Here is a 46518-nt window from a genome sequence, read left to right as displayed (position 1 = left end):
AACCATCAATATCGAAATGTTGGCGTTTTTGCCATGTAATCCTTCGATTGGTGGTTCTGCAAAAGGGATTGTGGTCCGTGAGGTAGATGCTCTCGGTGGAGAGATGGCCAAGAATATTGACAAATCCTATATTCAGATGAAAATGTTGAATACAGGAAAGGGCCCAGCAGTTCGTGCGCTTCGTGCTCAAGCAGATAAAGAGCTCTATTCTAAGGAAATGCGCAAGACCGTTGAGAATCAAGAAAACTTGACCCTTCGCCAAACCATGATTGATGAAATTTTGGTAGAAGATGGGAAGGTTATTGGTGTTCGAACAGCGACCCACCAAGAATATGGGGCCAAGGCTGTTATTGTCACGACTGGAACAGCTTTACGTGGAGAAATCATCATTGGGGATCTCAAGTATTCATCAGGCCCTAACCATAGCCTTGCTTCTATCAATTTGGCTGACAATCTCAAAAATCTAGGACTAGAAATTGGACGGTTCAAAACGGGTACGCCACCGCGTGTAAAGGCATCGTCAATCAATTATGAAGAAACGGAAATTCAACCAGGTGATGAGAATCCAAATCACTTTTCTTACAATTCGCGTGACGAGGATTATTTAAAGGATCAAATCCCTTGTTGGTTAACCTATACCAATAGTCAAAGCCACGAAATCATCAACAGCAATTTACACCGAGCTCCAATGTTTACAGGTGTTGTAAAGGGAGTTGGACCTCGCTATTGTCCATCTATTGAAGATAAGATTGTTCGCTTTGCGGATAAGGAACGCCACCAGCTATTCCTGGAACCAGAAGGACGCAATACAGAAGAAGTCTATGTCCAAGGCCTGTCAACCAGTTTACCAGAGGATGTGCAAAGAGAACTGGTTCATTCAATCAAGGGATTGGAAAATGCTGAAATGATGAGAACGGGTTATGCGATTGAGTATGATATGGTTCTTCCACATCAGTTGCGGGCAACTTTAGAAACCAAGAAAATCTCAGGTCTCTTTACAGCAGGCCAAACTAATGGAACATCTGGCTATGAGGAAGCTGCTGGCCAAGGGATTGTGGCAGGGATTAATGCTGCGCTAAAAATTCAAGGAAAACCAGAGCTCATCTTGAAACGAAGTGATGGCTATATCGGAGTCATGATTGATGACTTGGTGACTAAAGGGACAGTTGAGCCCTATCGTCTTCTGACTAGTCGTGCTGAATATCGTTTGATTCTTCGTCATGATAATGCAGATATGCGCTTAACAGAAATCGGTCGCGAGGTTGGTCTAGTGGATGACGAACGTTGGGCACGTTTTGAAACCAAGAAGTATCAGTTTGAAAATGAAATGAAGCGCCTTGACAGTATCAAGCTAAAACCTGTAAAGGAAACGAACGAAAAGGTGGCAGCGCTAGGTTTTAAACCATTGACAGATGCTGTCACAGCCAAAGAATTCTTGAGACGACCAGAAGTATCTTATCAAGATGTTGTTAACTTTATCGGACCAGCAGCTGAAGAACTAGATGATAAGATTATCGAGCTGATCGAAACTGAAATTAAGTACGAGGGTTATATCTCGAAAGCTTTAGATCAGGTTGAAAAAATGAAGCGAATGGAAGAAAAACGAATTCCAGCCAATATTGATTGGGACGACATTGACTCCATCGCAACAGAAGCTCGTCAAAAATTCAAATTGATTAATCCAGAAACGATTGGTCAAGCTAGCCGGATTTCAGGTGTCAACCCAGCTGACATTTCTATCTTGATGGTGTATCTTGAAGGCAAGAGTCGGAGTATTTCTAAGAATCAAGAAAAAGAATCCTAACTTATTAGGATGTAAATATGTGGAAGAAGTAGCCAAATAGCTACTTCTTTTCTCGTTTTACTGTATATTTACAATAGTGTAAATATGCTTTACACCGTTTGACAAATGAGCGACCGGACCTTGATCGCTGTCAGCTTTTTCTTTGGTGGAAAGGCTTGACGGGCCTCGCTTTTTCTTATGTTTTATGGTATAATGACCCAACAGAGGTTTATGATGAAAAAATTTCGTATGACGCCTATCCATTATTGTATGGTAGGTTTGTTAGCATTTATTGTATTAGCCATTAGTTCCAGATTATTGGGTGGTACAATTGCAAATTTATTTGTGATTCTGTTGATTCTTTCCGGTGTCATCTATCTCTTTCTTCATCAATTAAAGCAAGTAGAATTGGATGAGCTAGAACAAATTCAATATGTCAATCATCAGGCTGAAAATGGGTTGGCCTCGCTACTGGATAAAATGCCAGTTGGTGTAATCAAGGTAAACGGTGAAACCAATGAAGTTGAGTGGTTCAATCCTTATGCGGAGTTGATTTTCTCTACTGAGGATGGGCAATTCGATGTGGAATACCTGCAACAAGTGTTGGCGATTCCTTTTGAAGGGAAAGGCCATTATGCAACCATTGGAGATAAGAAATATTCTGTTTATCTAGATTCCCAGGCCAGTGTCGTTTATTTTTTTGATGCGTCTAGTGAGTATGAGGCCAACGTCGGTCTTGTAACGACTAGGCCGGTCATCGGGATTATGTCCGTAGACAACTATGATGATTTAGAAGATGTTGTGTCTGATTCAGATATCAGTAGTATCAATGGTTTTATTGCAAACTTTGTTGAAGAATTTTCGGAAAAATACCATATGTTTTACCGAAGAGTCGGGATGGATCGCTTTTATCTTTTTACCGACTATACCGTTCTTGAACAATTAATCGAATCCAAATTTTCTATTATTGACCAATTCCGTGAGGAAGCGAAAAATCGTGAATTACCCATTACGGTAAGTATGGGATTCTCATACGGAGATGGCAATCATGATGAAATTGGTAGAGTTGCTTTATCGAATCTAAACTTAGCTGAGGTTCGAGGGGGTGACCAAGCGGTTGTAAAAGAAAAAGAAGAAGGTAAGGATCCTATTTTCTTTGGAGGGGGGACAGCTTCTTCTATCAAGCGCACCCGTACACGTACTCGTGCGATGATGACAGCTATTTCTGAAAAATTTAAATCGGTTGATCAGGTATTTGTTGTTGGCCACAAAAAATTAGACATGGATGCTTTGGGGGCATCGATTGGGATGCAATTATTTGCAAACAATATCAACGAACGCTCTTATGCTGTTTATGATGATAGGTCTATGGCTCAGGATATCAAACGAGCGGTTGAAAAAATTCAATCAGATGGAGCGACTAAACTAGTAACGGTTTCAGATGCTCTACGGATGGTAACCGATCAATCCCTTTTGATTATGGTAGACCATTCGAAGACAGCTCTCACGCTTTCAAATGATTTGTATGAGAAGTTTCACCAAGTCATTGTCATTGACCACCATAGACGGGATGAAGATTTCCCTGAAAATGCCATGATCACTTATATTGAAAGTGGCGCAAGTAGTGCCAGTGAGTTGGTTACGGAATTGCTTCAGTTCCAGAATTCTAAGAAGAACCGCTTGAATAAGATTCAAGCCAGTGTTTTGATGGCTGGAATTATGTTGGATACCAAGAGTTTCTCTGTTCGCGTAACGAGCCGTACATTTGATGTAGCTAGTTATTTACGAAGCCGAGGTAGTGATAGTGTCCTCATTCAGGAAATTTCAGCTATTAACTTCGATGAGTACCGCGAAGTTAATGAATTGATCCTAAATGGTCAATTAGTTTTCCCACATATTATTGTGGCAACAGGCGCAGCAGATGTTCCTTATGGAACGGTTACCATTAGTAAAGCAGCCGATAGTATGTTGGCCATGTCTAAAATTGAGGCGACCTTTGTCATTGCTCTGAATGAACAAGGAAGCATTTCCATTTCAGCTCGAAGCAGAAGCAAAGTCAACGTGCAAAAAATTATGGAGCAAATGGGAGGCGGAGGCCACTTTAATTCGGCGGCTTCTCAATTGGAAGATGTAACCATCGATCAAGTTCGTACCCAATTGATTGACTGTATTCAAGAAGAGGTCCAAAAGGATAAGGAGGAAGAAGAATGAAAGTTATCTTTTTAGCAGATGTAAAAGGAAAAGGAAAAAAAGGGGAAATTAAAGAAGTCCCAACAGGTTATGCTCAAAACTTTTTGATCAAAAAGAATTTAGCCAAAGAAGCTAACGCCCAAGCGATTGGGGAGCTTCGTGGTAAGCAAAAATCTGAAGAAAAAGCCCATGCGGAATTAGTCGCAGAAGCGAAAAACATTCAAGCGAAATTAGCAGAAGAAACGACCGTTGTCCAATTTACAGAAAAAATTGGTCCTGATGGACGTACATTCGGTTCGATTACCAATAAAAAAATTGCAGAAGAACTACAAAAACAATTTGGAATCAAAATCGACAAGCGTCACATTCAAGTGGCTTCTCCAATTCGCTCTGTCGGCTTGATTGATGTGCCTGTTAAAATTTATCAGGATATTACAGGTATTATCCAAATTCGGGTAAACGAAGGTTAAGTAAATCGTTAGAAAGGAATGACTATGGCTGAGATAGAAGAATTAAGAACCCAGCCTCAAGATATCCAAGCAGAGCAATCTGTCTTAGGAGCCATCTTTATTGATGAGGGAAAACTGGTTTTTGTTCGTGAGTTTATTGAGCCAGCAGATTTCTTTAAATATGCCCATCGGTTAATTTTTAAGGCGATGATTGACCTTGCAGATAGGGGAGATGCTATTGATGCGACGACCGTTCGCAATATTTTAGATAGCCAAGGGGACTTGCAAAATATCGGTGGCCTCTCTTATCTAGCTGAAGTTATCAACTCTGTTCCGACCTCAGCCAATGCGGAATATTACGCAAAGATTGTTTCCGAAAAAGCGGTTCTAAGACGCTTGATTGCCCGTTTAACGGAGAGCATTAATCAAGCCTATGATGGAGCGAGTCCGTCGGATGAGATTATTGCAGGTGCAGAAAAAGCTCTGATTGATGTCAGTGAAAATGCCAATCGAAGTGGTTTCAAGAATATCAAGGATATCCTAAATATCAACTTTGGAAGTCTTGAAACTCGATCATTGCAGACAACGGATATTACGGGGATTGCAACAGGTTATCGAGATCTTGATCATATGACAACAGGTCTTCATGAAGAAGAGTTGATTATTCTTGCAGCTCGTCCAGCGGTCGGTAAGACTGCCTTTGCTCTAAACATTGCCCAGAATATCGGAACCAAGTTGGATAAAACAGTTGCTATTTTCTCGTTGGAAATGGGGGCTGAAAGTTTGGTGGACCGGATGTTGGCAGCAGAGGGCTTGATTGAGTCTCATTCTATTCGTACCGGTCAGTTGACAGATGATGAGTGGCGGAAATATGCCATTGCCCAAGGAAATCTAGCCAATGCCAGCATTTATATAGATGATACTCCTGGTATTCGGATTACAGAAATTCGGTCTCGTTCTAGAAAGTTAGCACAAGAAACAGGTAATCTTGGCTTGATCCTTATCGACTACTTACAGTTGATTACAGGGACAGGACGTGAAAACCGGCAACAGGAAGTCTCAGAAATCTCTCGTCAATTAAAAATTTTGGCGAAAGAATTAAAGGTTCCCGTAATTGCCCTTAGTCAGCTATCTCGGGGAGTTGAACAACGACAAGATAAGCGTCCGGTTCTATCAGATATCCGTGAATCAGGATCCATCGAGCAGGATGCAGATATTGTTGCCTTTCTATACCGTGATGACTATTATGAACGTGCAGGTGAGGAAGAAGAAGGCTTGCCGAATAACAAGGTTGAAGTCATTATTGAAAAGAACCGTTCGGGAGCACGTGGGACAGTGGAGTTAATCTTCCAGAAAGAATATAATAAGTTCTCCAGCATATCAAAGAGAGTAGAGGAATAATGGATGAGTGATGCATTTACAGATGTAGCAAAAATGAAAAAAATCAAAGAAGAAATCAAGGCTCATGAAGGTCAAATTGTGGAAATGACCTTGGAAAATGGTCGTAAACGTCAAAAAAATAAGTTTGGTCGATTAATTGAAGTCTATCCTTCTTTGTTTATTATTGAGTACACAAATGAAAACAGTTTACCTGGTGAACCAGCAGCAACCTATGTTGAATCGTATACTTACTCAGATATTTTAACTGAGAAAAATTTGATTCATTACTTAGACTAATCTAGCTAGGGTGAGCTATAACTTCCAACCGTCTCTTCTTGGAGATGGTTTTTTGATGTTCTGAACATATTATAAACATTTGTTGTGTAAATTTATTGACAAAGATGTCAATTTCACAATCGAATCTGTAAATATTAGACAGGGGGATCTTTTGAAGAGAAGTCTCATCTATATTCTTCAAATCACTAAAATAGGGGAACTTAGGAAGTTTTTAAAACAATCATGATTGACAAGTTGTAAAAAAAGTGTAAAGATTCCTGTAAACAGATAGGATAGGGAAGTGAATACATGTATATCAAAGTCAAAATATGTGATTTAGAAAGTCCTTAGCTAGAAAACCTCATTTTGCTTTTCATTTATAGAAAGAAATCAAAAAAATGAGAAAGCAACTTTACAAGGGCCGGTATTGGTGGTATAATAGAATTTGTGCGAAATGACAGCAGGACAAAATGAAGCTCGTCAACAGGAAGCCAGCTAGAAAAGTAACCTTTGCTGTTTGGGCGAAGGTTTTCTGAACGAATCAGGTTTGTCTAAAACGTTATTTCCTACAAAAATTATTTTTATAGGAGGACATTTCAAATGTCACGTTATACAGGACCATCTTGGAAACAATCTCGCCGTCTTGGCTTGTCACTTACAGGTACAGGTAAAGAATTGGCACGTCGTAACTACGTACCAGGTCAACACGGACCAAACAACCGTTCAAAATTGTCAGAATACGGTTTGCAATTAGCTGAAAAACAAAAACTTCGTTTCTCTTACGGACTTGGTGAAAAACAATTCCGTAACTTGTTCGTACAAGCTACTAAGATCAAAGAAGGAACTGTCGGTTTCAACTTCATGCTTCTTTTGGAACGTCGTTTGGATAACGTTGTTTACCGTCTTGGACTTGCGACTACTCGTCGTCAAGCTCGTCAATTCGTTAACCACGGTCACATCCTTGTTGACGGAAAACGCGTTGATATCCCTTCATACCGCGTAACTCCAGGTCAAGTGATCTCAGTTCGTGAAAAATCAGCTAAAGTTCCAGCTATCCTTGAAGCTGTTGAAGCAACTCTTGGACGTCCAGCATTCGTATCATTCGATGCTGAAAAATTGGAAGGTTCATTGACTCGCTTGCCAGAACGCGATGAAATCAACCCAGAAATCAACGAAGCACTTGTCGTTGAGTTCTACAACAAAATGTTGTAATATCTTTTTAACTATGATAGGCTGGAAAGCCTTTAAACAAAGCACTTTAGGTATTTTCCCTAGAGTGCTTTGTTTCTTTTTACTACCCTTTTAGTTACCTATGACTAATTTTTGTATAGTAAGAGGGTGTACCTTTTCAGGTTCACCCTGTATTTTACTGTATTTATAAATTGCTGATTGCCGTTTCAAATATTGAGACGGCTTTTTTTGCGCCTTCTTTTGTAGCGTGGACGTATGTATTTAATGTCATTGTTATATTAGAGTGGCCTAGTCTATATTGCAGATCTTTAGCCTCTATTCCAGCGTAAAGCATAATAGTAGCATGGGTATGACGAAAACCATGAAAACTTATATCGGGTACCCCAGCACTCTTAAAATGCCCCTGTAGTCTTTTTCTCAATAAGCAAGCGTAAGCGTATTTAGTAGTAAAAGGTGTGAACACAATATTTTCAGACCTTCCCAGCTTCCAACATTCTACTTGTTGGCGCTTTTTATACTGCTTTAAAAGTGAGATAGTCGCTGGATCTATTTCAATATCTCTTAGGCCTGCTTTTGATTTAGGGGTATTTGTTTCTTGATATCTGTTTAAAGTCTTAGATATACTGATCGTACCTGTTTTGAGGTTTATATCAGACCATTCAAGGGCTAGAGCTTCCCCAATACGGCAACCACTGGCCAGCAAAGTTTTATAAAGAACGTAATCAAAAAGATTTTCATATAAATTTAGATCCAAACTATCAAGATAGGCTAGAAATTTCTTTAATTCTTGATTGCTAAAAAATCTAATCTTTTGTTCTTTTGCTTGTTGCTTACGCGGAATAATAACATCACGGGCTGGATTGTGCTGGATCACTTGCATAATAACTCCATATTGAAGTATACGGCGGTTAATATTGTTTAGAAAACTATAATTTGCGTATGCCCCCTTCTCCCCTCTATTCGCTTTATCTGCCCATTTATTTACTTGTTGCTGAATAATAGGGGTAGTTAAGCTATTTAGTTTATAATCGCCAAAAACGGGCAAAATATGAAGCCTTACAATACCCTCCATAGATTGTTGGGAGTTTGGTTTGATTGTGTTCTTATAACTCTCCCACCATAGAGCAACTAACTCTCTATAAGTAGTGATCGTTGGTTTATTTTTAGCACAATATCCATTGTTGGCAAAAGTATTAATAGCTTCCCTAGCCTTGATTTTGACTGCCGTTTTAGTATTAGCCGTAATAGTGGTACGGGACTTTTTCCCCGTCATCTGATCTACACCTAAATAAACACTAGCACGGTAGACAGTTTGGCCATTCTTTTTTACTACGGTTTTGATATTCATTTTTCTTTCCTTTCCTTTCCATCAACAGGCAAGCGGATAGGTGAGAAAAGAAAACTAAATAAATGTGACAACGTTGTCACTTTTCAAGTTTATTAAATGCGACCATGTGGTCGTATTTGCCATTTCTTGGGCTTTCTAAATTATGGGACGTCCCATAATTTCAAATTACCCAACGTTGAGTAATTTGAAATCGTTCAACGTTGAACGATTTTATCTTATGTTGCAACGTTGCAACATTTCGAAACGTTACGAAATTTGATAAACGACAACGTTGTCGCTTTTAGTTTAACGAAAGTGATCTTGAAACTGTACTTACTAAACTAGTGCTTGATATTTCCCAATGTTGGGAAATTTAAATAGGGTAAATTGCATTTTTAGAATGTCGAAACGTTACGACTTTTTATTTTTAAAAGTATCTACCAGTTCAGATAGCAACCTTAACTCACTATTTGTAGTTTTTTTATCTTTTACAAAATGAGTTATGTTTTCTATATAAAAATATCTATTATTATTTTCTAAAGAAGCCCCCACTAGTCCTTGGGGTGTAATTTCTTGGAAATCGTCTTCATCACTAGGAAAATGCTCTGGATTTTGGTGAACTAAGTCGGACAGGGGTTTATTAGGTTCATCAGTATAACCTAGCAAATAGCCCACATCAACTTTAAAATAATCTGCTAAAAGTTGAGCTTTCTCTGGCTTGATCTGTCTCTCATTCTTTTCCCAGTATATGTATGTTCGTTTTGTTACACCTATTTTGTCAGCTATCTCTTGTTGAGTAACTCCAACTTTTCCATTTTCTTCTTTATTAAGCCTAAGTTCTTTGAGTCTATTCATTTATAAGTTACACCTTTCGAGATTATTATATCACGTTTTAGTTTTATAGTGAAAAAAAATTACAACTTTTTTTTAAAAAACTATTGACATTGAACAAAAAGTGCAATATAATAATCGTGTCAGCAGATGTTGAACAAAAATTACAACTTTTCAAGATGAACACCTTTCATTTTATTGGAGTTGATATGTAAAGGAGGTAAAGCATGAGAAATAACATGCGCTTATTATTAGCAAAGCAACGGAAAAAAACTTCTGACGTTGCAGAAGCTACAGGAATATCAAAAAGTACACTAACGGCATTATACTATGAACGGGCAAAAAGTCCAACGTTAGATACTTTGAAAAAAGTTTCAAGTTTTCTAGGGGTAACTATTGATGAATTTCTAGATGTGAAAGAATAGGAAGGATACATAATGGATACATGATTTTGAAAAAAGACAACAAAAAAAGTCAAATACTCGCCTTCGCCAAAAATTGAGTATATGACTTAAAAGAAACAGGTACCTAGAAAGAATACTTTTCTAAATACTTTTTATGTACCTAGTATATCAAAAATTAGAGAGGTACACAAGATGAAAGGAAAGAAGTTTTCCCATTATCCCCGCTTACTAAGTAGGGCAGTGACACTAGTTTCACAACTATACCATGGAGAAATTACAAGATCTGATTTTGACGTCTTTTATAAAAGACTTGGAGATCAGATAGAACATGAAAAAAAATTAAAATAAATAATCACTTATTAAACAGGCAAGCGGATAGGTGAAAAAAGAAAACAGTGATAAGAAAAGTCATGCTGACAGGACAATTTAAAGGCTTTGTTTAGAAAAAATGTGGGTGATTTCCCACGAAACACCACTACAAGCGTTCGCCAACTTGGGGCAATAGCCTAGCGTTTGGAGTGTTGCTAACTCAGTATAGGAAACGGCAATTGAAAGGAACAAGAAAACAATATGACAGTAAAAACAAATGATGTTTTGGTTGAGTATGAAAGGATTTGTTCACAGTTGAGTGAAATTCAACTAGTCTTAGAAATGGCTAGTATGGAAGACGGTAAAAATTCATCAGCTTTATTAAATACTGTAATTCAAGCTATAAACCAACTTATTTTAGAACATACTGAACAGGCCAATAATTATAGAAAGATGATATAAATGGATATCTATCCATGAAAAACCGCTATAAACCGCCTAAAGATCAGGAAAAAGCTGATTTAGAGACGTGTAGAAGTTAAAAAGAGAATGAGGGAAATAAAATGAATGAATGGAATTTACCAACTGACAAAACCATTATTTTACTTGTAATTCTATTTAAAATTGTATGGAAAATATGGAATAGACCAAGTCCAATCAAACTAGTTGAAGAAAAAGAAAAGGTAGAAGTTTCAAAAGGATTAAATCCAGATTATGGGGCTTATGTTTGGCTAGCTGGCAAGCGTTTTAATTGAAAGGGGTAAGGATATGGAATTACTTTCAAAGGAAATTCAATTGGAATGGCTTCAAACTCAAAAAGAGACTTTAGAAACCCTTGTGAATTTAGAAATGGAACGAAAAGGGAAACTAGATCTTATTACTAGAGAAGAATTAAAAGAGGCCCTAGGAGTTTCAGGAGAAACACTAAGAAACTGGGAAATGATGGGTTTACAACGTTTTCAAACTCCTATGGAGAGAGCTAGAAAAGTTTATTACCGCCCAAGCGATATTTATTTATTCTTATCAGTGAGGTAGAAGAAATGGAAATACAGTATTTTGAACCGTCTATAGAATTTAATAAAGCGATTTATAATGCTCCGTTGGATCTTTTGTTATTGCCATCTGGAATTGACAAGAAAAACGAAAAGAAGATTATAGAGCATTTTGAGGAGGTGAAAAGATGTATAGGCAAGTGATTATATTTCTTAAAAAACAAAAAATACCAGATTTTGACTTTATGAGGAATAACCCTACAAAGGTTTATAAAAAGAATGATTGGTATGCTTTTCCTTACTATGAACCACTTGGAGAAAATCTAACAGAGCAAGTAAGTTCTAAAATGATGATCCAGATTGTTACAAGCTTTAAAGAACTGGAAGATAGGGGCTGGCATTTAGTCCGTGATTTACCAATCAGTTATTTAAGTGGTGAATTATTAGAGTTTTTACAACTCTATGAAACCTATAAACTCGGATCTCTTAGGAATGGGAATAGGTTAGAATTTAGTGGGCAATTGCTTGAATTTGTGGCTTATGGAATTAATGATCGATCAGAAGTTTCATCATTCCTTAAAATGATGGTAGGGGCTGGATATGAATTAGATATTATCATTCAGATCTTTACAAATATTGTCAAAAGAAAAAACCTTGCCCGTGATTTTGTACAGTTAATTAGTCGTTATGAGGTTACTACATGAGTGTTAAAAAAGCATTAGAAAAGACAATACAAGAAGAACGGGCTTCCCCGAACTTTCCAAACCTTACGGAAAGAAGAGAAACAGAAACCGAAAATAATAGTCTTGGTTTAGTTGAAAAGGCCAAAGGGAAAGGCTGGGCTTCTAGTTTAGATAATTTGAGTAAGATTATAAGTGGCGATAGTAGACTAAAAGAAAATCTAAGATACAATGAGTTCACACATGAAATTGATATTGTTGGTTCATTAAAGCTTAATAGTGATAACGGGCTTACTGGGGTAGCAGATGATAGTGTTTTAAAAGAAATTCGTCTATATATTGCAAAAAAATATAAAGTGGATTTTAAAAAAAGCGATATTTCTGACACTTTGGAAGTTGTGGCCCGTACACAAGGTTACAACCCCTTGAAAAAATTCTTGCTAGAATGTGAAAGGGAATATAATTCTTGTGGTGATCCACCAGAAACATTTAATATTTTACGTCAATATCTTAATGTAGAAGATAGTAAATACAATCGGATAATATTTGATCTATTTTTCCGTGGAGCAGTTGCGAAAGTGTTTGATCCTAGTGTAAAGTTTGATTTTGTATTAGATTTGACTGGTAAACAAGGGGTAGGAAAAACACAATTTTTTGAAGGCTTGTTTACAGATCAATACTTCACAACCGTTGAAACTTTCACGGATAAAGACGATAAAGCCCGAATGGTGCGAAATTGGTGCGTTTTTGATGATGAAATGGTGGCAACTAAAAAAACCAGTTTCCAAGAATTAAAAAGGTTCATAACTGATAGAAAAATCGAATATCGACCGCCTTATGGTAGTACTGATAGGCGATTACTGAAAAACTTTGTTATTGTACGGGCAACGAACCAGCCCGACTTCCTAAATGATTTAACTGGAGAACGCCGTTTTCTAGTTGCAGAAGTCTTTAAAGATAGTTCCTACAAAGGTAGAAACTGGACTGAAAATGATCGTAGGAGGTTCTGGGGGGGAATGGTTAAGGCTTGGAGAGATAATAAAGACTTACCCTATCAGATGAACAAGAAGCCCTAGTAAACGCTATACGGGCCAAATATAAAGCTATAGATGAAGAATTAGAAGATCTTGAAAGATATCTTAATACTCCATATCCCGAAAGAATGTATTTTAGCCCTCCTAATGATAAAGTTAGAAAGTATTTTATCCATGAAATTTTCACTAATGGAATTTGGCTTAATGGAAATGGTGAGGAAGAAAAACTAGATGAAAAATACGGGAAATTAGTTGAACGTGATCGCTTAACTGTTAACCTATTTTTTCAAGAAGTCTATCTGAACGATAGCCCCACACCAAAACAAAAAGCCAAGATTAGGCTAGCAATGCAAAATAAAAAAGATTGGGGATATAAAAATAGTGTAAAATTCGGAAGGGTTGTAACATCTGGTTTTTTCAAATAATAAATTACCATGGTAGGAATTTTGGAAAAAAAGTAGGAAAAAGGCCCCAAAAAATCCTACCACTGAACCCGTTGGGAGAGTAGACTTCTATCTAATAAATGAGTATTGCGGTAGGAAACTAAAAATAAAAATCCTACCATTGAAACCCATTGGGAGAGTAAGGGAAAGATAATAATGGTAGGAAAATACAACATTTATTAATAAACTTATTATTATTAAATAAGTTATAGCTATATATGTTATAAGTTGTTAAGTTGTCTAAAAAAAATCCTACTTTCCTACTTTTTGCGAAAAACGTTGATTTGACGGGCTTAATTTGGTAGGAAAATTTTCCAACACTTTCCTACCAGTTTAAAAAAATCCTACTACGAATATTAAAAAAAGGAGGTGCAAAATGAAAATAAAACTAAAATACAATGTAAAGGAATTTAATTTTACATTTGATTTTAAAACAGAAGAAACAGCTCATATAGCCTCGGAGGCACTTATAGGATATTTACTGGGTACTCATTTTAGGGTAAATGCAAAGGTAGACTTCCTATGTGTAGAAAAGGACAGTAGTCTAACTAGATTGTTGTTAAAATATGTATCTGTAAATGATTTAAGCAGTATTCTAAATCAAATCTGTAACTTTTATGATGAATATCGTAAAGGGCTAAATTTAGATTTCGATAAAGAATGGGAGGGGTTATAATGGATAAACTAACAGAAGGGTGGTTGTATTTCTTAAAAAATGGTATAATTAAGACAGTAGAGCTCCCAAAATTTGGGGAATTAAACATTAAAATTTCTGATGGTGTAGTAACACTAGTTGAAGTAAAAAATAAAATTAAAATTTAAATACTGACCGAAACAATCGGAGGTAGGACATAAAAAACACTAACAGTTTTTGTCTTACTTTCGGTTGTTTTTTAGTTGAAAATTGAAAGGAATAAAATAAAATGACAATGAAATTAAACGGACAAACTAAAAACGATTATGAACAAGCTAAAGCAAAATTTATGAATGCAGTTAAGAATAACGCATCACAAGAGGAACAAGGAATTTTATACGGAGAAATGTTAGATAAATTACAGGATCATATGATTTCAGAAGCACGTCAAGGCGTTAATAACGATTATAGCGCAACTCGAAAACCCCACTTATCGGGAGAAGAAATTACATTTTTCAATGAGCTTGATAAAGAACTACCAGTAGGCATTGAAAAACTGTTGCCAGAACAAACAATCGATCGAATTTTTGAAGATATTAAAAAAGAACACCCACTTCTTGAAAAAATCGGCTTACAAAATGCGGGCTTACGTTTGAAATTTATTAGTTCTGAAAATACTGGATCTGCAACATGGGGGAAAATCTTTGGCGAGATTAAGGGACAACTAAAAGCGAGTTTCGGAAGTCGTCAAGAAATTCAAAATAAATTAACCGCTTTCGTTGTAATTCCAAAGGATTTTAAAGATTACGGCGCAGAATGGATCGAAAACTATATTCGTACACAATTAACAGAAGCCTTTGCCTTAGCTCTTGAAGAAGCTTTCTTGAATGGTGATGGAGATAACAAACCAATTGGACTAACTAAGAAGATTACAGGAAAAGCCCAAGACGGGGTAACCACATACCCTAAAAAGGAAAAACAAACTGGTAAGATTACTTTTGAAAGTCCTAGAGCAACCATTAATCAAGTGGCAGACATCTTTAAATTCCATTCTGAAAAAGAAAATGGGGAAAAATATTCTGATGTGACTAACAAAGTAGTCTTAGTGGTTAACTCTTCTGAAATTTGGGAGATTGAAAAAGCTCTAACTAACTTAAGTGATAATGCAGACTATAAAAAAGCAGTTCCTTTAGGCTTACAAATTATCCCATCAGTTGCACAAGAAAAAGGGTTTGCAACCTCCTTTGTACAAGGGCGATATGACGCATTTGTGGGCGGTGGTATCGACATTCAGCGCTATCAAGAAACTTTAGCGGTTGAAGATATGGATCTATTTGTTGCTAAACAATTTGCATATGGAAAAGCACACGATGAAAAAGTTTCTGCAATTTGGGAGCTTGATTTTTCTAAAATTAATGGCCAAGGCATTGGGGGTTAATGAATGAAAAATAATGATATTGAAGAATTGTACTTTCTATATCTAAATTGTAGTAAAATCTATCTAAACCCTTTCAAGAAACTATTAGAAAAATGGTATGAATTGAAAGGAGAGAAAGAAGTAGTCAATACCTTTAATAGTCTTGAAAAGGAAAAACAAGATTTATTAAAAGAAATTGAGAGCTATAAAATAGATTTTCAAAACACCTTAGAAGCTCCAGACAAAACTACATTAGATAAAGAAAAAGTCTTGTCAGAAGAATTTACAAAGCGATTAGAGAAAATACATAGTGAAGGTATCAAATATATTTCTAACTGGAACAATCTGATTGACCAAAAAATTACCCCCTTAATATTGAAACTTAAGCAGGAGTATCTGGAACAAAAGGAAAGTTATAAAACAGATATCTGTATCTTTCTTGAAGACATGGAGAGCTTCTTCAAGGGTGGAGATATTGAGCAAGAAGCAAGATACTTTGTAAACAATAAGATTACAGATAAGTATATATTCACAGTAGTTGATCCAGCTAAAAAGGATAAAGAATATTACACAAAGAAAGGTCAAGGCCACCTATACCAAGAGGCACTTGAAGGACTTCTAAAAGTATATAACCTTTCATTTGATATGATCTTATGGAGTGATCTACTACTCGAAGAACTTATACTAGATCGAAAGCTATCAAGTGACAAGCCGTCAGACTTCAACGCTTACATATCTTCAGTAGTCGATAGATATATCGAAAGCAAAGAAAAAGAAATGATAGAAGCGTACAATGTTTTGAATGGGCTACCAGAGAAGAAACAAAGTCTACTAGGAAAGATATTTAAATAGAATAGAAAGATAGGTTTCGGCCTATCTTTTTATCATTCAATATTATCAATTAGACATAACGAGGGAAACGCCAATTCATTTTTTAAAATCTTGTAGTTCCTTGATACGCTTGGGGTTTTGTGAATGAACGAATTAGACAGAATGTAAGATATGTCTAATTGAGAAAGGGGAACAGGGCTAGTAAATGCAAAAATAATGAGACAAAAAATTAGAATTACTCATTTTTGGGAACGTACACAAAATTGAAAATCTAAAAATAATACCCCCCGGTCGAAAAAAATCGAAAAAAATCGGTCTCTGGGAACCGGTGGGAGGGGTCGATTTTCTAAATATAAGGGTTAATTTTTAAGGGGGTGGGGGTATAGGTCAAAAAAAGTCAAAGATTTTAAAAAAAGCCCCAAAATTTTGGAGCTTAATTCTTGCCTGTTGAACTCATTAGATTTAGTTCCCTTTTTACTACCCTTTAAGTTACCCCAGCATGTCTCACTTTGTTAGTGATTGTTGAAATACAATGTTTTTGGTAGTTAGGTTGCCTTATTATTACTATACATGTTTAAGTGATGATAACAAAATGCTTTAATTTTAAGAAAAACTTGCAGAAAGCCTACAACAGTGGGCTTTTTGTTTTGTCTTAAACCGTTGATTTCTGGGTTTGTTCCCTTATTTGCTCCCTAAGTTACTTCATAGAAAGAAATGACCGTCTGTAAAATAGGCGGTTTTTCTTTTACAAAATAAATAACAACTCTCCTGAATTGCAGATTTTTGTGACCAAATACCTAAAATAATAAACCAAATAGCGATTTTTTCTTCTCGGATTGCCCATTTTGTTATGATGAAACAAACGATTGGAAAGGGTTCTTATGGGATTTAAGAAAAAACATTATCGCCAACAAGTTGATATGAGAGACTGTGGTGTTGCAGCTTTGGCCATGGTTTTTGGCTACTATGGCTCATACTATTCTTTAGCTAGTCTGCGGGAGAAGGCAAAAACGACTGCGGATGGAACGACCGCCTTAGGTCTGGTCAAGGTGGCTGAGGAGTTGGGATTTGAGACACGCGCCTTCCGAGCAGATCGTACACTTTTTGACTTGGAAGGAGTGACCTATCCCTTGATTGTTCACGTGATCAAGGATGGGCGTCTCCCTCATTATTACGTAGTCTATAAGAAAGATAAAAAGCATCTTTACATAGCCGATCCAGATCCAAAGGTACAGATGACCAAATTGACGATCGAGGAGTTTGAAAAGGAATGGACAGGGATTGTCATCGCCTTGGCCCCGACTCCAGCCTATCAACCGAGTAAAGAAAAGAAAAATGGGCTCCTAGATTTTGTCCCTCTTTTGTTTAAACAGCGGCAATTGGTTCTGCATATTGTTCTTGCAACGTTATTGGTAACCCTCATCAATATTGTGGGATCTTACTACTTACAATCGATTATTGATACCTATGTGCCTGATCAGATGAAGCAGACGCTGAGTGTGATTTCACTAGGGTTGATTGTAGTTTACATCTTACAGCAGGTCCTGACCTATGCGCAAGATTACTTGCTTCTTGTTTTAGGCCAACGCTTGTCTATTGATGTCATTCTGTCCTATATTAAGCATGTTTTTCAGTTGCCTATGAGTTTCTTTGCGACTCGACGGACAGGAGAAGTTGTGTCACGTTTTACAGATGCCAACCGCATTATCGATGCTCTGGCTAGTACACTGCTTTCAATCTTTTTGGATCTGTCTATTGTTTTGATTTTATCAGTAGTCCTGTTTAGCCAAAACGCTCACCTCTTTTTCTTGACCATTCTCTTGCTACCGATTTATGCGGTCATTATTTTTGCCTTTATGAAGCCTTTTGAGCGCTTAAATAATGAAACCATGGAAGCCAATAGTGTCTTGTCTTCTTCTATCATCGAAGATATCAACGGGATTGAAACTATCAAGTCTCTTACCAGTGAGCGGAGTCGCTATCAAAAGATTGACTCAGAATTTGTAGACTATCTCAAGAAGTCCTTTGCCATGAGCAAGGCGGAGAGTCTACAAAAGGGGCTCAAACACTTGGCCCAATTGATTTTGAATGTCTTGGTCTTGTGGTTGGGAGCTCATTTGGTCATGAAGCAAGAATTGAGCTTGGGGCAGTTGATCACCTACAATACTCTCCTTGTTTATTTCACAGGCCCTCTAGAGAACTTGATCAACCTCCAAACCAAACTTCAAGCAGCCCGAGTGGCCAATACCCGTCTGAATGAAGTCTATTTGATAGACTCTGAGTTCGTAGAGAAGAAACCTCTTCAAGATCGTGAGGCTCTCGATGGTGATCTGGTTTTTGAAGGAGTAGACTACAAATACGGTTTTGGGGCTAACGTTCTTACCGATATCAGTCTCACGATCAAAAAAGGGAGCAAGGTAAGTTTTGTTGGTATTTCAGGTTCTGGAAAAACCACGCTAGCAAAGATGATGGTGAATTTCTACCAACCCAATAAAGGGACGATTCGTCTGGGAGGAACGGATATCCAGCAAGTGGATAAAACTTTGCTCCGCCAGCAAATCAATTATTTACCCCAGCAGCCCTATGTCTTTAATGGTACGATTTTAGAGAATTTGTTACTGGGAGCGCGAGAAGGAACTAGTCAGGAAGATATCTTGCGCGCTGTTGAAATCGCAGGAATTCGAGAAGACATTGAGCGTATGCCCCTCAATTACCAAACAGAATTGACTACGGATGGCATGGGAATCTCTGGTGGTCAACGGCAGCGAATTGCCTTGGCGCGTGCCTTATTAACGGACGCTCCGATTCTGATCTTGGATGAAGCGACCAGCAGCCTGGATATCTTGACGGAGAAGAAAATTGTGGACCGCTTGATGGCCTTAGACAAAACGATTATCTTTATCGCCCATCGGTTAACGATTGCAGAACGGTCTGAAAAAGTCTTCCTCATGGACCAAGGTCGTCTGAAGGAAGAAGGAAGCCATGAAGAATTACTGAAAAAGAATGGCTATTACAGCCATTTGGTTACTTGTTAAGAGAGGACTAGGAGAAAAAAAGAAAGTATGATGAACGAAAAATATTTTGAAAGTGCAGAATTCTATCAGAAACGTTTCCACAATTTTGCTAGTTTATGGGTGGTCCCTTGTTTTCTTTTACTACTATTTGTTGTCGGTTTCTCTGTATTTGCCAAAAAGGAAGTGACCTTGTCTAGTCGTGGGACGATTGAAGCTACACGCGTGGTGGACCAAATCCAGTCAACGAGTAATTCTCCCATTCAAGTCAACCATTTGAAGGAAAATGAAGAGATTAAGAAGGGAGAAATCTTGGTAGAATACCAAGAGGATCAGGAAAAACAACAAGGAATGAGCTTAACGCAACAGCTCGACCTCTTAAAGAAACAGGAGGAACAATTAAAATTGTTGAAAACGAGCATTGAGACCGGGGAGAGCCAATTTACAGGAACTGAGCATTTTGGATATGACCAGCTGTTTAAGGATTATCAGCAACAAATAGCGATTCTCCAAGCGCAAGCCCATCAACAAAATGCAACCATTGCTTCTCAAAATGCCAGTGCAAGTTCCAGTCAAGCAGAAATTGGCCAAGCTATCCAAGACCAAGAGAAGCGATTAACTGATTACCATAGTCTAAAATCAGCTCTACTAGAGGGAAGAAGTCTGGATGCGACTCATCCACTTTATTCTCTCTACCAGAGTTACGCTCAGAAACCACATGGAGAAGAAAACGCTCAAGCACAAGCTTCTTTTATCAGTCAACTAGATAGTCAAATCCAACAGCTAGAGGCGAGTATTTCTAATTATCGCATCCAATATGCGGGATCCGGAAGCCAACAAGCTTTTTCGACCAGCTTAGATAGTCAAATAGCCTCTCTGAAAGCTCAACAGCTAAGTAAGGTTGGACAAGATTTGCTGCTTCTTTCTCAGCAAATTGCAGATCTAGATAGTAAGTTAAAAACACAAGAAAATCTTCTTCAGAAGACTCGGATTCTAGCCAAGGATGAAGGGGTGATTCATTTGAATGATGAAACAAAAGGAGCGAGTATTGTAGCGGAAGGGACTCCTTTGGCTCAAGTTTATCCACTCATTCAGAAAGAAAAAGAAGTCAAGATTGTCACCTATATTCCTTCAAAAGATATAGCTACGATTCATGTAGGCGATCGGATTCGCTTTAGCACACAGGGAAGTAAACAAAAACCCATTACGCTAGAGGCCCGTATTAGCTCAATTGCTTCGAGTGCCACTCGGACAGAACAGGGAAACTTTTTCAAAATTGAGGGAGTTCTTCGTCTCAAGGATCAGGAGGCCAAACTCCTACGATACGGTTTGGAAGGGAAGTGTGTCCTGATTACAGGAGAGAAATCTTACTTCAGTTTCTTTGTGGATCAATTTTTAGGAGCAGGGAACTAAAGAAACATAACATAAAAGAGGCTGGGACAAAAGTCCTAGCCTCTCAATTGTCTTTGGATTATCGAGCAAGACGCAGTGGTTGAGTGGGCTCTACCACGCTGATTTCATCAGCTTTCACATCCCTACTCAACTGTGCGGAGGTGGGACAACGAAATCGAATTCTAACGAATTACCGATTTCTGTCCCACTCTCTTTTATTCCAGCATTTTTAATAGGAAGTCCGCCATTTGTTGGGGGCTTTCTTTTTGCCCGCGCGCCACCCACATTTGACAGACTCCAAAGAAGGCATTGGTGAGGTAGACAGAACTATAGTCTCTTTCGATTTCGGTCAAAGATCGATGGCCATAACGTTCTTGCAAGCTATCGACTAGTAGAACTTGTAGCTTGTGCCGCAAGAAGGATTGAATTTCTTTTGTCCCATTCTCGGTTAGAAGGACAGCAAAGAGGGGCTCCTTGGTGAGAAATTCGAAAACTTCGGTAACAGCTTGGCGTTTATCATCTTGTTGTTTGTCGAAGATGTATTCAACTTTGTGGAAAAATTCCTGTTGGTAGCGCTCGATCATATCGTACTTATCACGGTAGTGGGTATAGAAGCTACTCCGGCTGATACCAGCCTCTTTTGCCAACTGAACAGTTGAAATCTCATCAAAGGACTCCCTATGAAGCAGGTCAACCATAGCTTCCTGGATGATCCGTTTTGTTTTTATTCGCTTGTTGCTTTCGGTAACCATTCTAGTCTCCCTCTTTTATATACAAAATTATACACAGTGTCCAAAAATGATTTTTTTAACTTGCGGTTTTTAAAAAGAACTGTATAATCAATTATATCAAAAAATTAGACAATGTGTATAAAAAGGAGACAAAAAATGTTTAAGGAATGGAAAGCGATTTTTAGGAAACCGACCTTTATCGTTGTGATGATCGGGGTTGCCTTGATACCAGCTCTCTACAATGTGATCTTTCTATCCTCTATGTGGGATCCTTATAGCAAGGTTTCCGACCTGCCAGTAGCAGTTGTCAATCAAGACCAGCCAGCTCGTTATCAGGAAGAAGAATTGACAATCGGAAAAGACATGGTGTCCAATTTTGAGAAAAGTGATGCCCTGGATTTTCATATTGTCGATGAAAGAGCAGCTAAAGAGGGGCTGGAAAAGGGTGAGTACTATATGGTGGTGACCTTGCCTAAGGATCTATCTGCTAAAGCTGCTTCTATCTTAACCAATCACCCAGAACAGATGACCATTGCCTACCAAACATCTAGTGGACATAGCTTTATTGCTGGTAAGATGAGTGATTCAGCCATGATAAAAATCCAGCAAACTGTTGCTAGTAATGTCACTCAAACCTATACCAGCGCTCTCTTCGAAAAGATGGGAAGTTTGAAGACAGGTATGGGAACAGCAGCAGAAGGAAGCCAGAAATTAGCGACCGGTGCTGGTCAGCTAAAAGAGGGTGGACAGACCTTGACAGACCATTTGACCACCTTGTCCAACTCGAGTCTGTCTTTTTCCAATGGGGCACAGACTCTTAGCACTGGTCTCTTGGCCTACACCAATGGAGTTGGCCAATTAGGAACTGGTCTTCATCAAATGCAGGAGAAAGTTCCCACCCTCGTATCGGGAGTTGGGCAACTTCATGATGGTTTTACTACCTTTAGTAGTGGTTTGACGACCTATACGTCGGGAGTTGGACAACTGGGAAATGGTTTAAATCAAATGGCTAGTCAAACGCCTCAGTTAGCCTCTGGAATTGGCCAATTGCATACAGGGATAACGACTCTCTCAACGGGACTTACTACCTATACAAAGGGAGTCAGTCAGTTGAATGTTGGCGCTAGTAATTTGATGGCTGGCCTCACCAGCTATAGCTCAGGGCTTGCTACTCTCAGTGGTGGAGCTAGTCAATTAAGCGGCCAATCGGAAGCATTAAGAAATGGAGTGTCTCAGTTAGAGACAGGCATTCAAACCTTATCCACACAACTCACTCCGCAACCAAATCAGCAAGAGCAACTTGCCCAATTAACAGCAGGCCTCACCCAATTAAATGAAGCTATTCAGAACACGAGCGGGGATACCAGTCAACTCAGCACAGCTTTGGCAACCATCGCCACCTCTGCTCAAGGGATTTCAGCAGCAGCACAGGCTGACCGCAATTCGGTGCTAGCAAATATTCAAGCTACTGCTGCCTATCAATCGATGACAGCTGAGCAACAGGCAGAAATGACGGCTGCTGTCTCTGCTACTTCAAGTACTACGGAGACTGCTGCTCAAGCGATTTTAACCACTGTTCAAGGCTTGCAAGAAAGCTTAACAACCGAGAGTCCCTTGGCCACAGTAAAAGAAAGTGCCAACCAGATTTTACCAACAGCTTCGTCTACCTTGAATACTCTTTCAACTAGCTTGAGCTCCGTTCAGACAGCAGTAACAGAGCAACTTCTCCCAGCTAGCCAAACCCTTAGCCAGGGAGTTCAACTCTATACGACAGGGGTGGATCAGTTAGCCGGTGGAGCTAGTCAGCTTACGGGCAATAGCAGTAGCTTGATTGCAGGAGCTACTCAATTGAGTACGGGGACAAGCCAACTGGAGCAGAAATCTGGTGACTTGGTAACGGGAAGTAATCAGCTAGTAGCAGGATTGGGAGACCTAAATGGGAAAATGCCAACTCTGACTGCTGGAATGAATCAATTAGCTTCAGGAGCCAACCAATTGACTAGTAAGTCTAGTGAATTAACAACAGGCGCTGGATTGCTAGCTAGTGGGATCGGTCAACTAAATGGTCAAACACCAGTTTTGGCTAGCGGTGTTGATCAACTGGTGTCAGGCGTCGATCAGTTATCGGATAAATCAGGTCAGTTACTATCAGGTTCTCAGCAATTGGCGGATGGTGCAACTAAGATAGCTGATGGCTCTGGTCAATTAGCGGCAGGAGGTCAGGTTCTTGTCGGAGGCTTGGGTGATCTCCAAACAGGTAGTCAAAATCTTAGTCAGGGTTTGAGTTCAGCTAAGGACCAACTAAATAGCGCTAGCACTGAAAAAGAAAATGCAAGCGTATTGTCAGATCCAATCACTCTTTCGAAGACAGACCATGACAATGTTTCAGTGAATGGAGTGGGCATGGCGCCTTATATGATATCCGTTGCCCTTTTCGTCGCGGCTCTTTCTACCAATATGATTTTCGCAAAATTGCCATCTGGGCGTCATCCAGAAAGTCGTTGGGCTTGGTTTAAAGCGAGATTGGAAGTGAACGGGATGATTGCGGTCTTGGCTGGTGTTCTGGTCTATGGAGCAGTTCACTTGCTAGGACTGACAGCAAATCATGAAGGCTTGACCCTCTTCCTCTGTGTGCTAGGAAGTGTGACCTTCATGTCCATGGTGACTGCCTTAACGACATGGAACAACAAGGTCGGAGCTTTTATCTCTTTGATCCTCTTGCTCCTTCAACTGGCTTCTAGTGCAGGGACTTATCCGCTTGCCCTCACCAATCGTTTCTTCCAAGCTATTCATCCGCTGTTGCCGATGAGTTATACCGTATCGGGATTAAGGGAAACCATTTCCTTATCTGGTCAAATAGGCGGGCAAGTCACCTTCCTTACCCTGGTTTTGGGCTTGTGTATTGGCCTAGGAATGATGGCCTATCGACCTCAAAAAATGGAAGAAGACTAAGCTTCCTCTATCTATAGTTTCATGTGAAACAAAGCCCCCTTCTCAACAGAGAAGAGGGCTTTTTCTTAGTTAAAATAAAGCACTTCTGGATTTGGAGTGATGTAGATAAGGTTGTCTTCTTTGAAGACCAGTTGTACTTGGCCCTGTTTGTAGATATAAACCGTATAGGTTTGACCGAACCGAGTAGCTTGAGCGATATCGATCGCACCAGCCCAAAAAGCACGGAGTTGTTCATCTGTTAAGTGTCCCTCTTGATAGAGTTTGACAAGGTTTTCCCGTTCCTTTTCTGAGAAGGTTTCGACCAGATACTTTGGATCGTTAAGGACATTTTCAGGTTCCCCAAGAATTTTTTGCACAAAATTTTTAGTATAGCCTTCGTAATCCGGTGTTGCGGCTTCTAATGTATCACCATCTTTTCTATAGTAAACGACAGAATCGCCTGTTGCATAAATCTTGTCTGTTGGAGCTTCGCTAGCATTGGCAGGGAGATCCTCCATTTTTTTGCTAGAGCTGGTTTCCGTCTTAGACTCTTTCTTTTCTTTGTTCGAAGAGCTAGTTTTAGATGATTTTTTAGACGATGAGGCTTCTTTTTCACTTTTTTCTTGTTTTTTAGAAGAGGTACGAGAGCTCGTTTCTTCCGGTTTGAAATGTGACTGAAAATCAGACATACAGGCTGTCAAGAAGAAAAGACTCAAAAAGAGCGTTGCAAGGAGAGTGATTTTTTTAGACATCATATAAATCCCTTTCTAATCATGAGCGCTATTTCTTCTATTGTACACTATAAAAGCTTGGAAAGCACGAAAAAACAGGAGAGAGCTTGTACGAAGTAGGTATTCATACAAACTTTCTCTCCTGTAAGGGTCAGCTCCTTGTGATCTCATTTGAAGCGAGGAGGCTGGGACAAAAGTTCTAGCCTCTTAATTGTCTTTGGATTGTCGAGCAAGACGCAGTGGTTGAGTGGGCTCTACTACGCTGATTTCATCAGCTTTTACAGCCTTACTCAACTGTGCGGAGGTGGGACGACGAAATCGAATTCTAACGAATTACCGATTTCTGTCCCACTCTCTCGTGTGCTTCAGTTAGTGACCTTGAAAGAAGGGCTTAGCGTCCACCAGGCCCGCCAGGTCCACCGCCTTGAGGTCCGCCATCTCCGGGAGCACCACCGCCTCCAGGCATGGAGTTGACAATTTCCGTTTGTTTTTCACCGTTGATATAGATATCTCCACCGGTGTAGGTGGCAGTACCATCAAAGTCGAATCCAGATTGACCCGTTAATTTAATGGTTCCTCCAGTAACAGTGATATTTCCATTCGAATCAATTGGATCGGTATCGCCTTGGCCAACTTCAACGTTGAGGGTTCCGCCATTCATGGTGAAGAAAATTTCATCTTGGTTAGCATTGGCATTGGCTGCATTGACACCATCATCAGTTGCGTAGATGGTGATATCCCCTCCGTTGATGGTGATCGATTTTCCTTCAAGCCCTTCGACAGACTCGGTTACCTCATAGGTTCCGCTATCGATGACCAGATCACCAGAAGCATGGATGCCATCGTCTCCTGCAGTGATGGTCATTTTGTTATCTGAAAGATACATGGTTCCGACCGAAGTATCTTCATCATTATCCACCTTGACGGCATCTTCATCTGCATCGATGGTCATGGTTGTGCCAGTGATATTGAGTTCATCATTGACGTTGAAGGCATCTCCAACAGCCGTGATTTTATAGGTTCCACCTGTGATGTGGAGGGTATCATTGGCCTTAATCCCGTTGTTCTTCTTGGCATCAATGTTGAGCGTACCTGAACCATTGATGGTAAGGTCGCCTTTAGAGAAAATGACCGCATCGGCGTCTTCATCATTGTTTGAACTTGAATCAGACAAGGTATTGGTCGTGCCATCTGCTAGAGTCAGGTAGACATGCCCTGCTTTCGTAGCAGAAATTGGCGCGTTGGTGTTGGTCATTGTAACGCCTTTCAAGACGATGTGAACATCATCTGAGTCACCTGCTTCGACCTTGATTTGAACCCCATCGGATTCACCAGAGATGACATAGGTTCCGGCCTTCGAGATGGTCACGGTGGATCCAGAAACGGCTACGCCGTCCCCTGAAACAGTTGCAGAAGATCCAGACAGTTTGACAGTAGAAGCTGTACTTTCGTCGTAAGACGTGTCCTTGTCCTTATCTGTAAAATAGTTGGAATTGTTTGTTTTATTTTTTGAAGTAGAAGTAGCGGTTGTTTGGGCGGTATTGTTTGTTGTAGCTGATTGAGATGACGCTTGGGTACAAGCTGTCAGTAAGGTGAGGGTCGTGGCCCCCGTTAATAAGAATTTCCATTTGTTTGATTTCATGAGCTTTTCCTCTCGTTCCATTGATATGCTCCTAGTCTAAAGTTGCTAGCTGAAAGTTTCCTAAAGTTTTTCTGAAAGGAACCTTAACTTTAGTTTTCTTTAAGTTTGGCTTAATGAAAGCTTAAGAAAAGGCCATTAAACTAAGGAACAAGTAAAGCGACTCGTGGCTTTGCAACAAAAACGATAAAGAAAATAACAACTTTTTATAGAACGAAAGGAGAAAAACATGAAAAAAACGGTAGAGACAAGCTTCAAGCGGATTGAAACCAAATATGTGGTGAATAAAGAAGACTTGGATGATTTATTGAAAGATTTAAAGAAATATGTTGTTGAAGACGATTATCCAGTCTCCACGATTTCGAATGTCTATTTTGATACCGAAGACTTTGATGTGATCCAAGATGCCCTTGCTAAACAGAACCGTCGTGAAAAGATCCGGATGCGGGCCTATGTAGAGCATCCAACAGTGGAGAGTCAGGCTTTTCTAGAAGTAAAATCAAAGGATGCAGAAGGTATTGGTCACAAGTTCCGCCTGGTCTCGAACCCCTCCTCCATTACCCGCCTCATGACAGATGGATTAGTGGATCAGACCATTCAGGATTTGGACTTGGTGCAAGAAATCCAAGCTCTGCGCCAGCGCTATGATAACCGACTACAGCCCCAGATGTACATCTATTATGATCGTTTGTCCTTAAAAGAAAAGAAGAGTATCCAAGGTTATCCTTACAATAAGATTCGGGTCACTCTGGATCAAAACTTGGTCTATCGTGATCAGCAGGTCAGTCTCCTTCGTGGGAAAGCTGGTGAGCCTTTATTAGAAGAAAATACCATCATTATGGAAATCAAGGCCCCAGGTGAAGAACCTCAGTGGCTGAAGGGCATTCTGGATAAGTACGGACTGGTCAAACAGAAATTTTCGAAATACGGTTGTGCCTACCATAAGTCACAAGGCTTAGACTACGCACCAACGCCAATTCAAGAAAGGACAGGTGCTGCCTATGTCTAATCTATTTGATTCTATTTTTAATAACGCTACGGCAACCGTAGATCCGGTGCGCCTGATGTTAGCCTTACTGGTTAGCCTGGTGCTCGGGATGGCCCTGTCTTGGACCTACAAATACCGTACCCTCTATACGCGTGAATTTATCGTCAGTCTCACCTTGCTTCCCTGCATGATGACCCTGGTGATTTTCCTGGTGAACGGGAGTCTGGGGACCTCGATTGCAGTAGCGGGAACCTTTAGCTTGATTCGGTTTCGTTCTGCTACCAGTGGCTCGAGAGAATTAATCGCGATTTTCCTTGCTATGATTATTGGTTTAGCAGCGGGGTCGGGCTACCTCTTATTGGCAGTTTTGTTTACGGCCTTTCTGTTAGCTATCTGGCTCTTGCTCGAAACCAAGCAAAGTAAGACCGACCACCAACGGCGCCGTCACCTGACGATTGAGCTAGAAAATCAGGCTAGGATTGCAGATAAGATCAGCCGTTTGCTGGATCGCAATTGTACAGAAGTCGACTTGATTTCGGTTAATACAAGCCAAAATGGGGAACAGCTTACCTTGGATTATGAAGTGGATCTGAGACCAGAAGTTGACGATTTTGCAATGACGACCCTTCTAACAGAAGAAATTTATCATTGCGATGTATCCTTGACCAAGAGGGCCAAGAAAAGAAAGAATTTATAGACGCTATCCTCCTTTAGGATAGCTTCAGATTGAAGATAAAGTCTTTGAAAAACTTTCCTTAGGTGAGTACGGACGTCAGCGAACTTCTTCAAAGTTCCATGACTAATTATTGAGCCTAAGGTCTCAATAATTCCGAGTGCCTGAAACATTTGTGTTTCAGGCACTTTTCTCACAGCGGAAAGTTTTTGATCTTCTTAAATAACTAAAAAATAAAAGTCATTTTTTGGTAATCATCTAACTGTTTTATGTAAAACAATAGTTTGTTTCCATTCTAACACTATCCTCCTTTAGGATAGCTTTTTAGGCTTTTAAGAACTTTTTAAGGAAAAGTGGTATACTGTTTCTAAAAAATTGAAGGGATCCTTTATGAAAAAGACTGCTATTTTTGAAGATGTCGTCTCTATTATGACTCACGATTCATCTACCATCAAAGATAGAAAAGGATGCGATCCAGAGCCTTTTCGAGAAAAAATTACAGATGATATGACGGATGATGCCTTTCTTTATCAAGTCAGGTCCTACCTAGCTAGTTTTGGAGTGATCGGCCATGTTTCTTTTGGAAAGAAAAAGGCCCCTAACAAAGGTTTTTTATTGCGCTCGACAGACGACGGTCTCTTTGTAGAAGGGGCAAATGAAGATACGGGACTTCAAGTAGGAGATCAGATCTTAGCTTTGGATGGAAGTGACTTGGGGCAGGTAACGTCTCTTCAGAAGGACTATTTTATCAGTAAGACCCCTGAAAGACACTACCGAGAATGGGCGGATTTGGTCTCTCAGTCCACAAGGGTCACCCTGCTTCGAGAAGGGGTAGAAAAGACCATTGAAGTAGCACCCAGTCGAGAACCAATCCAAGATCAGATTTTTTGGAAACGATTAGACGATGAGATTCTTTATCTTCGTCTGGATAACTTTATGGATGAAGGAGCCATTGGTCGGGTATATCAAGAGTGTTTACCCATGATGACGGAGGTCAAGTTTCTTCTCATTGATGTCCGACAGAACTGCGGAGGGACAGATTCTCTATATCTTCCTCTGTTACATCTAGGCTTAGAGAAGGATCAGGGCTATGATTCGCTTGACTGGGACGATGATAGCATGGAAATTCTCTACACGGAACGCAATGTCGACTTACGCTTAAAGGATTTTGAGGACTGGATGCAACAGGAAGAAATTAGTCCTGAAACAGTTAAACTACTGGAAGCTATGAAAAAGGAGTTGCTCCGCCATCGGGGGAAAGGATATGTACCGTATCAGCAAGAAAGCGAGGAATTCTTCCCAGAGGTTAGAGGTGGCCAATATCCCGAACAGATCTTTATCTTATCAGATATTTATTGTCGATCATCTGGTGATAATTTTGTCCAGATGATGAAGCAGTTTAAGAAGGTAACGGTGGTAGGTAGACCAACTCTAGGAATTTTAGACTATTCCAATTGTTGTACTGTTGATTATGGCGATTATCAATTGATGTTTCCTACCTCTCGCTGTCTATGCGTAGATCAAGGGAAAGGAATGACGGATCAAGGTGTGGAGCCGGATATAGAGGTTCCCTGGAGTCCCGACCATTTTGAAAGAGATGTAGATCTAGACAAGTGTTTGGAGTTGATTCGTCAGAGTTGCGAAACGGCAAGATAATGCTTAGATAGCGGTTGGCTTAAATCAGGAAAGTAATCGTCTCTTATGGTAACGTTTTCTAGTATTTTTTCCTTGTGTTTGGATTGCTATGACTGAACAAAAAATGGTAAAATAGTCAGTGAAAATCAAAATGAAGAGTGAAAAAGATGAAACATAAAACACTTTATAAATTTATAGGGCAAACAATCTTGTATTTCGCTATTTTCTTAGCCCTACTTTATTTCTTTAGTTACCTTGGTCAAGGTCAGGGTGGCTTTATCTACAATGAATTTTAAAGGAGATCCCTACCGTGTCAAACAAACCAATTACTGATATGATCGAGGCGATTGAGCGTTTCGCCCAACTGCAACCAGACTATCCTGTCTACAATGTCCTTGGAGAAGAACATACCTATGGTCAATTAAAGGCTGATTCAGATAGCTTAGCAGCTCACATTGACCAAATGGGACTTCCTGAAAAGTCACCTGTAGTGGTCTTTGGTGGCCAAGAATATGAAATGTTAGCAACCTTTGTGGCCTTGACCAAATCTGGCCATGCTTATATCCCAATTGATAGCCACTCTGCCTTGGAGCGCGTGTCTGCTATTCTTGAAGTAGCAAAGCCAAGCTTGATTATTGCCATCAATGAGTTTCCAATCGAAAACCCAGCTGCTCCGATCATGTCCTTGGAGCAAGTGTGTGAAGCCTATGCGGCTCAGCATGTCTATGACTTGCAACATCCGGTCAAAGGGGATGATAACTACTACATCATCTTTACCTCCGGGACAACTGGGAAACCAAAAGGGGTGCAAATTTCGCATGATAACTTGCTCAGCTTTACCAACTGGATGATCACAGACAAGGAATTTGCGACGCCAGAGCGTCCGCAAATGTTGGCGCAACCGCCCTATTCTTTTGACTTGTCTGTCATGTATTGGGCACCGACCTTAGCTCTTGGAGGAACTCTGTTTGCCCTTCCATCAGCCATCACTCAAGATTTCAAACAACTCTTTGCAACCATCTTTTCTCTTCCGATTGCGATCTGGACTTCGACACCATCTTTTGCAGATATGGCTATGCTGTCTGAAGATTTCAATGCTGAAAAGATGCCAGGCATCACCCATTTCTACTTTGATGGGGAAGAGTTGACCGTGAAAACAGCTCAGAAATTGCGCGAGCGTTTCCCAAATGCACGCATCATCAATGCTTATGGGCCAACGGAAGCAACTGTTGCTTTGTCGGCAATCGCTATTACAGACGAGATGTTAGCGACTCTTAAACGCTTGCCAATTGGTTACACAAAAGAAGATTCTCCAACCTTCATCATTGATGAGGCAGGCAATAAATTGCCAAATGGAGAGCAAGGGGAAATCATCGTATCTGGTCCAGCTGTTTCAAAAGGTTATATGAATAATCCAGAGAAAACAGCAGAAGCCTTCTTCGAATTTGAAGGTCTTCCAGCCTACCATACGGGAGATGTCGGAACCATGACGGATGAAGGCCTTCTTCTCTATGGTGGACGGATGGATTTCCAAATCAAGTTTAACGGCTACCGTATTGAGCTAGAAGATGTTTCTCAAAACTTGAACAAGTCTCAGTACATCGACTCGGCTGTCGCAGTACCGCGCTACAACAAAGATCACAAGGTGCAAAATCTCTTGGCCTATGTCATCTTAAAAGATGGGGTCAAAGAACAATTTGAGCGCGAGATTGATATTACCAAAGCCATTAAGGAAGATTTGGAGCACATCATGATGTCTTATATGATGCCTTCAAAATTCCTTTACCGTGATAGCTTGCCGCTAACTCCAAACGGGAAAATCGACATCAAAGGGTTGATTAGCGAGGTTAACAACCGATGATCGAGTTTTTGAAACAGCTCCCTCATTTAGAACCCTATGGCACCCCGGTCTACTTTATTTATTTGATTGGGGCCTTATTGCCCATCTTTGTTGGCCTCTTCTTTAAAAAGCGTTTCCCAGTCTATGAAGCCTTGGTCAGTCTAGCCTTTATTGTTTTGATGCTGACAGGGACGGATTTGAAACAAATCTATGCGGTTCTGTTCTACCTCTTTTGGGAAATCCTTTGGGTCTACTCCTATAAATTCTATCGAAGCCAGCGTGATAGCAAGTGGATCTTTTACCTTCACTCTTTCTTGGTCGTTTTGCCCTTGGTTTTTGTGAAGGTGCAACCAGCCATTGATGGGACCCAGTCTTGGATGGGATTCCTTGGGATCTCCTATCTGACCTTCCGAGCGGTAGGGATGATTATCGAGATGCGAGATGGGACCCTCAAAGAATTTAGTCTCTGGGAATTCTTGCGTTTCTTGCTCTTTATGCCGACTTTTTCAAGTGGGCCAATCGACCGCTTCAAACGCTTCAATGAAGATTACCTAACGATTCCAGATCGGGATGAGCTCCTCGATATGCTGGAGCAGAGCGTCAAGTATATCATGCTTGGCTTCCTCTATAAGTTCATTCTAGCTCATATCTTTGGTCATCTCTTGCTAGGTCATGTCAAGACTTATGCCCTTCTTCAAGGGGGCGTCTTTAACCTAGGAACTTTAGGGGTGATGTATGTCTTTGGTTTGGACCTCTTCTTTGACTTTGCAGGCTATTCCATGTTTGCCCTTGCGGCATCCAACTTGATGGGGATTAAGAGCCCAATCAACTTTAACCTCCCCTTCAAATCGCGTGATTTAAAGGAATTTTGGAATCGTTGGCACATGAGCTTGTCCTTCTGGTTCCGTGACTTTGTCTTTATGCGTCTGGTCATGGTCTTGATGCGCAACAAGGTCTTTCAGAGTCGGATTACAACGTCAAACGTTGCCTATATCATCAACATGTTGGTCATGGGCTTCTGGCATGGAGTGACCTGGTATTATGTTGCTTATGGCCTCTTCCACGGTCTAGGTCTCGTGATTAATGATGCCTGGCTTCGGAAGAAGAAGACACTGAATAAAGAGCGCAAAGCAAAAGGACTTGAGCCCCTGCCAGATAATCGCTGGACTCAGGCTCTTGGAATCTTTATTACCTTCAACACTGTTATGCTGTCCTTCCTGATCTTCTCAGGTTTCTTGGATCAGCAATGGTTTCCAAAAATGAAATAAGAAAAGGAAAAATGAAAAATGGATGTAAAATCACAAGTAATTGAAATTATTGACGAATTGTTTATGGAAGATGTCTCAGACATGATGGATGAGGATCTCTTTGATGCGGGTGTTCTTGATAGCATGGGAACCGTTGAGTTGATTGTTGAATTGGAAAACCGCTTCGATATTCGGGTTCCAGTATCTGAATTTGGTCGTGATGACTGGAATACTGCCAACAAAATCGTAGAAGGTGTCATGGAGCTTCAGAATGCTTAAACGATTGTGGCTGATTCTGGGTCCAGTCTTTTGCGCCATGGCTCTTGTCGCTGCTCTTCTCTTTTTCTATCCGATTAACCACAAACATAATCTGACAGAGGAGAAAAAGGCCGCAGTGAGCTTGACGGCAGAAGGCTTTAAAAGTCGTGCCCGTAAGGAAGAAGCGCTCGGGGATCCCAACTATCGTTTTGTACCCTTCTTTGGTTCCAGCGAATGGTTGCGATTTGACATCGTTCACCCAGCAGTACTAGCTGAGAAGTATGATCGCTCTTATCGTCCGTATTTTCTAGGTCAACGAGGGGCAGCGTCTTTGAACCAATATTTTGGGATGCAGCAAATTCTTCCTCAACTAGAAGGGAAAACGGCTGTCTATGTGGTATCGCCCCAGTGGTTTACGAAGGACGGTTATGATTCATCGGCCTTCCAGCAATACTTTAACAGTGATCAATTAACGAGCTTTTTGGCCAATCAGGAAGCTGGACCAGCAAGCCAGTATGCGGCATCTCGTCTCTTGCAGCAGTACCCTAATGTTGCTATGCAGGGAGGAGTTCAGAAGCTAGCCAAAGGTCAAAATCTATCTAGTTTTGAAAAAGGTCTCAATCAGACCCTCATGCGCTTTGTTCGTCGGGAGGATGCCTTCTTTAGCACCTTTACGGCAATGAACAATAGCAACTATGAGAAGAAGGTTCTCTCTCGCTTAAATGATTTGCCCGATACATTTTCTTACGAAGCTTTGGAAGAGGTGGCGACTGCTGAGGCCAAAGAGAAAACCAATAATAATAAATTAGGCATTAGCAATAGCTTCTATACCCATCGTCTCGCTAGTAAGCTCAAGAAACTCAAAGGATTCCAAAAGAATGAATCCTATGAACAATCCCCAGAATACAATGATTTACAACTGGTCTTGGATCAGTTTGCTCAATCTAAAACCAATGTCATCTTTGTTATCCCTCCAGTGAACTCGAAATGGATGGCTTATACAGGCTTGAGTCAAGAAATGTATCAACGGACAGTTGAAAAAATTCGTTACCAACTAGAAAGTCAAGGCTTTACCCATATTGCTGATTTTTCTCAAGATGGTGATAAACCTTACTTTATGCAGGACACCATTCATATGGGCTGGAATGGATGGTTGGCCTTTGACAAGGCAGTTGATCCTTTTGTCTCCAACCCTCAACCGGCTCCTGAATACAAGATTAACAATCGTTTCTTAAGTCAGGACTGGGCTAACTATAAAGGCCAGCCGGATCAATTTAAGTAAGATGTGAAGAGGTTGAGAATACCCAGTCTCAACCTTTTTTCCTATAGTTTTAAAGAAACTTATCCCCATATTCACAGACTTATCCACAGACTTGTGGATAAGTCTATCTACTAGAAAGAGAGAAACTGGTAAACCATGAAAACAATGAAGAAAATAGCTGTTTATGCGATTCTTCAAGGAATCGTGATTTTTCTCATTACGGGCCTCATCACCCAATTCATCAGAGGAGACTTCTTTTTCCGTAACTTGGCTCCAATATTTGGAGTCTTGGCAGCTATCATGCGTTTTGGAACAGCTAGTCTGATGAAAATCTTGGCCCCAACCCTATACGATGAAGAGGCCAAACAAGAGAAAACTCCTACCGGGAAAGAAGCTGAATAAAAGAACTGTTTTTTCTGGAAAAATCTCTGGAAAAGCACTTATCTGACAGGCTTTATGGTAAAATAGAAGGAAGAATATTAGTTTGGAGAGTAAAAATACAATGAAACGTTCCATGTATGCTGGACGTGTTCGCGAGGAACACATTGGACAAGAACTAACCCTCAAAGGATGGGTGAGTCGACGCCGTGATTTGGGTGGCTTGATCTTTATTGATTTGCGGGACCGTGAAGGGATTATGCAATTGGTCATCAATCCGGAAACAGTCAGTTCGGAAGTGATGGCAACGGCTGAGAGTCTTCGTAGCGAGTATGTGATTGAAGTGACAGGTCAAGTTGCTGCCAGACAGCAAGCTAATGATAAAATTGCAACAGGTCAGGTTGAAATGCATGTTTCTTCCTTGACTGTCCTTAATACAGCAAAAACCACACCATTTGAGATCAAGGATGGCATTGAAGCCAACGACGATACCCGTCTACGCTATCGATATTTGGACTTGCGTCGTCCAGAGATGTTGGAAAATCTGAAATTGCGTGCCAAGGTAACCCACTCTATTCGGAACTACTTGGATGAGTTGGAATTTATTGATGTGGAAACACCTTTCCTTTCTAAGTCAACTCCAGAAGGGGCGCGTGACTATCTCGTTCCATCTCGTGTTAACAAGGGTCACTTTTATGCCTTGCCTCAAAGTCCTCAAATCACCAAGCAGTTATTGATGAATGCTGGCTTTGACCGCTATTATCAAATCGTCAAGTGTTTCCGTGATGAAGATTTACGTGGAGACCGTCAACCTGAGTTTACACAGGTCGATTTAGAAACCTCTTTCCTGACAGAGCAAGAAATTCAAGATATTACGGAAGGTTTAATCGCGCGTGTCATGAAAGAAACCAAGGGAATTGAAGTCAGCCTTCCTTTCCCACGGATGAAGTACGATGATGCGATGGCTCTTTACGGATCTGACAAACCAGATACTCGTTTTGAGATGCTCTTGACAGACTTGACAGAAGTTGTAAAGGGTGTAGACTTCAAGGTCTTCTCAGAAGCTCCAGCAGTGAAAGCCATTGTGGTCAAAGGAGCAGCAGACAACTACTCACGTAAAGATATCGATAAGATGACCGAAGTAGCTAAACAATATGGGGCTAAAGGTCTTGCATGGGTCAAGGTAGCTGATGGTGCTTTAAACGGCCCAGTTGCTAAGTTCTTGACAGATGTGACAACAGAGTTGACAAGTGCTTTACAGCTGGAAGAAAAAGATTTGGTCCTCTTTGTAGCGGATACACTAGAAGTAGCCAATGCAACCCTAGGTGCCCTTCGTTGCAGAATAGCCAAGGAATTAGACCTCATCGACAACAGTCAATTCAACTTCCTTTGGGTGGTCGATTGGCCAATGTTTGAGTGGTCTGAAGAAGAAGGCCGTTACATGAGCGCCCACCATCCCTTTACACTTCCACAAGCAGATACAGCTCATGAATTAGAGGGCGATCTTGCCAAGGTGCGTGCTATTGCCTATGACATTGTGCTCAATGGTTACGAACTTGGAGGAGGAAGTCTCCGGATCAACCAAAAAGAATTGCAAGAACGGATGTTTACGGCTCTCGGATTCTCAAAAGAAGATGCGACAGAGCAATTTGGTTTCTTGCTAGAAGCTATGGATTATGGTTTCCCTCCACATGGTGGATTGGCTCTTGGTTTGGACCGTTTTGTCATGTTGTTAGCTGGTGAGGAGAATATCCGTGAAGTGATTGCCTTCCCTAAGAACAACAAGGCAACAGATCCAATGACCCAAGCCCCTGCTACAGTAGCCACCAAACAACTGGAAGAGTTGAGTCTACAAGTAGAAGTCAAAACTGAGGAGTAAGAATAAAAGCGGAAAATCCGCAGAAGTAGCTTCTGTGATTTTCCCTTTGTTTGTATAACGAGAGATAATCATGAAAAAAACTCGCTTAGGTAAAATCTTACGTTTTTATGTGAGAAGAATTGCTTATAATTTTAAATTATTACGGGTCTTAAAAAGTATTTCCCGAGAAAAGTATGATGAAAAGATTTCGGCCTCATTGGTCTATGGATTTTTATCTGCAATTGCTGTGAACTTCTTTTTCCAGCCGGGACGTGTGTATTCGAGTGGTGCGACAGGGTTAGCACAAATTGTTTCAGCTCTTAGCGATCGATTTTTGGGCTTTACTATTCCTGTTTCCTTGTCATTTTATGCCATCAATCTGCCCTTAATGATCATCGCCTGGTATCAAATTGGTCATAAGTTTACCATTTTCACCTTTATCACGGTGTCCATGAGTTCCTTCTTTATCCAATTTGTCCCAGTAGTTACGCTCACCAATGACCCTATCATGAACGCCTTGTTTGGGGGTGTGGTCATGGGGACAGGGATTGGTTTTGCCCTTCGGAATAATATCTCCAGCGGGGGAACCGATATTGTCAGTTTGACCATTCGAAAGCGAACGGGCAAGAACGTCGGCAAAATCTCTCTCATCGTCAATGGGACCATCATGTTGATAGCAGGGATGACCTTTGGTTGGAAGTATGCCCTCTATTCGATGATTACCATTTTTGTTTCTAGTCGAGTGACAGATGCTGTCTTTACCAAGCAGAAGCGGATGCAAGCTATGATTGTCACCAGTCAACCGGATAAGATTATTGAGAAAATCCATAAGCGATTGCACCGTGGGGCAACCATTATTCACAATGCCGAAGGGACCTATAATCATCAGGAAAAAGCCGTCTTACTCACGGTTATTACCCGAGCAGAGTTTAATGAGTTTAAATTTTTAATGAAAAAAGCAGACCCTCAAGCTTTTATAACAATTTCAGACAATGTTCATATTATTGGACGCTTTGTCGAAGTGGAAGATTAAAAAATTCCTGCAAGAACTTCTTGCAGGAATTTTTTTATGCTTGTTCTACCAAGATCCAACCATGGGCTGGAATGGTAAATTCTTCTTGAGAAAGTTCTTGCTCTCTCCCATACACATGAGGGTAGGAAATCGCTAATTTTGCAGATTGTTTGAGTCGATAAGTCCATTCTTGATCCCCAAGGTTGACCAGGATAAGAAGCTTACGCCCATCTTTCTCGATGCTGTATGAGAAGGTCTTCACCGAAGTCCAAGTAACTTGACAATAATCTCGAATGTCTTGGGCATTTACAAGGCGGAGGAGTTCTTCCTTTTTACGATAGGCAATCAATTCGCGCAGGAATTGAATATCTGTTTCATAAGCTATAGAAGAAAGCCAGTCTAGTTGATTTAGAGCATCCGGAAGATTGTAAGTATTCTCTTCTAAGCCCTTGCTGCGATAGAACTCTTGACCAGCATGTAGGAAGGGAACTCCTTGAGCTAAGAGTACGAGGTGCAAGCCGAGTCGAGCTTTAGCCTGACGCTGCTCCTCTGAAATGTTTGGATCTTCAACCTTGAGATAGTCAAAGAAGGTTGCGTTATCGTGGCATTCTACATAGTTGATCGCCTGTTGAGGACGCACAAAGTGGGGTGCTCCTTTGAGTCCGATGTTACCAGTCAAAATATTAGCCAGATCATTGGCCTGATAGCGACTGTCGATACGTCCTTCGTTCAGGATGCTTCGTTTAATGGTATCACGGAAATTGTCACTGAAGAAGCCATACGGACGGAGTTGACTGGCATTGTATTGATGGGCCAGGAGTTCAGGATCTAGTCCAGTATCCATCTTCCACCCTTCTCCATAAAGGTAAATGTTGGGGTAAATGGCTACTAATTCTTCTTGAATTTCCATCATGGTTTGGCGGTCAAGAATGCCCATCAGGTCAAAGCGGAAACCATCAAAGCCGTATAGTTGAACCCACTGCTTGACTGACTGCTTGATGTAGTTGCGCACCATGGCTCTCTCGCTGGCTACATCGTTGCCGCAGAAGGTTCCGTTGGTTCGTTGCCGGTCTTGGTCATAGCGATAGAAATAGCCAGGGACAATCCGCTCAAAGGCAAACTCGTCAGAGAGGTAAACATGGTTATAAACCACATCCATAATGAGACTGAGATCGGCCTTATGATAGGCATCAATCACTTGTTGCAACTCCAGGATCCGTTGGTAAGGATCATTTGGCTGGCTACTAAAACTTCCTTCCGGAACATTGTATTGCACAGGGTCATAGCCCCAATTGTAGCCAGCAGTAGGATTTGTTTCATCTACGCTCCCGAAATCATAGAGGGGCATGAGCTGAACATGAGTAATACCCAGGGATTTCAAATAGTTAAAGCCAAAGGTCTGGTCTCCATGCTTAGGAGATTCTAAGAGAGCTGGGAAGGTACCAGGATGTTGGAAACCAGCTTCTTTTTGCATGGAGAAGTCCCGGACGCTCAATTCATAAATAATAGCCTGAGTCGGATCTAGCTGGGTTGCGGCTCTCTGGATAGGGCGCTCAATCTTGTGTCGGTCGATGACATAGCTAGCTCCTGAATTGGCTTCAGAAGAAAGAGCATAAGGATCATGGACGATATGGGTTACACCGTTGACTTGATGCTGGTAGTAATAAGAGGCTTTTTCCCAGTCTCCTTCGAGTTCTAAACGCCATACGCCTTTTTCTGTACGCTCCATCGGGTAGGCAATTTGGTTGATCAAGAGCTGAACCTCTTGAGAAATGGGCGCCCAGAAGGCAAAGGTCGTTTTTTCTTTTGAATAGCGAGCCCCTAAATCCTCTCCATCATAAGCATATAGCTGATCAAAGATGGGTTGGCGGACAATGTCGCGATAGTGTAGGAGGCAGGTTTCTCCCTTAGCGTTGGAGAGGGTATAGCTTTGACTCATGTCGATGGGAAGAGGGCTTCGAAGAGTTTTTTCTTCCTCTGTCGGTAGAAGTTCAATCGTTTTCGAACCAGACGTCAATGTAAAAGGAAGAGAGGCCATTACGCTCTCTCCTCCTTCCATGCGAATCAAGTCTTGGTCGTCTAAATAAGCTGCAAAGTGGGTGGTCATAGGTTCTCCTAAAGTTCAATAATCGAGTGTTCAATGAGCTGTCTGTAGCAAACAGTTTTGTTTTCCTTGTTGTCCTTAATAATTTGGAGCAAGGTTCTGACAGATTCGCGTCCCAATTCGACCGTATTGATATCAATATAGGCGTCAATTGGAATTCGTGGTTGAATGGAGTCGAAGGAAATAATTGGAAGATCGACTTGTTTGTCGCTCAGGTATCTCCGAACCCCTTCAGCAACTAGGATATCTGTTGTCATAAGTGCTTCCAGTTCTTCAAAAGGCAGGGTATCCATGATTTGGTAAGAATTTTCTTCTAGCATGAAACCAAAGGAGAACTTGACCAATTCCTCACGAAGAGGGATCTGATGACTGGTAAGAGCTTCTTGATAGCCCTTGTAGCGGTCTTGAGAAACGGCCAGCTCCTTATTTCCTCCAACAAAGGCGATGTGTTGGTATCCCTTCTTGATAAAATATTCGGTCGCGTCAAAGGCTGCCTTGACATTGTCGTTATCGACCAATGATACAAACGGTGAAGTCGCTTTCCCTAAAATCAAGAAAGGAAATTTATCTTGAATACAGAAGTCAACCAGAGGATCATTCAATTTTGAGTAGAGGAAGATGAGTCCATCTACCCGCTTACCATAAATCATTTGTTTGAGTTGATCGAGACGGTGGGTCTCATTGGCCCCTGTACAAATCTGAATGGCATAGCCATGGTCAGAAGCTACCTGACTAATCCCACGGAGGACCGTAGGGAAGAAGGGGTTTTGGAAGAACACATCACTCTCATCAGGCAAGACAAGGGCAATCACCTGACTGGACTGGCTCACTAAGCTACGAGCATTAAGGTTTGGATGGTAATCCAGTTCTTTCATGGCAGAACGAACCCGTTCTTTAGTGGCTTCACTGATAGTAGATTTATTTTGAATCACTCGTGTAACGGTAGATGGTGCAACGCCAGCAAGTTTGGCTACATCTTTGATGGTGACACGCATAAAGGACCTCCCTAAGGTTTGTAATCTGGATCCCGGAAATGAGTCTTATAGAAGGCAAGCGCGAGGAACAAGACAAATAGGATATTTTGGATCAAGATGGTTGTCGTAAAGACTTGGTGGAATACTAAACTGATCAGGACGCTCGCGAGAATGGGCAATCCTAGACAGTTGAGGGTGAAATTGAAGCATTCTTTGAAGGTCTTGAGAGAGAAGAGACGTGACTTCCGTGTCAAGAAGAGGAAGAAGGAAGCTCCAAATACTAAAATGGCAAAATTCACAGCAGATAAGAAACCTGAGAAGAGGACGAGAAAGAGACTAACAGCTAATCGATTGGCCTGGAACCAATCTTTGGAAATGGCCTTAGTGAGTTTCTTTTTGTCCTGGATGCTCTCTTGATTGATCGCTTGGTAAGGAATTGTAGCTAGTTCTTTCTTTTCTTTACTTACAATCAATTGGTTTTTATCGAAATAAAGAGTTAATTTTTCTCCTAATTGAGTTCCTTCGTGATGGCCTAAGATAACATGACCAGCTTCATTTTTATGAACTCCAAAATGACTGTTATAGACTAGTTCTTGCTGATTTATCTGTATGTTTTCTTTTAAATCCTTCATAACATCGTCTGTTAAGGGATCAAAGACATCACTGACGAAGGTGGTTATGGGGTAGGTCTGTAATTCCGCATTTTGAACGGCAACAGGTATCAGGGTCAAGGATAGAAGAAAGAGTGAGGTAAAGATCATTTGGAACCAGTTGAGTTGTTTGCGGTTGGCAAATGCTTTTCTTACCTGAAAAAGGCTTGAAAAATAATTAAATGGATAGGGCATGAAGTGACCTTTCTAATCTCCGGGATGGATTTCCCTTGTACGGAGAGCATAACATGATTTTATCCTTAACCAAAGATGGGAGAGAGACTGGTAGCAAATCAATTAACTTGCTACCCTTGTCCCACTCCCATCCTTTCCTTAAAGATAAAATTTATGTGACTGGGAGAAAAGCACGAGAGAAGATCTCATCCTTTTCATCATTGCTGGAAGGTTATAGAAAAGTTTATTTTATCCTTTATCCCCACCAGCTGTCAAGCCTGAAACAAAGTTCTTTTGGAGGAAGAAGAACAGAACACAGATTGGGACTGCAATCAGAATCGCACCTGCCGCAAAGAAGGCAATCTTTTGATTTTTTTGGTCGCTGATAAAGGTTTGAAGACCAACAGCTACCGTGTAATTGATTTCATCGCGAAGCAAGAATTTAGACAAGATGTAGTCTCCAAAAGGTCCCATGAAGGCCCAAAGTGCTTGGACCGCAATCATTGGGCGAACCAATGGAAGGACGATTTGCCAGAAGCGACGGAAGTGTCCAGCACCATCCAATTTTGCAGATTCATCAAGTGAAATTGGGACTGTATCGAAGTAACCCTTCATCAACCAAGCGTTCATCGGGATTCCCCCGCCGACATAGAGGAAGATGAGGAACCAGCTGTGGTTCAAGGCATTCAACATCAAGGCCATAACGAAGAAGGCAGTCAAAGCAGCCATGGTAGGCACCATTTGGATAATCAAGAAGAAGACCAAACTTTGCTTACGAGCCAAGAAGTTGTAGCGGCTGTAGGCATACCCTGCCAAGGTAATGATGGATGTTTGAGCAACCATGGTAATAATGGCGATAATCAAGGTGTTGAGATACCAGGTACCATATAAGGTGTCCGTAAAGAGTTTTTGGAAGTTATCAAAGCTGAGACTGCCACTGAAATCAAGCGTAAAGGCACTGACGTTACCCGTTTTGAAGGCTGAAAGAACCGTGATCAACAATGGATAGATGATGATGATGGAAAGGACAACCAAGTAGAGGTAAGTCAAGAAATGATTAAGGCGGCGTTTAAATTGAACTGAATTTTTCATTTTACACATCCTCCATATCAAATGCGTGCAGTTTCTTGAAGGCAATCATCGAGATCGAGATGACAATCAGAGAGATGATCAACGTAACCGCAGCAGCCATTGAGTATTGAGGTGATGAGTTCGTTGTCAATTTATAGATCCAAGAAATCAAGATATCTGTCGAACCAGCATTACCACCAACAGATCCAGGACCACCATCGTTAAAGAGGTAGATAATGGAGAAATTGTTAAAGTTGAAGGTGTATTGGCTGATGAGCGTTGGTGCCGCAACCGCCAAAATCATTGGGAAGGTAATGTTGCGGAATTTTTGCCAAGCATTAGCCCCATCAATATAGGCTGCTTCGTAAAGGTCGTTTGGAATAGATTGCAAGATTCCGAGTGTCAAGACGTAAATGTAAGGGAAGCCGAGCCAACCTTGCATCATAATCAAAGCAATTTTTGTCCAAGTAGGATCCGTTTTCCAAGGAATGAGAACCCCATCCAAGAATGGGAAAATCTTCGCAAAGAGCGGAAGGACTTGCGCATTGATGGCCCCGATACTATCGTTGAACATGTTTGAGAATGTCAAGATCGTAATGAAGGCAGGAACCGCCCAAGGAAGAAGGAAGATAACACCGAAGATGCGTTTTCCTTTAATGAATGGTTGGTTGGAAATAATAGCCGTTAGGATACCAAGAACGATTTGAAGAGTAGAAGCTGCTAAGGCCCAGATCAAGGTCCAGCCCAATACAGATGTAAAGGCAGAACGGAAGGTACTCAAAGTCCACATGTTGGTGAAGTTTTGAAGTCCGATCCAATCAAGGAGCGTAAAGCGAGCTGTATGCTTAAAGTCGTAGTTGGTAAAGGCAATCATCAAGGTAACCAAAACAGGGAAGATGATTGCAAAGGTCATGGCAATATAAGAAGGGATGATCAAGAGATATGGGAAGCCATTTTCATAGATAGCATTCACCATCTCTTTTAGGGTCTTCGGCACTCGAATACCGTTATTAATCCGCTTAGCTACAGTACCCGCATCTTTGATATTCAAGGCGTAGAACATCAAATAAACGACGGTGATAATTAAGTGGAAGGCACCACGAATCAAGATAAAAAGAGAATTATCTTTTCCACGGACAGTACCGAGGGTAATTAGTTTAGACAATTCTTCCAAACCAATACCGAAAAAGTAAGCGAGAAAGACAAGTGTTACACCAAGGAAGATGTACCCTTTTGCTTTCTGTTTGTTATAGATTTGTCCCAAGCCAGGAATGAGGGATAACCACATTGCCTTTTTTGGATTTTGTTGTATTTCCATATCGACTCCTTATAAGTGAGCGACCAGAGGCCACATCACAGCGAAAGGCTGGGAAACATTCCCAGCCCCTTGGGAACTGTATTACTTGCCACCGAATTTTTGTTCGATAGTTTCTTTGATTAATTTAACAGCATCGTCAGCAGCATCTTTAGAAGATTTCTTACCACTTACAGCGTCGAAGAGCATAGTTGCAGCTGGATCCCAAACAGTACTCATTTCAGAGATGTTTGGCATTGGTTGTGCATTTTCAAACTGTTTAACAACGGCAGTTGTCAATTCATCTTTTTTACCAACAGCGTACTCACGAGCTTCTGTGTTAGCTGGCACTTCGTTTGTCTTATCGTAGAAAGCTTTTTGTTGATCAGTTGAAGTCAAGAAGTCTACAAATTTTTGAGCTGCTTCAGGGTGGTTAGCACCTGCAGGGATAACCCAAGCTTTACCACCACCGAAGGCAGAGTAAGCTTTTCCATTTGGAAGAGTAGGGATAGTTGCTACACCGTAGTTTACTTTGGCTTCTTTCAATGAAGATGCTTTCCATGGACCATCAATGATGGCAGCTGTCTTACCTTCTTGGAATTGAGTTTGGATGAAGTTTGCAGCACCTTTAGTGTCTTGCAATCCTTTAGGCCATTTAGCGTACCAAGTTTTCGCGTATTCGATACCGTCGATTGCACCTTGGTTGTTCAAACCAACGTCTTTTGGATCTGTACCGTCTTTACCGAAGACATAGCCACCGTTACCTGAAAGAAGTCCGTATGCATAGTAGAAGTTTGTCCAGTCAGCAAGGAAGGCAGTGTTTTTACCAGCTTCGCCAGCGAAGTCGTACTTGCTATCTTTTGCCAATTCTTCAAGTTCACCAAATGTTTTTGGAGCTTCTTGCAAGAGGTCTTTGTTGTAGTAAAGAACCAATGTTTCGATAACTGCTGGTGCACCGTATACTTTACCACCGTTTGTTACAAGTGATTCAGTTGTTTTGTCAGTCTTGCTGTCTTTGTTCAATGTCACTTCAGCTAATTGACCGTCGTTACCAAGGCCACCTACACGGTCGTATGGTGCCATCATAACGTCTGGAGCTTTACCAGATTGGTTGTCAAGAGACAATTTGTCCAATCCACCAAGAGCGTCACCTGTCTTGATCGTTACTTTTGTTCCACTTTCTTTTTCAAAAGCTTTCGCAGCTTCTTCCATGTAGGCTTTGTAGCCATTGTCAACGTATACTGTCAACTCGTTTTCAGAAGCAGCAGAGTCATCTTTTTTGCCTCCACAAGCTACCAAAAGAAGTGATGCGAACCCAACTGTACCAAGTACAGCAGCGCTTCGAAGAATTGTGCGTTTCATGATTTATTCCTCCTAAAGAATAAAAATAAGATTATTAGTTGAAAACGTTTTAGACAAACGTTTTCCTTAACACGAATAGTATATCACAGGGAGAAAACGTTTGCAAGCTCTTTGTGCAAAAATTTTTAAAAAATTTTTATCTTCTATTAAATACACACAAATAGTTGACAAGAAGAAGAGAAAGGGATAAACTAGGCGTGGGGTGAACCTGCAGAAAAAATCATAAAAGTTTGGGAAACCTCTTGCATAAACCACAGGAATATTTTATAATGGACACGTAACGCAAACGTTTTCCTTGAACGTTGCATAAAGATGATCTAGGGTCATTTATAAATAGGTTAAATTCAGCTCTATGTCTGATGACTGCCCTTCTTCTGTTCTTTCTGAGAGTTGGAGTGGGAACAGAACAGTGTAGAAGGTTGGTCTATTTTTCTTTGAAACAAAAAATATTAAACTAAAGGTGGTACCCTCAATGAAAAAACGCCAAAGTGGTGTCTTGATGCACATTTCATCCTTGCCTGGGAAGTATGGAATCGGTTCGTTTGGTCAAGCAGCTTACGATTTTGTCGATTTCCTCGTTCGGACTAAGCAACGGTATTGGCAAATTTTGCCTCTCGGAACAACCAGTTATGGAGATTCTCCTTATCAATCCTTCTCGGCTTTTGCAGGCAACACCCACTTTATTGACTTCGATCTCTTGATCGAGCAAGGGCTCTTGGATGCATCCGATGTCGAAGGTGTTGATTTTGGTCAAGACCCAACAGAAGTAGACTATGCGAAGATCTTCGAACAACGTCGTCCTCTTCTAGAAAAAGCGGTTAAAGCTTTTATTGAAAATGGTTATTGGGATGACTTCAGCCGTTTTGCTGAAGAAAATGCAGCTTGGTTGGAATTGTTCGCAGAATACATGGCTATTAAAGAGCACTTTGAATTAAAAGCATGGACAGAATGGCCAGACGCTGCGATTCGTGCACGTCAACCGGAAGCCCTTGCTTCATACCGCGCTAAATTGGAAGATAAATTGACTTACCATCGAGTAACACAGTATTTCTTCTTCAAACAATGGTTGAAATTGAAAGCATACGCTAACGACAACCATATTGAGATCGTAGGTGATATGCCAATCTACGTAG

At 40.7% G+C, this 46518-nt stretch carries 43 protein-coding genes (1 of these 43 cut by a window edge); 32 read left to right on the top strand and 11 right to left on the bottom strand.

From position 1 onward, the window contains the following. From mnmG to rpsD, 6 genes are all read left to right on the top strand, one after another. On the top strand, positions 1–1804 hold a 1804-nt coding region (mnmG, locus tag AC3E8G_RS06300), incomplete at its 5' end, for a tRNA uridine-5-carboxymethylaminomethyl(34) synthesis enzyme MnmG (protein ID WP_490677283.1). A gap of 213 nt (positions 1805–2017) precedes the next feature. After that, complete coding sequence (locus AC3E8G_RS06295) at positions 2018–3994, top strand: GGDEF domain-containing protein (protein ID WP_490677282.1); 1977 nt, start codon at positions 2018–2020, stop codon at positions 3992–3994. Continuing rightward, positions 3991–4443 (top strand): 50S ribosomal protein L9, encoded by a 453-nt coding sequence (gene rplI / locus AC3E8G_RS06290; protein ID WP_048715073.1) that lies wholly within the window; start codon positions 3991–3993, stop codon positions 4441–4443. Before AC3E8G_RS06295 ends, rplI begins: the two co-directional genes overlap by 4 nt. A 24-nt stretch (positions 4444–4467) precedes the next feature. Beyond that, on the top strand, positions 4468–5823 hold the full coding sequence (gene dnaB / locus AC3E8G_RS06285) for a replicative DNA helicase (protein WP_061564521.1): 1356 nt from the start codon (positions 4468–4470) through the stop codon (positions 5821–5823). A 3-nt stretch (positions 5824–5826) separates the two neighbouring features. Then, positions 5827–6099 (top strand): Veg family protein, encoded by a 273-nt coding sequence (locus tag AC3E8G_RS06280; protein WP_048715069.1) that lies wholly within the window; start codon positions 5827–5829, stop codon positions 6097–6099. 579 nt (positions 6100–6678) lie between these two features. Next, complete coding sequence (gene rpsD / locus AC3E8G_RS06275) at positions 6679–7290, top strand: 30S ribosomal protein S4 (protein WP_003009175.1); 612 nt, start codon at positions 6679–6681, stop codon at positions 7288–7290. Positions 7291–7453: 163 nt separating this feature from the next. Here rpsD and AC3E8G_RS06270 read toward each other — a convergent pair whose 3' ends face one another. Together AC3E8G_RS06270 and AC3E8G_RS06265 are read right to left on the bottom strand one after the other, a co-directional pair. Further along, a complete protein-coding gene (locus AC3E8G_RS06270) occupies positions 7454–8617 on the bottom strand; it encodes a tyrosine-type recombinase/integrase (RefSeq protein WP_490677281.1) in 1164 nt (387 codons plus the stop codon). A gap of 390 nt (positions 8618–9007) precedes the next feature. Continuing rightward, positions 9008–9451, bottom strand: a complete 444-nt coding sequence (locus AC3E8G_RS06265) for a helix-turn-helix domain-containing protein (protein ID WP_490677280.1) — start codon at positions 9449–9451, stop codon at positions 9008–9010. 203 nt (positions 9452–9654) lie between these two features. Here AC3E8G_RS06265 and AC3E8G_RS06260 point away from each other — a divergent pair, with 203 nt between their 5' ends. The 13 genes from AC3E8G_RS06260 (at position 9655) to AC3E8G_RS06200 (ending at position 20595) form a co-directional block, all read left to right on the top strand. Next, positions 9655–9852 (top strand): helix-turn-helix domain-containing protein, encoded by a 198-nt coding sequence (locus tag AC3E8G_RS06260; protein ID WP_070449596.1) that lies wholly within the window; start codon positions 9655–9657, stop codon positions 9850–9852. Positions 9853–10401: 549 nt separating this feature from the next. Further along, a complete protein-coding gene (locus AC3E8G_RS06255; RefSeq protein WP_023919961.1) occupies positions 10402–10602 on the top strand; it encodes a hypothetical protein in 201 nt (66 codons plus the stop codon). A 101-nt stretch (positions 10603–10703) separates the two neighbouring features. Then, positions 10704–10895, top strand: a complete 192-nt coding sequence (locus tag AC3E8G_RS06250; protein WP_070449594.1) for a hypothetical protein — start codon at positions 10704–10706, stop codon at positions 10893–10895. A 13-nt stretch (positions 10896–10908) separates the two neighbouring features. Next, positions 10909–11175, top strand: coding sequence for a MerR family transcriptional regulator (locus AC3E8G_RS06245; protein ID WP_023919956.1), 267 nt, complete (start codon positions 10909–10911; stop codon positions 11173–11175). Positions 11176–11320: 145 nt separating this feature from the next. After that, entirely contained in the window at positions 11321–11836 is a 516-nt protein-coding gene (locus tag AC3E8G_RS06240; RefSeq protein WP_490677279.1) for a hypothetical protein, read from the top strand. Continuing rightward, the gene (locus AC3E8G_RS06235) at positions 11833–12888 is read left to right on the top strand and encodes a VapE domain-containing protein (protein ID WP_490677278.1); all 1056 of its coding nucleotides are present in this window, start codon (positions 11833–11835) and stop codon (positions 12886–12888) included. Before AC3E8G_RS06240 ends, AC3E8G_RS06235 begins: the two co-directional genes overlap by 4 nt. Before the next feature lie 86 nt (positions 12889–12974). Then, positions 12975–13271 (top strand): hypothetical protein, encoded by a 297-nt coding sequence (locus tag AC3E8G_RS06230; protein WP_490677277.1) that lies wholly within the window; start codon positions 12975–12977, stop codon positions 13269–13271. Positions 13272–13665: 394 nt separating this feature from the next. Then, positions 13666–13965 carry a hypothetical protein gene (locus tag AC3E8G_RS06225; RefSeq protein WP_490677276.1) on the top strand — a complete coding sequence of 100 codons (300 nt, stop codon included), beginning with the start codon at positions 13666–13668 and terminating at the stop codon, positions 13963–13965. After that, positions 13965–14111, top strand: a complete 147-nt coding sequence (locus tag AC3E8G_RS06220; protein ID WP_152903620.1) for a DUF2292 domain-containing protein — start codon at positions 13965–13967, stop codon at positions 14109–14111. Before AC3E8G_RS06225 ends, AC3E8G_RS06220 begins: the two co-directional genes overlap by 1 nt. Before the next feature lie 101 nt (positions 14112–14212). Continuing rightward, positions 14213–15361, top strand: a complete 1149-nt coding sequence (locus AC3E8G_RS06215) for a phage major capsid protein (RefSeq protein WP_254729493.1) — start codon at positions 14213–14215, stop codon at positions 15359–15361. Positions 15362–15364: 3 nt separating this feature from the next. Continuing rightward, positions 15365–16192 carry a hypothetical protein gene (locus AC3E8G_RS06210; protein WP_490677275.1) on the top strand — a complete coding sequence of 276 codons (828 nt, stop codon included), beginning with the start codon at positions 15365–15367 and terminating at the stop codon, positions 16190–16192. A gap of 860 nt (positions 16193–17052) precedes the next feature. Further along, positions 17053–19206, top strand: a complete 2154-nt coding sequence (gene comA / locus AC3E8G_RS06205; protein WP_490677274.1) for a peptide cleavage/export ABC transporter ComA — start codon at positions 17053–17055, stop codon at positions 19204–19206. Between the two features lie 27 nt (positions 19207–19233). Then, on the top strand, positions 19234–20595 hold the full coding sequence (locus tag AC3E8G_RS06200) for a bacteriocin secretion accessory protein (RefSeq protein ID WP_490677273.1): 1362 nt from the start codon (positions 19234–19236) through the stop codon (positions 20593–20595). Between the two features lie 194 nt (positions 20596–20789). Here the strand turns inward: AC3E8G_RS06200 and AC3E8G_RS06195 are convergent, their stop codons facing one another. Next, entirely contained in the window at positions 20790–21326 is a 537-nt protein-coding gene (locus AC3E8G_RS06195) for a TetR/AcrR family transcriptional regulator (protein ID WP_485770592.1), read from the bottom strand. A 135-nt stretch (positions 21327–21461) separates the two neighbouring features. Between AC3E8G_RS06195 and AC3E8G_RS06190 the strand changes: the two genes are divergently transcribed. Next, complete coding sequence (locus AC3E8G_RS06190; protein WP_490677272.1) at positions 21462–24257, top strand: YhgE/Pip family protein; 2796 nt, start codon at positions 21462–21464, stop codon at positions 24255–24257. Between the two features lie 65 nt (positions 24258–24322). Here AC3E8G_RS06190 and AC3E8G_RS06185 read toward each other — a convergent pair whose 3' ends face one another. Further along, complete coding sequence (locus AC3E8G_RS06185) at positions 24323–24988, bottom strand: DUF4947 domain-containing protein (protein ID WP_490677271.1); 666 nt, start codon at positions 24986–24988, stop codon at positions 24323–24325. Between the two features lie 370 nt (positions 24989–25358). After that, positions 25359–26609: a carbohydrate-binding domain-containing protein gene (locus AC3E8G_RS06180; RefSeq protein WP_490677284.1), complete on the bottom strand. Its 1251-nt coding sequence runs from the start codon at positions 26607–26609 to the stop codon at positions 25359–25361. 226 nt (positions 26610–26835) lie between these two features. Between AC3E8G_RS06180 and AC3E8G_RS06175 the strand changes: the two genes are divergently transcribed. From AC3E8G_RS06175 to AC3E8G_RS06125, 11 genes are all read left to right on the top strand, one after another. Then, on the top strand, positions 26836–27615 hold the full coding sequence (locus AC3E8G_RS06175) for a polyphosphate polymerase domain-containing protein (RefSeq protein ID WP_490677270.1): 780 nt from the start codon (positions 26836–26838) through the stop codon (positions 27613–27615). Beyond that, entirely contained in the window at positions 27608–28291 is a 684-nt protein-coding gene (locus tag AC3E8G_RS06170; protein ID WP_490677269.1) for a DUF4956 domain-containing protein, read from the top strand. Before AC3E8G_RS06175 ends, AC3E8G_RS06170 begins: the two co-directional genes overlap by 8 nt. Before the next feature lie 366 nt (positions 28292–28657). Then, the gene (locus AC3E8G_RS06165; RefSeq protein WP_490677268.1) at positions 28658–29923 is read left to right on the top strand and encodes a S41 family peptidase; all 1266 of its coding nucleotides are present in this window, start codon (positions 28658–28660) and stop codon (positions 29921–29923) included. Positions 29924–30069: 146 nt separating this feature from the next. Then, a complete protein-coding gene (locus AC3E8G_RS06160) occupies positions 30070–30198 on the top strand; it encodes a teichoic acid D-Ala incorporation-associated protein DltX (protein WP_006595368.1) in 129 nt (42 codons plus the stop codon). Between the two features lie 14 nt (positions 30199–30212). Then, the gene (dltA, locus tag AC3E8G_RS06155) at positions 30213–31763 is read left to right on the top strand and encodes a D-alanine--poly(phosphoribitol) ligase subunit DltA (protein WP_490677267.1); all 1551 of its coding nucleotides are present in this window, start codon (positions 30213–30215) and stop codon (positions 31761–31763) included. After that, positions 31760–33010 carry a D-alanyl-lipoteichoic acid biosynthesis protein DltB gene (dltB, locus tag AC3E8G_RS06150; RefSeq protein WP_195324263.1) on the top strand — a complete coding sequence of 417 codons (1251 nt, stop codon included), beginning with the start codon at positions 31760–31762 and terminating at the stop codon, positions 33008–33010. The genes dltA and dltB overlap by 4 nt, the downstream gene beginning before the upstream one ends. An 18-nt stretch (positions 33011–33028) precedes the next feature. Next, positions 33029–33268: a D-alanine--poly(phosphoribitol) ligase subunit DltC gene (gene dltC, locus AC3E8G_RS06145; protein ID WP_006595371.1), complete on the top strand. Its 240-nt coding sequence runs from the start codon at positions 33029–33031 to the stop codon at positions 33266–33268. After that, a complete protein-coding gene (dltD, locus tag AC3E8G_RS06140; RefSeq protein WP_490677266.1) occupies positions 33261–34529 on the top strand; it encodes a D-alanyl-lipoteichoic acid biosynthesis protein DltD in 1269 nt (422 codons plus the stop codon). The genes dltC and dltD overlap by 8 nt, the downstream gene beginning before the upstream one ends. A gap of 144 nt (positions 34530–34673) precedes the next feature. Beyond that, complete coding sequence (locus AC3E8G_RS06135; RefSeq protein ID WP_236128258.1) at positions 34674–34910, top strand: hypothetical protein; 237 nt, start codon at positions 34674–34676, stop codon at positions 34908–34910. Positions 34911–35010: 100 nt separating this feature from the next. Further along, a complete protein-coding gene (gene aspS / locus AC3E8G_RS06130) occupies positions 35011–36765 on the top strand; it encodes an aspartate--tRNA ligase (protein WP_490677265.1) in 1755 nt (584 codons plus the stop codon). 70 nt (positions 36766–36835) lie between these two features. Further along, positions 36836–37777 (top strand): YitT family protein, encoded by a 942-nt coding sequence (locus AC3E8G_RS06125; RefSeq protein ID WP_154857014.1) that lies wholly within the window; start codon positions 36836–36838, stop codon positions 37775–37777. A 34-nt stretch (positions 37778–37811) separates the two neighbouring features. On the opposite strand, the gene pulA is transcribed toward AC3E8G_RS06125, so the two are convergent. The 6 genes from pulA to AC3E8G_RS06095 all read right to left on the bottom strand — a co-directional run bounded on the left by pulA (position 37812) and on the right by AC3E8G_RS06095 (position 45385). Next, a complete protein-coding gene (gene pulA / locus AC3E8G_RS06120; RefSeq protein ID WP_490677264.1) occupies positions 37812–39863 on the bottom strand; it encodes a type I pullulanase in 2052 nt (683 codons plus the stop codon). A gap of 8 nt (positions 39864–39871) precedes the next feature. Continuing rightward, complete coding sequence (locus AC3E8G_RS06115; RefSeq protein WP_490677263.1) at positions 39872–40855, bottom strand: LacI family DNA-binding transcriptional regulator; 984 nt, start codon at positions 40853–40855, stop codon at positions 39872–39874. 11 nt (positions 40856–40866) lie between these two features. After that, positions 40867–41679 (bottom strand): DUF1189 domain-containing protein, encoded by an 813-nt coding sequence (locus AC3E8G_RS06110; protein WP_490677262.1) that lies wholly within the window; start codon positions 41677–41679, stop codon positions 40867–40869. A 228-nt stretch (positions 41680–41907) separates the two neighbouring features. Continuing rightward, entirely contained in the window at positions 41908–42750 is an 843-nt protein-coding gene (locus tag AC3E8G_RS06105; RefSeq protein ID WP_006596980.1) for a sugar ABC transporter permease, read from the bottom strand. 1 nt (position 42751) lies between these two features. After that, entirely contained in the window at positions 42752–44047 is a 1296-nt protein-coding gene (locus tag AC3E8G_RS06100; protein WP_490677261.1) for a carbohydrate ABC transporter permease, read from the bottom strand. 81 nt (positions 44048–44128) lie between these two features. Further along, positions 44129–45385: an extracellular solute-binding protein gene (locus AC3E8G_RS06095; RefSeq protein WP_490677260.1), complete on the bottom strand. Its 1257-nt coding sequence runs from the start codon at positions 45383–45385 to the stop codon at positions 44129–44131. 472 nt (positions 45386–45857) lie between these two features. Between AC3E8G_RS06095 and malQ the strand changes: the two genes are divergently transcribed. Then, a protein-coding gene (malQ, locus tag AC3E8G_RS06090; RefSeq protein WP_490677259.1) for a 4-alpha-glucanotransferase crosses the window boundary here: on the top strand, positions 45858–46518 show its 5' end (the start). The gene runs 872 nt beyond the window's last position; only the first 661 of its 1533 coding nucleotides appear in the window; its start codon is at positions 45858–45860; its stop codon lies off the right edge, out of view.

It is taken from the genome of Streptococcus sp. SCPM-O-B-15294 (M123), from assembly GCF_058200455.1.
Note: the sequence above shows the minus strand (reverse complement) of the source record. Positions and strands in the feature narration are given on the sequence as shown.

Excerpts from the sequence above, each read along its gene's own strand:
- AC3E8G_RS06295 (WP_490677282.1), top strand. The coding sequence starts at position 2,018 with ATGAAAAAATTTCGTATGACGCCTATCCATTATTGTATGGTAGGTTTG.
- rplI (WP_048715073.1), top strand. The coding sequence starts at position 3,991 with ATGAAAGTTATCTTTTTAGCAGATGTAAAAGGAAAAGGAAAAAAAGGG.
- dnaB (WP_061564521.1), top strand. The coding sequence starts at position 4,468 with ATGGCTGAGATAGAAGAATTAAGAACCCAGCCTCAAGATATCCAAGCA.
- AC3E8G_RS06280 (WP_048715069.1), top strand. The coding sequence starts at position 5,827 with ATGAGTGATGCATTTACAGATGTAGCAAAAATGAAAAAAATCAAAGAA.
- rpsD (WP_003009175.1), top strand. The coding sequence starts at position 6,679 with ATGTCACGTTATACAGGACCATCTTGGAAACAATCTCGCCGTCTTGGC.
- AC3E8G_RS06270 (WP_490677281.1), bottom strand. The coding sequence starts at position 8,617 with ATGAATATCAAAACCGTAGTAAAAAAGAATGGCCAAACTGTCTACCGT.
- AC3E8G_RS06265 (WP_490677280.1), bottom strand. The coding sequence starts at position 9,451 with ATGAATAGACTCAAAGAACTTAGGCTTAATAAAGAAGAAAATGGAAAA.
- AC3E8G_RS06260 (WP_070449596.1), top strand. The coding sequence starts at position 9,655 with ATGAGAAATAACATGCGCTTATTATTAGCAAAGCAACGGAAAAAAACT.
- AC3E8G_RS06255 (WP_023919961.1), top strand. The coding sequence starts at position 10,402 with ATGACAGTAAAAACAAATGATGTTTTGGTTGAGTATGAAAGGATTTGT.
- AC3E8G_RS06250 (WP_070449594.1), top strand. The coding sequence starts at position 10,704 with ATGAATGAATGGAATTTACCAACTGACAAAACCATTATTTTACTTGTA.
- AC3E8G_RS06245 (WP_023919956.1), top strand. The coding sequence starts at position 10,909 with ATGGAATTACTTTCAAAGGAAATTCAATTGGAATGGCTTCAAACTCAA.
- AC3E8G_RS06240 (WP_490677279.1), top strand. The coding sequence starts at position 11,321 with ATGTATAGGCAAGTGATTATATTTCTTAAAAAACAAAAAATACCAGAT.
- AC3E8G_RS06235 (WP_490677278.1), top strand. The coding sequence starts at position 11,833 with ATGAGTGTTAAAAAAGCATTAGAAAAGACAATACAAGAAGAACGGGCT.
- AC3E8G_RS06230 (WP_490677277.1), top strand. The coding sequence starts at position 12,975 with ATGTATTTTAGCCCTCCTAATGATAAAGTTAGAAAGTATTTTATCCAT.
- AC3E8G_RS06225 (WP_490677276.1), top strand. The coding sequence starts at position 13,666 with ATGAAAATAAAACTAAAATACAATGTAAAGGAATTTAATTTTACATTT.
- AC3E8G_RS06220 (WP_152903620.1), top strand. The coding sequence starts at position 13,965 with ATGGATAAACTAACAGAAGGGTGGTTGTATTTCTTAAAAAATGGTATA.
- AC3E8G_RS06215 (WP_254729493.1), top strand. The coding sequence starts at position 14,213 with ATGACAATGAAATTAAACGGACAAACTAAAAACGATTATGAACAAGCT.
- AC3E8G_RS06210 (WP_490677275.1), top strand. The coding sequence starts at position 15,365 with ATGAAAAATAATGATATTGAAGAATTGTACTTTCTATATCTAAATTGT.
- comA (WP_490677274.1), top strand. The coding sequence starts at position 17,053 with ATGGGATTTAAGAAAAAACATTATCGCCAACAAGTTGATATGAGAGAC.
- AC3E8G_RS06200 (WP_490677273.1), top strand. The coding sequence starts at position 19,234 with ATGATGAACGAAAAATATTTTGAAAGTGCAGAATTCTATCAGAAACGT.
- AC3E8G_RS06195 (WP_485770592.1), bottom strand. The coding sequence starts at position 21,326 with ATGGTTACCGAAAGCAACAAGCGAATAAAAACAAAACGGATCATCCAG.
- AC3E8G_RS06190 (WP_490677272.1), top strand. The coding sequence starts at position 21,462 with ATGTTTAAGGAATGGAAAGCGATTTTTAGGAAACCGACCTTTATCGTT.
- AC3E8G_RS06185 (WP_490677271.1), bottom strand. The coding sequence starts at position 24,988 with ATGTCTAAAAAAATCACTCTCCTTGCAACGCTCTTTTTGAGTCTTTTC.
- AC3E8G_RS06180 (WP_490677284.1), bottom strand. The coding sequence starts at position 26,609 with ATGAAATCAAACAAATGGAAATTCTTATTAACGGGGGCCACGACCCTC.
- AC3E8G_RS06175 (WP_490677270.1), top strand. The coding sequence starts at position 26,836 with ATGAAAAAAACGGTAGAGACAAGCTTCAAGCGGATTGAAACCAAATAT.
- AC3E8G_RS06170 (WP_490677269.1), top strand. The coding sequence starts at position 27,608 with ATGTCTAATCTATTTGATTCTATTTTTAATAACGCTACGGCAACCGTA.
- AC3E8G_RS06165 (WP_490677268.1), top strand. The coding sequence starts at position 28,658 with ATGAAAAAGACTGCTATTTTTGAAGATGTCGTCTCTATTATGACTCAC.
- AC3E8G_RS06160 (WP_006595368.1), top strand. The coding sequence starts at position 30,070 with ATGAAACATAAAACACTTTATAAATTTATAGGGCAAACAATCTTGTAT.
- dltB (WP_195324263.1), top strand. The coding sequence starts at position 31,760 with ATGATCGAGTTTTTGAAACAGCTCCCTCATTTAGAACCCTATGGCACC.
- dltC (WP_006595371.1), top strand. The coding sequence starts at position 33,029 with ATGGATGTAAAATCACAAGTAATTGAAATTATTGACGAATTGTTTATG.
- dltD (WP_490677266.1), top strand. The coding sequence starts at position 33,261 with ATGCTTAAACGATTGTGGCTGATTCTGGGTCCAGTCTTTTGCGCCATG.
- AC3E8G_RS06135 (WP_236128258.1), top strand. The coding sequence starts at position 34,674 with ATGAAGAAAATAGCTGTTTATGCGATTCTTCAAGGAATCGTGATTTTT.
- aspS (WP_490677265.1), top strand. The coding sequence starts at position 35,011 with ATGAAACGTTCCATGTATGCTGGACGTGTTCGCGAGGAACACATTGGA.
- AC3E8G_RS06125 (WP_154857014.1), top strand. The coding sequence starts at position 36,836 with ATGAAAAAAACTCGCTTAGGTAAAATCTTACGTTTTTATGTGAGAAGA.
- pulA (WP_490677264.1), bottom strand. The coding sequence starts at position 39,863 with ATGACCACCCACTTTGCAGCTTATTTAGACGACCAAGACTTGATTCGC.
- AC3E8G_RS06115 (WP_490677263.1), bottom strand. The coding sequence starts at position 40,855 with ATGCGTGTCACCATCAAAGATGTAGCCAAACTTGCTGGCGTTGCACCA.
- AC3E8G_RS06110 (WP_490677262.1), bottom strand. The coding sequence starts at position 41,679 with ATGCCCTATCCATTTAATTATTTTTCAAGCCTTTTTCAGGTAAGAAAA.
- AC3E8G_RS06105 (WP_006596980.1), bottom strand. The coding sequence starts at position 42,750 with ATGAAAAATTCAGTTCAATTTAAACGCCGCCTTAATCATTTCTTGACT.
- AC3E8G_RS06100 (WP_490677261.1), bottom strand. The coding sequence starts at position 44,047 with ATGGAAATACAACAAAATCCAAAAAAGGCAATGTGGTTATCCCTCATT.
- AC3E8G_RS06095 (WP_490677260.1), bottom strand. The coding sequence starts at position 45,385 with ATGAAACGCACAATTCTTCGAAGCGCTGCTGTACTTGGTACAGTTGGG.